The sequence below is a fragment of the Paenibacillus rhizovicinus genome (genome assembly GCF_010365285.1).
Lineage (GTDB): Bacteria > Bacillota > Bacilli > Paenibacillales > Paenibacillaceae > Paenibacillus_Z > Paenibacillus_Z rhizovicinus.
This window is the reverse complement of record NZ_CP048287.1, coordinates 1-57,671: the sequence shown is the minus strand read 5'-3', so window position 1 is coordinate 57,671 and position 57,671 is coordinate 1. Positions and strand designations below refer to the sequence as shown.

Here is a 57,671-nt window from a genome sequence, read left to right as displayed (position 1 = left end):
CATAAGCAGGTGCTGATGTCGTCAATCTCATCAAGGAGTCGATATTTAGTTCGAAACCCGCTGTCGCCCCTATTTGTAACGCGGCGAGGCGTGATTGAGAGCCGAGTGCTAAGCAGAAGCCGATAGCTGCGAGAAGCAGCTGTGCCTGGTGAACTTAACCGCCGGCCTGACCTCCAAGTTTGTCATACAAGTGAAGGTTGTGTTCGCCACGTGTACCAATGCGCCCTGCGTCGCTTAAATCCAGCAATGGCCAGTGCTTTCTATCCATTGCCGCATTACGTCATCGCTGCCCTCCCCCTGCTGCTAAGTTGTTACGGTTCTCTCAGGCGCGGACCTGGTTCTCTTCCCGTTGCTTTACGCTCGGTCAATCTGCCGCGCGAAGAGAATATTACGGTTCAGGTTTTGTCGTGAATGCGGGCGGCAGCATACATGGTCATCATATGGGAGCCACTGCCGGCATCTAAACGTTCCGTCAAATATAGGCTATTGCAAACATAACTGGTATACCTAGTAAACTCGGTATACCAGTTATGATTTGTATGAATTCTGGTTTATCTTTCGCATATGTCGGGATATACTGATGGTATACTTGTTAGGGGGCGCCCATATGGAAGTTGAGAAAAAGACTGAGTTAGCGCAGTATAAAGTTAGCGATGCAACGAAGCAACGCGCAGAGGCCGCTGTGAACTCTACCTTTCAATGATTCAAACAGAACACTCCCGCCGCATGGATCTCGAGCAACAGCACAGCGAGAAAATGGAACAAGCTTCTGGCGAAGTGTTCAGCGCTCTCGCGGAGTTAAAATCCCTCAAGGAGTCGCTCGACCTTCGGAATGAAGAAAATGCCGAGCTTCTAGAATCCCGAGACTCTTTGAATGTAGCGATAAAGCAGCTCGAGGCATTACGTAAAAAAGATGAGGAGCTTGCCGAATCCTACAAAAGACAGATTAGTGAGCTATCGAAAATCGTTGCAGAGCAAAAAGAAGCAGCTGATAAGGCAATCGAGCTCGAGGCAGCCACCAACCGACTTTCTAAACAAACAGAGCATCTGGCATTTGAATTGTCTGAGGCTCGTGAGTCATTAGAAAAAGTTGCTGATAAACACGCAACAGATGTCAAACGTCTAGAGGCTAGTTATATTGAACGCTCCCAAGTTGCTGAGACACGTGCTCAACTGGCACAAGGTCAAGCTGTTTTAGAAATGGAGATTCGACTCCGCGCGGAGAAGGCTGCCTCGGACACTGCTAATAATGAGACAATTCGTAAGCTCTACGAACAGCTCGACGCTCTGAGGCAACAACTTAGCGATGCCAAAAGCTCGAGCATTCGAGTATCGGAAGCTGGATCCCCTTCTCATTCGGAACAAAACGATGGAACAAAGTGAATATATTCAACAATTAAGCCGCCCAGTAGAGGGCGGCTTTTCTTCAAGTTAGTAGCGAATATAAACTAAGTTAGATTTAAATACAAATTTTATATCAATTCAGTTATAACTAAATACTAACTCAGACATAAAGGCGCGCCATCATTTTAGAAATCAGGACCATCTTAGTTAGTATTTGATTGAAATCTTATTTCAATTGAGATGTAAATGAATATTAATTTAGTTATAACTAAGTATTGATGTAGAATATATGTGATACATATGAAGGGTAGTTATTGTGCACTTTATGTTCTAAAAATAAAAAGAGACACAACATGTGTGTCCCTATTCGACGCCATATTCAGTTTTCATAGCATCTTCCATGTTTTCTTGCTTGTATCGGCGGATAAATTCTGAACGTTTTCCCAAGTCTTCCTCTTTGCGGAAGAGCCCTGCTCGTTTCATTCGTTCATTATCGGGAAGCTTGGACCACTCTTCGATTGCTTTTTCCTCTAACTTCCACTCAACCTTCATCCGAGCCATATTATCATTAATTCTCTCGAGCCGGCTCTCCTCACTCGACTTTGGCGCTGGAAGCAAACTTCGATGTTCTTCTAGGAGTCGCGTGGCAGCAGAAACAACCTCATCTCGTATTTCTAGCTGAGCCTTCTGAAGCTTCTCCTCGAAGGTAGCTTCTATTTGGCGTTTAATTGCCTCGAGGTCGACTAAGCCCCCCTCCCCTGTGCCCCAATCTAATGGAAATGGCCGTAATTCAAAAACATCGGGAAGTTGATCGAATATCAGCTGTAGATTATACTTCTTCGCTCTTCCTTCACTTATATATCTAGCAATCTCCAGGTCCGATTGATCATATACCTTTTCTCCAAGCACCCGATTAACATAATGGATCCTCTTCTCTTCTAAGGCATTAAACCATTGATTAATAGTGTTGTGGTGGTTTCCTTCTATTAACTTTGCAAATTCGGAGATTTTCCACGCTTTCTCAAGCTCCAATACGTTCGCCTCCTCTATATATTGTTGACATCAAGTGGTACGTAGTCTACTTGTAGGGTACTTGTACGCCAATCATACACAAAACCCTGAAGAAAGTCACGACATGTAGTCGACAACAGGCGAGATAATTGCTAAAGTGCCTACTTCATATGTACCTAACAAGCAACATACAGTCTACAACAAGTGAAAAACCTGTATTACATATATAAAATGGTGTATACAATATATCTACTATTAGTAGAATACAGACAACTTTGTGTTAACAATATGAATAATACATGTAGTATATAAACAACATTCAGTAAACAACATGTATAAACTAAGTGTTAAACAAGTTACAAATGGTAGACAATATGTACTATATACGTGGGTGATTTGAGTGATTAATAGGTAATTTTCGGTCGCTCCAATGACAAAGAGGGTCTTCATAAGTTAATATATTAGTAATCTAATATAGTGATATCGGAGGCGGGCTCAACTGAATTACATTGGAATGGTAATTGGGGGAATTTTTTCAGCAATAGGGCATATGATAGCATTCATGTTCAAGAATATCTTTATTCAAGTAAGAAGATTTGCGATGGATCCGGCAAATAGAAACACGATATGGAACATGCAAGCATTCAGTATTTTGACTATCCTTATTTTGTGCTTCTTATGGTTAGTGGGTAAATACCAAGACTTATTCTATGGGGTAGGGGATCCTGTATTTTACAGGGCAATCCCTTTGCTGATCTCATGCTTTTTGGGTCATATAATCTATTCAAGTCCCTTACTATTCAAAAGCACATATTCAAAACCAGTAATCCAAACATTCTTGAATGCGCTGAGTGTCTTGGCAGCGGGGCAAATTCTTATGCGCTATGTCCCTGGGTGGAAAGGACTTGTCATCTCTAGCATCCTGTTTTTGAGTGCGATCGCACTAACTATTTTCTATACCATGCAAATTACTATTCGCTCAACCGTATTTAACAGGTTATCAAGAGCTGCTGAAGAATCTACCCTTAACATTAATACTGCGGGCAAGTTATCAATAAGAAAGAGGGATGGAGTAACAAGTGACGATTTTGCTTCGCTCGATAAAATTGATTTAAGTAAGAAGGGATCCTTAAGTCATCTGAGATATTACTCTGAAGAATGCAAGCTTGAACTGTTCCATACCGTCCCGACAAAATACCGCCAAAGTGAGCTTATCGTGTTGAACCGAGGGGATCGGGCTCAACATCAGCAGACCATAGGTGGAACAGGAGCGGGTAAAACGCTTCTGGCAACAACCTTGGTAACGCAAGATGTGCTTAATGACTTTATGGGTACGACAATTTTGGAACCGAAGGGATCATTCATAAAAAGAATGGCGAACTTTATGGATAGAACCGGAAGGCCCTATCGAAGACTAGATCCAGAATATCCATTCACTGATTGTTTGAACCCATTTTTTGTACCGGAAGGTGAAGATATTGAACCTATGGTCGAGGCGAATGTGTCTGCTTTTCATGGGTATCTCGGACCAGATGCGGAACAATATTTTAAGAGTAGATCTACTCAATTATTGCGCGTTGGTATTAAAGCACTCAAGATTGTGATGGGGAACGATTGCACATATAACGAACTGAATCGGCTCATTCAGCCAATAAATGATGACTACCGGGCCGAAATCATGTCTGAGTTTATTGGGCGTGAAGCAGAGGTACCATTACTTCTTGAATATACAAGGAACATGGCAAGTGGGGGGAAGCTGCAAGAACATGCAATGCAGACTTATTCTGGCCTGTATGATTACTTGAGTGAGTTGACAGAAAGCAAATATGTACAGCAGATATTCTGCGGAAAATCTACTTTCAATATTGATGATGCTCTGCGAAACGGTGAGGTCATTCTGGTTAATGGAGCATACGGCAAGTTGCAGACCCTTACGTATACTGTAGGAAGACTATTCTTGAATCTCTTGCGCGCAAGTACGTTCAGAAGAAATCTAAATGAAAAAGTTCGCCCTCATCAACTGACCGTCGATGAAATTGAAATGTTTGCGGATGAAGAATTCTCGACTTTTCTTGAGATGGCCCGTGAATTCGAAGTATATGTCAATGTAATTCATCAAGGAAATGTACAGTTAACAGATGTCAGCGAAAGACTTGGCGGCATGGTAAAACAAAATGCCGTTCAAAAATTCATTTTAGCCGGCCTTGATAACGAAGATGCCGAATACTATGCAGACATGATTGGTGAGGAGTATCAGATCGGACAAAGCAGTGGAACCGATGAAATGTCTGCTACTGGATTCAAGACTCAACTAAAAGAAGAAAAGCGCTATCGTGTAATGCCTAGCGAAATAACGGGGTTGAAAGGGTACAATCCCGAAACAGGTGAGCCAGGCGAATGCTTGTTTAGAGGAGTGCATAATAACGTCAGGATGGAACCTGTAATAGGACTAATATATCCGCTACCAAAAAAACTATTTGAGCCACTCGGAGAAACGCAACAGCAGACATCATTCGCCGGAGAGGATATTGGAAAGGCGAATGTGCTGCTGATTGATGACGATGATAAACAGACGGAATCTGATTCTGTTCCAGAGAAGATCGTCAGTGCTGATCATGTTGTCAAAGAGTCGAAAAAAGACCGACTGGATCGCATAAAGGATAAGGGGAAGCAGGCTGCTAAAGAAAAGGGTAGTGGGGAAGAGGAGGGACAGTATACTGAAGCACCAACCCAAAATACGATTAGAAACTCAGCGTGGGACAGCATTGACGATGAACCAGTCTTGAAGGTAAAGGACAAGAAGAAAGAAGACAATTCAAAGAATCAGTCAGAGACGCAATTGGCAACAAAGAATCGGGCATTAAATGATTTAGAAGAAAAATTGGCCCAGCGTGCTGAGGCTGCAAGAAACTCAGGATAGAATGAAGAAAAAGCCGATTCCCTGGTATTATCCCCTTCAAGTAGACACTCAAAAAAACCTTCATTTTATCATGGAGGGTTGAGTGCCACTTGGAGGGGATATTTTTTATGGCAAAAAAGGGACAAACATTTCAGTCATATACTGAAGAATTCAAGCTAAAGGCGGTCCGAGCGTACGTTGGGGGCTCAGCAAGTTACAAGGTAATTGCTGAACAAGAAGGCATACGCAATTGTTCTCAATTGAAGGTCTGGGTGAAGAAATGGAAGAATGGAGAGGCGTTTGATGAGCGGAAAGGCCACGAACAAAATCCACTGAAGGGGCGTCCTCGCACCGTCTTTGGCAGCGTCGAGGAAGAACGAGACTACTTGAAAGCGCAGGTAAATTATTTAAAAAAGCGGTATCCAAATCTAATAAAGGAGAAGCGCTTTGCCAACGAGAGAACTACGAAATAATGGAGGAATTACGCCCGTTACACGGCATCACAGGCTTGTTAACCATTGCCGGTATACCACGGTCCAGTTATTACAAATGGCGAGCCACACAGCCACAGCGCGAGGCGAAGCAAGACAGAGATCTTGAGATCAAGGAACACATGATGGCCATACATTTTGCACATCCGGAGTTCGGATACCCTCGTATGACGAACGCTCTGTGGGAGGCAGGCTACAATGTAAATCACAAGAAAGTATGGCGATTGATGAAGGAATTAGTGATACAATCGGTCATTCGAAAGAAGCGGAAGACGTCCAATTACACGCCTTCGGTTGTCTTTCCCAATCGCTTAAGCCGTCAATTCCATGCTACAGCGCCGCAGCAAAAAATGGTGACCGACATTACTTATATTTCAGACGGAATGAACTTCCATTACTTATCCGTTATTCAGGATCTGTTCAACAATGAAATTGTCGCCTGGCAGTTATCCAACCGCAACGATTTGAAGCTCGTGCTCGACACGGTCGAGCAATGGACAAGAAAAAGAGACGTCTCGGAAGCCGTACTCCATTCGGATCAAGGCTTCCAATACACGTCTCAAGCGTACAACACACGATTAGAGGCATTCGGCGTTAAAGGCAGCTACTCTCGCAAAGCAACCTGCCTGGATAACGCATGCATCGAATCCTTCTTTTCGCATCTCAAAATAGAGAAGCTGTACCTCAAACAGTTTAATTCAGGAGCAGAAATTCAGCAAGCGGTGGAGGAGTACATTCATTACTACAACTACCACCGCTTTCAAGCCAAATTAAAACAACGCGCACCGATAGAGTATCGATGCGCGTTGGCTGCTTAGCTTTTTTCATTTGTCTACTTGACGGGGGTATGACCACCCGTAAAAGGGACATCGGCTTTATTATTATATAGAGAATATAGTGTAAGTTAATCGTTATCTTCTTCCTCAGTTATATCCATAAATAAGTCATTGAATTTTTCAAAGGCAGAGTGCCCAAGGGGGGTTAAACTATAAAGCTTTTGCCGGCCTGCTGAATTGAATTCGGCGAAGCCTAGTGCCTCAAGCCAACATACTGCAAAATTAAGCTCCCCACGCCTAACACGTGCTTTTAGGGAAAGATCCTCTTTATTCCAATCCTTTTTGGATAGAGCCTGCATTACTAATTTAGGTCCATTGGGTAGATTTTTTATCATCTTTTCCAAATAAGGCTGTAATGTACCTTCAATTTCAAAGTCAATAGACATGACGTTAAGCACTCCTTTACGATTGTCACTCAATTTATTAATATAGTAACACATTGGATTATTAATTGACATACAACAATGATTTCCGTACCAACCTCCAAGTATACCTGCCCGTTCGGGAAGACACAATATCATCAGATTAAATAAATAACAGTAAAAGATATATATCTACAGTCGATATATACACTATAATTGAACTGAACAAACAACCTAACTCCGTTGTCGGAAGATCAGCATGAATGTGGTGAAAATATGGACTTTCCCGTATGTGCAGCACTCTGTGTCTTGGGGTGGAGAAGTTTATTTTCAATAGGCTACAATCTATATGGTTATAAAATCAACTTCAAGCATATTTGGATTATGAGCCTGGTTCTTGGGATTGTATCAACTTTAAATATAAACGTTTGCGCTGTAAAAGTGCTTGGCCCCTTCGTAAATTGCTTAGCTTCTTTTGTTGTCATTTGCATCTCAAGACGGAGAGTAAGGGACGCAGTACAGATATCAGCTGTTACTTGTGGATTAGGTTTTCTAGTTCAAAGACTTACTTTTCATTACGGAGATTCAGGAAGCAGAATAACAGAAGACTCTGTAATAACTCTAATATTAATGGTGCTGGGGATTGTAATGCTGCACTAAAAAATTCATTTCACTTTCTCAGCAAGTCCTAGAATCATGGCCAATCATGGACATAGCCTAACAATACTTTGTGTTTCGTTTTTGATTTTCTTATCATCCTCCGGATACGTTTCGTTATTATTGCCCAAGGATCTGTCGTTTTACCTAATAACAGCTGCAATCATTGTTGAGATGTTCATGCTACTTGAAAAATCCTACAGGCTTGAAATACAATAAGCTTAATTTTATATGCCGCGAACGATTAAGGATCGTGATGAATTTGGCTCCATTTTATACACAATGCCATCCGTATTATTTTGAACAACGGCTTTATCTAAAGAACTTCTAAGAATCCTCGCCCGCAACCACGCGACGTCGATAAACTTTCCGGCCTGTCTTTTATCGAAAAAGATGCGGCCTTTTTTTTCGTCATAGAAGAATATCTTTCTTAAGTTTACATATGTGCCAACGTGAACTCTAATAAAGTCTGAATTTTCTAAGCGTTCTTCAAACTGCATGTACTCATGAAGGAGCATGCTTTGGTAATAAACTTGATCAGAAAGATGAACTTGAACCAGATTGTTTTCATCAACCTGCACATATAGGACATCATCTAAACTGATTTCTACAATGCGGTGAGTTTTTAATAACGAATCCTGGGGATCATCGACATGTCCAGCAATCCTCATTAATTCGTTGAAATCAGCTTCGTAGGCTTCCGCAAATTTACGTAATGTTTTTGGACGAGGAATAATCTGAGGTCCTGTGCTTCTATTTTCACCTAGTTCCACATCACGAATATACCCATGACTTAAGCCACTCTTTTCACCAGCTTTTCTAAGACTAAAATTGCATGCAATGCGGAGAGATTCCAAATGGGACCCGATTTTGTTTATACTCATTGGGATTTTCCCCTTCAATTAGGTTTAGGCGAGAGTTGGCAACCCGGCTATCATAGATACTATTCGTTAGACCCGTGGTTTTGCGTCCTGCGCTTTCGCGTAGTTTGCCCAATCTGCATACAACCTCTATAAAAAATATAGCATGATTTTCAAGATTATCCAGTGATTTAATGGGAATAAAGTCACCGGACTTTCGACATCGGAAAGTCATAATATGTCGAAAATTTATGAACTATGTCTGCTGTTGGCGAAACAACCCTGAATTGGAAGAAACATGTTGACCGAACAAATGGTTCGTAGTACAATTCCACTGTACTAAAAATAGTACATAAGGATCAACTGATCAGAAGTATTAAACGCTCATTTTAAGGAATTACAATAGTTATTAAGGACCATAATTATATAACAATCTGGAGAGGACGATTCAAAATGCAAACAGCAGCCGAAAATTCCAACAAAGTATCAATCACTTTATTATTTGAGGGCAATCAACATGACAGCAATTATTCCGTCTATATTCCGGAATTACGTCTTGGTGTAATCGGTGATACACTTGAGGAAGCGAGAGAAAATGCAATTGACCTGGCCAAAATGGAACAGACTCGGTTGCGCAAAACATGTAAGGAAAACGAGCCAATCATTGAGCGATTAGAGATTGACTTCGAATAACTGCAAGAAGAATAGAGATGGTGAAAGAATGCCGTCTCTATTTTTTTGAGAAAATCCTATTGAAGAATAACGAAGAAAAAAGTGAAAAAAAGTTCATTAAAAATTTTGTGTTTTCGAGAGTCGAGAGTATAATCAGGATAAAGTTTCCAGAAAGGAGAGAATCGACATGAGACATTTCTTTGATCCCTCGCTGCTCCCAGTAACAACTACAGATATTGACGGTAATATCCTTTTTGTAAAGACGAACGGCCTCAATCATTACGGATACCCAGACATAATTGCAGAGGGATTCATTGAAGATGGAGAACAGTTGATTCTCGACATCCTGGATCGGATTTTCAGCCTTGAATTTAACATTAGCTCGACTTGGAACTATGATGGGAAATTGTTTAACCTTGAGATAGGGGAGGATGGATTGGCGAAAATCCGCTACATTCCAATCGATCAGCCTCGCGTTATTTCGATCCCGAATCCCATAACGGGCGAACCGACTAAATATATTTCAAAAGGCTTGTCAGAGCTATATAACCATCCTGAAGCAGAGGTCTCCAGTGGATTGCTACATGGCAAAGAAATTCTAAGCCATTTTATCGACCAAGTGAAAGCCGGCACTATTTATGATGAAGACTCCATAATCGTATGTATGGAGCAGGTGTACGAGATTTCGGTCAGCTATGACCGTCTGGGCAATCTTGTATTGCTCATTGATCAACAGGCGGCGCTGCCACCTGAAAGGATTTAAACTTCAAAACGGAATGGGGCACCAGCAGCCAGCAGCAGCAGCTGCTGCTGCGGGGCACCTGACACGCATAAAATAGTCCTTCTCAATCCCATTCCAGTATAGTAGTATATTAGTAAATATATTAGTTAATTATTCAATATACTACTGATGGCAAAGGGGAAAGGAGCATGAAATGGGACATGAGCCTCCAAATATAATTGAAGAGCTTGATTTTGTTCTTACTCATCCCGACTGCAATGCAGCAGTCGTAGAAAAGTTTTATCATAACTGCTTGATCATTTATAAAGAGGTACCACTTTTCTCTATCGTGAACCATATGAGAAAGGTGAGCCCGCGAGTACTTAACGATTGGTCCAGAATGAATAAAACGGTTCAATATTGGATGTCCGATCTCGAACCGAAGCGTGAAACCGAAGAATCCACAAACAATAGCATTAAGGTGGATGTGGATCTAAGCGGACAGACTGCCAATAAGAACGGAATTTATTTAGTTTCTTGGGAGAGCAGCATTGAAGAACACATTGTTAAAGCACACTTCAAAGCCAGGTCTCTTATGGTCATAGATAAACGAGTTGATAAGTTAGTGGTAATTGGAGTAAGCAAAGTAAATAGTAATTTATACCATCTTTATGTGAAAAAGAGGAGGCATTTAGGATGAATGATCCATTGGTAATGAGTCCTATGCAAGAGTACAAAACATCCGCCCGCCGTAAAATGATTCATCAAGGCGTAGTAACCGGAATCGAGAATCACTCGCCATTTGGGAAGAAGATGCAATGCGCATTAGTAGAATTGAATAATGGACTTAAGGGATTAATCTACGAGGATCAATTCGACCGCAGAAAGTACAGCTCACTTGTGGGCTTTCTTGACCATAAAATCGACTTCATGGTTCTTGATGTCACCAAACTAGGGCAGGATGCTTCGAAGGTAAAAGTATTCGATGAAGAGAAGGGGATCGTGCTTCTTTCACGGGTACAAGCCGTTGACGAATTGCAAGAAGAGTTCTGGGCTACGGCTGAAATGAACCATATTATTACCGGTGAAGTTTCAGGATTTGAAGAAGAACGTATCTATCTCCGGATTAAAGGTGTTATCTGTGTGCTTCCGATCGAGGACTATGAGCACGATTGGACTATTACTGGAAAAGGTCTCGTGCCGTTAGGGACAGAACTCACTGTCAAGATCACATACATTGATCGAGATAAACAGCAAGTTCGCGTATCAAGAAAGGAACTTCTTGAAGACCCTTGGAAAAGAGTACATGATAAATTCGGAGTGGAAAATTTCTACACTGGAACAATTACAAGCGTTGTCCAGAACGTCGGGATTTTCATCAAGCTTGCGCCTGGGATTGAGTCGCTTGCATGGTTCCCGGCTGAGAACAAAATGCCCAAAGATGGAATCCTGTTGGGGAAAAAGGTCTCGGTCCGTATTAAAAACATCAATGCTGAAAAGCGGAGAATTGGTTCCAAAATCGTAGATTTCCCGCACGAAATCTAACGGAAGGGAAATAGCCGATGGATATTAATGTATCTCCAATAATCAAACCGCAAAGAAATGTTGCGGTACCCGAGCAGCCGGCATGGGACGACCCCTACGCATATATTACCGATCAGAGTAAACTACCAAAACAAGATTTTTATTACATCGATGAAAAAATCAACAAGAGCTGGATTACGGATCGTGATATTGATCTGGTCCGATTTATCTTCGTACATCGTTGGGTTGTACTGAAACAAATCGAACGGTTGTTTTTCCCTGACGTCGATCGTGATAAATCAGTTCGGGATCGGATTAATCGACTGATTAAGTACGGTTTATTGAGAAGAACCCAATGGAGCAGCTATTCGTTGCCAGAAAAGAATAGACCAAGCATTTATGAACTAGGCGATAGCGGTGCCGACATTCTCAAATATAAATACGGCATAATGGTTGGGCAGCGCGATCCGCGAACACCAAAAGCAACAACGATGATTTATCGAATGAGGTACGTCATTACGAATGAACTCTACATTCAGTTGCGGCAGTCATTCGACCTTGTACATTTTGAATTCCACCCGTCCATTAAAAGAAAGGAAGAGCATGTGGTACCAACGGCACAATTCGTGCTTCGGAATCCAAAAGGGAAGGAAATGCCGTTTTATCTCCTTTGTCACCGTGAAGATGAGAAATGGGTAAAAACCATACGCTTCCAGGCAAGATTCTTCAAGGAGTACTTTTCCAGCAGCGAGGAGAAAGATACCACTCTAGTTGTTCTGGTATCTTCTGATGAAAAAGCTCTTCTTGCAAGTAAAATCGCTGAGCAAGAAGGTCTGAAGAGCCGGATTTGGTTTGTAACCGACAAGGATTTACTCGATGATGCCGTAGATTTGAGAAAAGGATTCTTTGTTTTCAATGATGGCGAAAAGCTTTACTATGATCTGCGATGAAGAAAGAAAGGAGAGACGGATGAGTGATTCATACGATGAAATTAGAACTCTTAACAAGTGGCACACAACATGAAACGCTCATCGAGGTCATGACCCGCTTCAATCAGGCATGTAATCATATTAGTGAAATTGGATTCCGAACAAAAACGCACCGAAGTAAGATCAGGCTATTCAAGCAGTGTTACTATGACTTACGCGAGAATTATTCGATGCCTTCTCAAATGGTGGTCCGCGCCGTTGGAAAAGTTGTCGATGCTTATAAATCGGGTTTCAATGCTGTTATGAAGTTCGGTGAATACACCTCTGTTGTATATGATTCAAGGTCCCTTACATTTAAATGGATGAACCATGTATCTATTTCTACATTCGAGGAGCGGATTGAGGTTCCATTTCGCGTAGTGGAATACCGCCAAGGCACGTTTGATCGCCTTGGCAGCGGACTAGCTGATTTAATCTTACAGGATAATAAATTCTATTTACTACTGTTGGTGAACCTTCCCGTAGAATCCGATAGTGATGGAGCAAAGGTATTAACGGGAAATGGAAATCCAATAGTATCATATTAGTTTATTAGTTACTATATAAGCGTTTTAGGTAGGTGATAATGTGAACCAGAACCAACTTCTATTTCTCGTATACGACGATAGCGATTTTGCAGAATGGATCGAGGATGAGCTAGCCGAATACGGAAGATTGATACGCAGTATTGATTCGTTAGACTTTTTCATTCCTCAATGGAGCTCTATCGATTCTGCCGCGGACGTCATTATCATTCCAGAGACAGTAATCAAAACTGATGAATCGTTCCTGAAAATATATCAAACCGTACGCTCTGGGTCACCGGAAACTGTTTTTCTCCTTATCTACTTTCGAGCTAAAGATGAATTTACTACAAAGCTTGAAGAGGACGGAAATGTCTGCGTAAGCTTTGATGATTTAGACGCCGGTCTGCTTGAAGCGAGATTACGTGGGCGAAAACTTTCCAGTAAGTCTACGATTAGGCAAGCGAAGATCCAAAGACCACATCCAGTTGAACCGGCAATGGAGGATAAGAATAACGACACCAAAAAAACGGACAAGGCCGAAGTGCTGCAGACCGTAGAGAAGTTTGATGATAAATCACCAATAGAACCGGATATGAATGAAAATCGGGAATACATTCCGGAAATCCAAGCGAAGAATGATGATCTGGTACCAGGAGAGAACGAGCTTGTTGTCACAAAGGTAGAGACCTCTATAAAGATGGAGCAACCAAGTACCGACGTAAAGCCCAAAAAGGGGAGGACGGCGGAAGAGCAAAAGGTAAAGCTTCAAAAGATTAAGGAACGAATTGTAATCGAGGAAAAGATTGTAACGGTTCATGTTCCAGTACATTTTAACTCTATACTGGTCTCTGTTGTAAGCTTGTATCCTCGCGCAGGCGCGACATTCGTCACCGCCAATTTCGCAAGAATGCTTGGCGAAAATAAAGTTCCGGTGGCGGTATTTGAGCCCGTGCTTTCCAATATCGGTTCAACGTATTACGAGCTCATGCACGGTGAAACAAATGCTCCAAAGGATTGGAAGTCTTGGGCGGAGCAGATTCAAAAGAATGGCTACATAACGAATGAAAGATCATGGGTTTCGCACGGCGTGAATTGGATCCCTGCAAATGTTAATCCAACGGAGAATTGGACAGACGATCAAACCATGCAGCTTCTATTAGCTGCCAAGCGTTTTCCTGTAGCGCTTTGTGACATATCGTCGCATTACCAAGAATCACAGTGTAAAAAAATTCTGAGCATGTCGGACGAGATATGGATAGTTACTGATGGGGATCCAATTCAATTGAATCACCATTTGCAGCAAATAGACTCACTGAAGAACGAGTTTCCAGGTAAGCAAATGAGAGTCATCGGCAATAAGTGGGGGAGTTATATCAAGCAGAATGAGTGGAAGGATGCGGTTGCACTTCCGTCGTTGACACAAATTCCAGATCTCGGTGGCGCTGTTCTTAAGCATGCTTGGGAAGGAACCCTCCCATGGGATGATTCGAAAATGAAGAATCTTTTATCGGTTCCGTTCAGACCTATGGCGCGAGCTGTGATTGCAAAAGAAATGTATGCCTTAATGAAAAAGCAGTACGGCATTGTCGCAAAAATGAAAGGCTTGTTCTCTCAAATGAAGTCGCTTGAGGATGAATCGAAGACCAGAACATATTGAGCAGATCGAAAGGAGTAAGTTATGAATCGAAAGTGGATGTCCGCTCTCATTGGCTTAATTATTGTAGCCGGATGCGCAATAGGATTCAGTAAGTATATGCAAAGTGTTCAAACAGACGTTACTACTATGCAGATATGGAAACCGGTGACGATGATTCAATCCGGCCAACTTATTACATCGAACATGGTTAAAAAGGTCTCCATTCCTACCGTACAGCATATGGACAATGCGCTTCTAGATAAAAATCAAATTATTGGGAAGCGTGCCCTGATTCCAATTGGCGAGACTGAAGAGTTTCTTTCTTGGAAATTGGGCGACGATACACTATACCCCACGGGGGATGAGGAGTATATCGGTTTCAAGATCGACTTTGTAGGGGCAGTCAATAACATGGTTCGACGCGGCGATAAGGTGGCAGCTTGGGTGGAATACACCCAGCCCAAGGTACTGAATGGAAATGGGGAAGAGATAAGCGAAGTGCAGCAAGCTGCGCTACTTGCCGCGAATCCCATGGTAACGTTCAAGAAAATATATACCAAGCAGTTAATACCCAACTTGACTGTGGCGTACGTCAAAGACGCAGAAGGTAATGAAATCGCGGATGCAACATCTAACGGCCCATTATCTCTTGGTTCAAGCAGCCAAAAAGACGAGGAGAATGCAGAGCGATACCGTCAAAATGCTACGGGGCAGCCGGCGTACATCACGTTCATCATGTCACCTGCAGAATACGAAGTCTTTGCAGCTGGAGCGAAAGATGGAACGATACGGCTTGGCTTGCCGAATTCAATGAATATCATTGGTACGGTCACAAAGGTTGAGAGCAAAGTAGGCGATCAGCAAGCTAAGGATCAAACCGTACCAGTTACAAAAATTGATACTAACATTTCCATCACGCCTGACAAGAAAAACGTACCGGCAAATGCCCAGACGAATTCGGGAACGGAAAGTAAGGAAGGGGTGTCTAAATGAGAATTCTATTTGCATTTTCCAAACCCAATCATGCTGAGGCAGTCGGCACAGGAGTATCAAAGGAAGACGACGCAACATATGCCTTTAATGAATCCGAACTGAATAAGGCGTTAATTAAGTCGGGAAAGGATCTGGACTTCATATTCGTGCACGAAGATATCTTCAATACGAAATATCCATGGGAATGGATGAGCTATATCAAAACTTCTGTAGCTGAAATGACGAAGATCGTAATTTTAATATCTGAAACCACAGATTCATGGTATCGAGAAATCATTCAACGCCTCAGTCTCGATTTGGGAATTTCACTCATACCAAATGGGTTAACCTTGGACGAGTTAGCAGAAGAGATTGGCTCTCGATTGTCCGCTAAGCCTAAGTCGAGTGAAGTGGCAGAGGGTGGAGGTACGCTTGTTACATTCATGGCAGCCTCACCAAAGGACGGGGCGACAACAATTGCCATATCAACGGCAGTATGTGCGGCGCAGCGGATGCCAGAGAAAAAGGTGTTACTTGTTGATTTCAATCTGAAAAGTCCCGAAATTCGTGACCACCTGAATGTACAGTCGGATAAAGGTTATCAGATGATTCAAGCGGATTGTGACTCGGGAACACTGGAATCGAGTTCTCTCATGAAAGCTTGCGAGCAGCTGAAGGATGTAGCAAACCTCTACATCTTAACAGGCATTCAGCGTCGAGAATGGGCAGAGAAAATTACCATTGAAGAAATAGGTCATTTTCTATCGGTAGCGAGGAAATCGTTCGATTTAATCATAGCCGATGTCCATACGTTCCCTGACCAAGCTGCAACATTGAAATGCATAAAAGATGCTGATACCCGCCTTGTAGTTGTCCAGCCTATTGTAACGAGTTATCAGTCTTCATGGAATGACTGGTACAACAGCGTTTGGCAGCATTACGGCATGAAGGAATCAGACTTCAAATTGGTCATGAACCGCGATAATAAAGGCGCACTCGACGGATACGGCATTGAAAAAGCAATGGGCACCAAGATTATTGCTCGGATCCGGAATGTAGATAAAGGAGCCGGCATCAAAGCGATTAATTATGGACAACCTCTTTACTTCAATAGTGGTGATGAATCCGCCGATTTCCGCGACAACATATTGCAACTAACTGCAATGATTACAGAGAGCGCGAAAATCGAAATGGTTCCGCTTCAGGCCGACAGTAAGTCAGCTCTTAAAGGAAGGCGAAAACTCTTTGGATTGATCTGATAGGGGGGAAAGAATTGGACGCTATTCTACCGGCCAGGAGACAACGAAATAATTTTAGCATCGTAGAACAACTTCAGAAAGAAAAGCAAGAGAAGAAAAAAACAACCGCGAACCGAGGTTATCAGCATCGTACGCTCGAGGAAGTCGTGAAAATCGTACAGGACTTCTTGAAAAAGACGGATGGTACGGCTGAAGAGCAAGATGAGCATAAAGAAATGGTTCATCAAGCCGGCTTAGGTAACCCGGTAGCTCAAGAGAAAGTAAAAGCGATCATTAAGCAGATCATTTACGACAACATGCTTTACGCATCTATTGGCGAGCTGCAGGAGCGAATGAGTTTATGGGAAGCAGTGTTTGCCCTTACCGTTGGTGCAGGGTACGTGGAGGATCTATATAAAGGAAAAGACATCGAAGAAGTGCAGGTGAACGGCACCGAAATTTATATCATGAAAGATGGAGTATCGGTAAAGTTCCCAAGGGTTTTTGACACAATCGAACAGGTAATTCGCCTTCAGGAAAGACTTGCACTTTATGGGCGTGCTCGAATTAACGAGCAGCATCCGATATGTCATACCTATATGTACAACAAAGCGCGGCTTACCATGACGCAGGCTCCATACTCGGCGTTTCCGACGATCGCTATCCGTAACTTTATTTTGAAAGATCCGGACTTACACACTACGCTTGTCGATCGCGGGACTTTGAATAAGGCGATGGCCCAGTTCCTCAGTCTTCTTGTAAAGTATCACGCCTCAATTATTGTTGCCGGCGGTACTAAGACTGGGAAAACGACAACCTTGTATGCTTTAGCGAAAGAAATCCCGGTCCTCGAGCGTGTACTTTCACTCGAAACGGAAATGGAAATGCGACTCGATGAACGCCTTCCTGGTCGAAACATCGTTCCTTTTCAGGCAGTTCCTGAACTCGGAATATCGATGGAAGACGCCTTTAAGCCGCTTCTCCGGGAGAGCCCGGATCGCATCATTATTGGCGAGATTCGCGGTTCAGAGGCATCCCAGGCAGTGCAAGCAGCACTTCGTGGGCACGATACAATGGTCTCGCTTCACTCTAAATACCGCAGCATGATTATCACCGACATTATGGATATGGTGAAGCAGGATGGCCGATCGCATGATGACAACCTACTTAAAAACAGAATTGGCCGTGCATTCAACATCGTCGTTTACCAACGCTTTGTAAAAGTGCACGATTACAAGAATATCCGTGTTATGACCGAAATCACCGAAATCGTTCCGACCGAAAGCGGTGAAAATGAAATGCGGCCAATCTTTCTATGGAACATGGAGAAAAAGGATTGGGAGCGAACGGAGCATAAAATCAGCGACGAGCTGATGGAACACATGATCAGCTACGGCGCCATTCCCGAGGAATTCAAAGAGATGGACGTTTACTAATGCAGCTCATAGAGATTGCATTTCTGGCCACCTTCGTAATTGGGATGATCTTGATTGTGGAGCCGATTGTCGGACGTCTCCTAGTCGGGTTCATGGTCATAAGACGGAATCGCTTCTACGACAAACGTAAAAATAATGGACGGCTCGAGAATGTACCAACTAAGTCCATTTTCGATCATCCCGTTATTAAAAAACTGGACGAGTACATGAGCATAGCAGAGATCAAGACGCCAGCAAAGTATCTGCTCTCTATATGCATGATCATCCTGTTACTGCTGTTCATTGTTTCAAATAAGCTCATGCCCGCTCCACTCTATAATTTGATCATTGGCGTATTGTTCGGTACTATCCCGCTTCTATGGGTCTGGTCTAGACATCAGAAAAAAACCCTTGCGATGGCAAAGGTCATGATTCCTACCGTACAGAACTTTATTGGATTCTTTACGGACGCGGAAAATCTTGAAAATGCCATTTACAAGTCAGCGAGAACCATAGAGCCAGAAATCGCAAACGAATGGAACAGGCTAATCATGGACTTACAGACAGGAGAAAAGCCGGAAAAAGCCTTAATCCAGTTTGCAGAGCGTGTAGGTAATGACTGGGCTCATTACTTTGCAGACATCTTGATTACGCACATCGATACTGGCGTTAACATTACGGCCTCCTTGTTTAAGCTGATAAGCGAAATGCAGAACTCCGAGTACAACGAAGAAAAACGGATCACGCTGCTTACGACGTACAAGTGGGGAACTTTCATCATGATCGCATTGTCGGTATTTGTTGTTTATTTCAACATCAAGATGGATCCGGCAAACTACAGGTACTACTTTTTAACCGCATCCGGTGTGCACATCGTTACTCTATCTGTTATCGTACTGTTCATTTCGTTTTTGGGTGCGATGCATATGGGGAGGAAGAAACTCTAAGAAGGGGGAGAGCACCTTGATAAGTTGGATCATCCTTATCGCTTTTACGATCGGCATTGCCTTAATCGTCGTTCCACAGGCGTTATCTGTGAAGTTCAAGCGAAGACTTCGCGTTCCTTCGACAAAAACAAAACGAAAACAGCTGCTTCAGGACATGTACGCTTCAGCGGTGGCCAAGGAGCAGAACAGAAAGTCGAATTACAAGATCGCAAGAAAATTAAAGACAGCAGGTTATCCGTTCGGCATGCAGGTCTTTCATTATCAAATGTTACGGCTTGTCTTACCGGTGGCTATCGCTATCCTTCTTTTATTCCTATATACCGTAAAAAACAGCATGAATGGATATTCAGCTCCATTCCCTTTTTTACCGTTTATAGCAGTTGTCTTAGGCGCTTATTTTGTACCGCCGCTCATGCTTAGCATGATCGCGCGGAGGCGCCGGGAGGTAATTGCCGAGGAGATCGTGAAATTTTCGCACCGGTTAATTGTCTGTATTACAGACAAGATTCCCTTGTACTATGCCGTCCGGCGAGCAGGGAGGACTTGCAAGATACTAAAACCTTATGTCGATGATTTGCTTATTGATTGGATGGACAATCCGAGAGCAGCAATCAACAATTTCGGAGAACAGATCGGGATCAACGAGGTTTTACCTCTGACCAATACACTTCTTGCTAGTTGGAACGCCCCTCAAGAAAAAATACTTAATCTCTTCGATGCTCAAGTGAGAAACATCGATACGATGAGGGATTTCCAAGTGAAAAAGAAGATCGAGGCTTCGCCTCTCCGCGTTACCTTTGTAATCATGATACCTTTTGCGGTAGCGGGCATTCTGTGCATGCTGCCCTGGTATATAAGCTTTCAAGAAGTCATCCGGCAGGTATTTTGAAGGGGGGGGACCAGTGTCCGATAAAGCAATTGGAACGATCGTCGGCATTATTATCGGAATCGCTCTTACCTTTTGGTTGTTCAACAATCCCAGTGGCATAGGTGATGGTTTGAACAAAGGTGGGGCCAATGTCAAAGACAAAATAATTCAAGCTACATCAAACAACCCTTAAGGAGGAATTTTCAAATGTCAGACAAAGCGATTGGTACAATTATCGGAATCATCATCGGTGCAGCACTCTTATTCTGGGTATTCAATAACCCGAGCGGCATTGGCGATGGTGCAGATGCTGGTGCTACGAAAGTAAACACGAAGGTGTCGACGTTCGATTACAGCGGCTCTGTTGCTCCAGGCGTTGGCCACACGTTACCGTAACCACATGGACAATAACGCAGTAAAAATCATAACTGCCCTTATCGTTATAGGGCTTTGCACCTGGCTATTTTTAAGCCCATCTGGGCTAAACAAGTCTGTCTCGAACGGATACGACAATCTCAAGAAAGATGTTCGTTCGTATGGGTATAAGCCCGGTCCGTGAGCTTGAAGGGGGGAGGCGTTGGCCCTCCCCTTTATTAAATCCCGGAAAGAAGTGTGACGCATGCTGCTAGGACGTTTACTCAAGCCCATTAGAAATGAAAAAGGAATATCCAATCTCATCGTTCTCTTAATCGTACTTCCGATCTTTTTCGGCGTAACAGTGATGATCGCAACAACCTTCCTCTACGTCATGAGACAAGCTAAACTGGATGACATTAAGGATCGTGCACTTCAAATGGTCGAGACCTCCGGGTATCTCTCGCCTGCCATTCAAAACGATATAAAGAATAAAATGGCGCAGCTGGGCTATCCTGCAGTAACTAAAAACGGCATATCTTATCCGTATTTTACTGGCAGTACGTTGACGAAAGTAGGGAAGTTTGATGCAGACCCTACCGTAAAGTTAGTCATTCAATACCCCGCTACAGATTTAGCGAAAATAATGATCTTTTTCGGAGTCGATTCGACAGAGGATCCCGGTTACTTCTATATTGAAGAATACGGGAGAAGTGAAGAGAAATGAAAAAATTGACCATACTAGGCAACGAACGCGGGGGCGTCGATGTGATGATCTTTTCGATCATCTCATTATTATTCTGTATTCTCGTAATGGTTTTTTGCCTTGACTATATTATTTTTTACAACACACAGAACAAACTTAAAAATGATTTGAACGCTGCAGTGCATGCTGGATCTTTATCCATCGATGAGACACAGCTCGCGCAGGGCTATTTCAAATTAGACACTTTTACTCCAGGTGAACGGGCACAAGACATGTTTTATAAATACCTACGCCTCAACATGAATTTGGATAACAGCAACAAGGCTCTAGCGGGTGGCAGGATCAGGGAAGGGACCGCAGTGAATGTGGACGAGCTCGTATATGTCGACTACGAAGCGGGAACGATTACGAATTTGAATTCAAGACCGACAACGTGCTCTTATATTAAGACCACTTCTCGCGTCACATGCTCAGTGACATTGAATGCAGCTAGCCCGACTGAAATAACGCGTACCGTCGATCAGACAGTTATTGGACCATCGCTTGTCGCCATCATCGATACTGTCCATAAAGGCATCGGATCGGTCTCCGATGAAACTCTCCTTATTCCCGCGGTGCAGGAGGTATATTTCTCCAAGTAAAGTGGAAAAAAATTATGCGTTATACTCATTGTGGTATATAATATAACTAACTAATTAATATACAATAATTATATACAGATGATCATTGAATCATCTTACTGCGTGAAGGAAGGTGAGCGCCACGATTGAAATAAAGTCAGATAGTGTTCTGGTGGACGATTTGAAATTCAATTGGAGTAAAACGAATGAAAGTTCCGAGAACCTGAAGGTTGTAGAAGCGCTGTTTAGTTGCCTAAAGATTCGAGACCCTTTGACCGCATTTCACTCCATTCATATGGCGAATTACTCGTATAAATTGGCCCTCCGATTTGATAAGGGAAATGCTCCACTTTACTACGCGGGCTCTCTCACACATGATATCGGGAAAATCGGAATGTCTGATAGGGTACTAAAGGGAAGCGGCATTCTCACTCTGGAAGAGCGGGAGTATCTTCGCAAGCATGTATCGGATGGATACCGAATTTTAACTGGACTGGGCATGCCACCGATCATGCTTGAAATCGCGAAGTACCATCACGAGAGATATGACGGGTCAGGTTACTTAGAAGGACTTAATGGGAATAACATTCCGCTGCCTGGGCGTATAACTGCGATATCGGATACGTACTCTTCTCTTACATCGGATCGTCCGTATTCACATGCTATGGACCGTAGCCGGGCGATAAAAATTATGGAACAAGACAAATCCAAGTTTGATCCATTTATACTGGAATTTATTATTGAATCAATCATTCGTAGTCAAACTTAATATTCTTAATTTGTCGATATTAATAGTGTGTTTTATGCATTCACGAAAATTTTCTATCTGAGTAGGAAAGTTTTAATTTCGTAATAATCATTGTTAATAATCTTTGCTTGCATAATATGCCTACCGTTTCGCGTAAAAGTCGAGATTATAGAATTTCGGCTTCGATGATTCTAATAGACGCTTCTGTGTCTCTTTTAAGATGCCCGATACCGCAAAACAGATTATATTCTGAGGAGGAAAAATGAATATGAAAAGTAAGACTTATACTGCAGCGGTGATCGCTGCGATGATGTTGACAGGCAGTGTGATTGGTGGGGGAGCAGCTTCAGCAGCGAAAGAAGAACCAAAAGTAAATATGGACATTAAGCTGCTATACAATGCACGCCAACTTCCGAGTGATGTACAGCCGGAAATGGTTAATGGAACGACGCTAGTACCGCTGCGGGTCGTATCGGACAAGCTTGGCGGTAAGCTCACTTTGACAGGAAAGAGCATTAGCATCGTGAAAGAGAAGAGTTCGCTTTCGCTAACGATTGGCTCAGCGACGGCCACGATTAATGGGAAACCGACTAATTTACCTGTTCCGGTGAAGGTAGTGAAGGGGCGTACATTGGTTCCGCTCCGTGTTGTGGGTGAGGGGCTAGGTGTAGTCATAGAATATGATCCAGATTTGAGGTTTGTTTGGATTGGGAATAAAAATGTGCCAACGCTTGAAGAGGTTGTAAAAGGGAAGTTCGTCGACTCGGCGCCTTTTTATAAGCAGTATCCTGAATTGAAAAGTTACTTGCAGAATCAGATAGATTCTAAGCACATTGCTATATTGACTAAGGAGGATTTACCATTCGCAATTCATAACGCTACCTTCTATCGTATGGATCTAGCATACCTAGATAATCAGCAGGTACTCCAGGTCGCTTCTACAGATAAAGGGGATCTATTAACGCCTTTCTATTACTTGACTACAAATAAAAATATGCCCTTCCGTTATAGAAGTGCAAACAATCGATTTCTGAAAGGAGACATTCGACTGAATTGTTACCCGATTCCATCCGGAAGGGATTGGGATACGATTGGCGATGCATGGGAAAAATTCTCCTCTTCTGAAATTGATTATGTGGGTATGAGACTTCCTTTAGACACTGGAGTTATCATTAAAAATCCAACGAGGTAGTGACTCTATGAAACGACAATTTAAAGTGAAGAGTATTGCCGCGTTGCTTATCTTCTCGTTACTTATTACTTGTTTTCCGAGTTCATATTCCAATGTGAATGCTGCTTCATTGGGAGACAATGCAAGCATTCAGCCTTATGCAGTCGGCGATGTACGTTATGCGGTTGCATTTGGTTACTACGATATATGGAAAGATTCATCCGGATCGTGGACAACGAAAAAGCCCGGTGATTCAGTAACTTTTTCGTATGACTATAACTTTTCGTTCCCTGGTCGAACAGTGAAGAGCATAAATGCCGTACCTTATTCTACTTCTACTGATCCCGGAAATCTTTATTTTACTAAATCTAGACCGTACGATGATTATAATAGATACGTTGGTATCTTCAGTCTTAACCAAAACAACTCAAATGCTATTAATATCGTGAAGAACGGCAGTGACGTCACGTTTACTATTAATTTCAACGGGAAATTGGGGAATGCATCGGGATCTCCGCATTACAGTTTGCGTTACGATGACGATGCTGCGTCCTGCTCGACATGCGCCCCTGCCGTTGATGGATATCGCTACTTCTTTCCCGTGTTGCTTACATTCGAGCTGGACCCGCAAACCGGTCACTACGAAACCCATAACAAATCTACTGCTGGTGTATCTTTAGACAGTTTGTCCCCTAGTCAATCAGGGGATATGATTATGGGTCAAAAATACCCGCCAGCCCCACCAGTCATTCCGGGTTATACATATTCGGGGCAATATAAAAAATCCACTGATGGAAGTGATCCACAGACCAATCCATTCGAATCGGGAACACCATCTTTCACGTATAACGGAAGTTTCGATAACTATAAAGTAAACTTTTACTACGACAAGAATGTCTCATCCAGCGACGGCAAAATCGTCATTAAACACTTTGACATAAATAACAAGAGTCTCAATGGCGTAGCAGGACTGAATGATCGCGAAGAACCGCTCACAGTGGGCCAATCATACTCGTATAATCACGCGACAAAAGATAACCCGACAAATGGCTACACCTATAGCGGCTACAAGAAGTCAACCAATGGTAGCGAGCCGATCGGATCTGTTACAGCCGGTGAGTACAACCTTGGCACGTACAAAAAGCCGCCTTTCTCGGACACGGTGTACCTATACTATTATTATGATGCTGATACATCAAGCGGTGATTTCACAGGTGATTTCGATGTCACGCCGGGCAGTATCGCTTATAAAGACCCGTTCAGGTTTCATCCGAAAAACTTTGTGCTTAATGGATGTTCATACATTTCGCACAAGTGGAAGATTGAACGTGATGGACTGTCTTGGACAAGCAGCACCATGACAAGTTATTTTTCCGATACTGCTTTCACGTATCCAGGTTATCCGAGTCTCGTCGGGATCGGCTCTCAAAACGTCTATATGATGATTACAACCTCATGCGGGGATTCGCCTTGGATCGGTCCAAAACCGCTGAATATCTCGGGACCAGCCAATAACCATCCGCCAACGTTTAAAATTGGTTTCGTAGATCGGAACAATCCGACAGTTGTCCTGAATACGATCACAGAAGGCTCGGTACTTGATCTGGTCGTTATCCAAGACCCAACGGTGCCAACGCCGTACGACGAAGATGGAGATACGCTTATCTTTAATGGCTTTGATTTTGCAGCGGGTGACAGTTGGATTCAGTCAATTCCTTCTAAGGGACAGGATCACTATCTACAATACGTGAACATTCCGATGGATGGACCGGGCTACCATTCCATCACGGCAACGATGAAAGATCCATTCGGAGCGGTAGCGACGGCTTCCACGTCTATCCAAATCGTTCCGCCGAACCCCGTTCCTGTCATAGATGGTCCGAATAAGGTAGTCGAAGGAAGGCCACTTAGCGAACCGTTTAAAGGAGATCGTAGCTATAGTCCGATTTCCGGTCGGACAATTAATCATAGTCGAGATGAATGGCAGAATGTTAAAGAGGTCTATACGACACTAGGAACAGAAACGATTAAGCTTGATGTTTATGACTCTATGGGACTTAAATCATTAAATTCAGGCGTTCATCAGCTAACCGTATTAGAGGATTTGCCGCCAGTTCCGGTGCTAGAGTATCCGAGTCCAAGCATTCGGGGCGCGAAGGTATTGTTCGCAAATAAATCCTATTCACCAGATGGCGATATGATTATTCAAAATAGCGTTTCTTACCGCTACGACAAAGACAACGACGGAAATTTCACAGAGGAATCGTCACAATCCATTACCATGAATGCGAAGAATGAATTTACGTTCACGCCTACACGTGTGGGACACTACAAATTTTACGTCAATTTGAAAGAGGACTGGGGAAAAACAGCGAGCGGTGAATTTGATTTCGAGGTTATTAATGATTCACCAACGGTAACATTCGATATTTCTTCTGAAAGTAAAAGTCCAATTCCAATTGTACCTATTCCGCTGAAAGGGAACGTGTTGACTGATCCGGCTGGCGCTTGGAAAAATAGTGATTTTAGAAATGCATCTAAGGGGAGTAGTTGGAATTATAATGCTGCAACCGGAGCGCTTGTCCATTCCCCTACAAATTATGGACGGTTCACCACAAGTATAGCCCCAACAAATAATGTATCTGTATTAGATTTAAAAGAATATGGATACTACACTGAAATATCCGCAACATCAATAAGCGGATATGATTGGGATTTAGGCGGTGGCTATATCGCTAGAAATGAACTCACGGGCGATAGAGGTTCTGAATGTACAAGAATTTATCATGTAGATCCATCTGGTACATTAACATTAGTAGCTATGCATGATAATGTTGTGAGGGTAATAGGTGTAGATTCCATAAACCAACTTGTATATACCTTGGGATACAATGCTACGCTTTCAAATAGTTCAATTGCGACATATAAAATATCTAGTTTTATAAATCCGTCAGGTGTCCCTATGAGCGTCTCTTATCAAGCGACTATTAATGGTAAGAGAATTGATATAACACCAAGCCTAATAATGTCAAAATATTTTCCTACCGCTTTTGGAGATGTGTTGTATTATCAAACTTATTTAGGGATAAATTATTTTTCCGGAGAAAAAAGACTATTTGATTGGGGCAATGATAACCCAACCAACACAATTAGCTATGGCAGCATGTATTCTTCCACGAGTAGCATTTTCGATTATATAGGTCAAGGATCAATACCAGACTTGAAAATGAAGTACCACTTTTTCGCGCCATATAGTTATTACATTTTTAACCCTGTTACTGATATAAATGAATACAGTGGTTTTCCTTATAGTGGCAATATTCGAGATGATATGATCTCAACTAGCTATCCATTGTATCCAACTTACGACGGTAAATACGTTGTATCGGGTCAGGGGAAAGTATACAAAACCTCAGATCAAACTCGAGTTTTTACGCTTACAGGAGGAACATATAATACTATTTATGGTGTAACTCCGTCCAATATAGCATATGGGTATTCTGGAAATATCCTCAAAGGATATACTGTGAATAGTAACGGATCACTAACTCAGATCTGGAACTACATACCGGTCACCGGGACCACATTAGAGTCAAATCTAGCAGATAACTCAGACGGGTTGATTATTTTAGAAAGAAGCTCTACGACCAGCAGCACCATTAGTCGTATAGATTTAGTTACGGGGAATAAAACAGTTATAACAACAGTACATCCAACTACAAGTACCGGTGACGACACTCCTAGTATTTCATTGCAGGATGATGGGAAAATGAGAGTGACGTTTGTACAATCTGGATATACTGCGGGTAGAAGTAGATATAATCAAACCTTTTTTATAACTTCGGCAGATGATACATCGACAAATGAAGCATTAAGTTCGCAGAACCAGCTTCTGAATAGTAGTCTTCATCTGAAAAACATCATGATTAACTACAAAATTAAAATGAATCTTGGGGTTGGAGGTGGCGTTTTCTCAGGATTTAGTTTCGGGGCGCAAGACAATTCAAATATGTATCGCGTTGAGCAAAATTCAGAAGAGATCCAACTGGTCAAAGTGATTGGCGGGCATCGAACAGTTATCAAGTCCGTACCGTTTACCTTTAGTACGTATAAAGCCTATCAGGTGAAAATTACAGCGTTGGATAACCGAATTAAGGTTTACGTCGATGGTGTTCCACTTATCGATATGACCGATCCCGATTCCACATTTGGAGATGGTTGCTTCGGACCTTTCAGCGAGATTCCGCGAACAGAATTCACTTCGATAAGCTATGCGGATCTGACGGATCTCAGCGTTACGTCGAAGCTGCAAGGCGTGGCCCTGGTCGGTCAAGACATGATCTATTCGATTACGAATGATGATTCCGAGAACGATCCGCTGATTACAGACTTAACAGAATGGACGTACAATAAGTCCAAAGAGAAGTTTCTTGATGCTGGAGATGGTAAATCTGGACCGTCGGCCTTTAGTGGAAATATCTATCATACGCCAGTTGTTCGACTCGATAAAGTCGGCGTATACGACGTATCCTATAAAACGGTGGACGATCCTAATCCGGATTACTTGTATCCTTCAAATACGTTCAATGTGTACCGGAAGCCATCCAATAAGGCCGTTCGAACGCTGATTGTTCACAGAGCGCCAATCGTCGATTACGATCTTGGCCTCAATTCAGATTACACCGTCAAGTGGACAGACAGAAGCCATGACCCGGATCGCTACTTGAGCGCAAGCAATTATTCAACAGAGGCGACTGGTATTGATTACCTCAAGACAAAGGGTATTCTTGAAAAAAAATTCTATTATATTACGCCTTCAGGCGATTTCATTGAGCAGAAGCTTGTGACGCCTACAATGAAAGGCACGTATACAGTCGGGCTTGCTGTAAAGGATGAGGTGCGACTTGTTCTGCTATAACCCATACTCATGGGGAAATGCAGAGGTTCAATGAACCTAACTTTATGATTGAGGATGGGAATGAGGAAACCACGTATACCGAAACCATCCCGCTAATATTCCTGCGTGCGTCTTACAGGCAGATGCAAGATGTACGAAGCCAGGTGAAGTCGGCTGAACGGAAGCTAAAGCCACCGCAAGGAAGGTATGCTTACGGATAGGTCGGGCGGCTGAAAAACAGGCTATGGTGAGAATGTTCCCTACGGAACTGACGAACTGCTGAATGTACGGGTCTAGATTCGACACTATACGGAAACGTATAGCCCAACAAACGTTGGGGTGAACCGGCGAAAAGTAAGATATTTCGTCTATGAAATTCGTCGCACCGGACTATGGCGGTGGAGCGTTCACAGGCTCAAAGGCAGCACCTACGGCTATGTATGGATAGCTAAATCATGAGGAACAAGGAAAACAAGGAACGTCGAAATAAGGACTGCTATCCGAGACGGTTGCTATAAGGTGTAATAGCCGAAATGCATTAATCCTTGTGAGAGTAGGGGCACGACTGATGAAACGCTTGTAATGAGCGTGGAGGAACAGCCCCAAGTCTTCAAAGATAAAGAACAAATTTTCCAAACGTGAACTGCACCGATCAGGTAAGAACGTGGGAACATCGTTGTCCGAAGGGATAAGATGCCACAGTGCAGGCTCTAAGATATTGGGACTATTACGACATGACAGGAACCTTCACGAATTTGCATGAGAGAGCTAAACGGAAGCAATCTTTCGATGACCTATATCCTATCATTACGTCGAGAGAAAACATTCTACTGGCATATCGAATGATGAAAGCGAATGAAGGCTCCATGACTGCTGGAACAGATGGTAAGACAATTGCTGACATTAAGAAGTTGACTGACACTGAGGTAGTAAATCTAATCCAAAACAAGCTAGAAAACTATAATCCAAAGGCTGTCAGACGTGTCTTTATCCCTAAGCCCAACGGCAAACAAAGACCGCTTGGTATCCCGTGTATCATTGACCGAATCATTCAAGAATGCTTCAAACAAGTTCTTGAACCAATTGCAGAAGCTCATTTCTTCAAACATAGTTATGGATTTCGACCTCTTCGCTCTACGCATCATGCGATAGCGAGGGTGCAGCATTTAATTAATCATGCCGATCTCCATTTTGTTGTAGATATCGACATAAAAGGCTTCTTCGATAATGTCAATCACACGAGGCTCATCAAGCAACTCTGGAACATGGGAATAAGAGATAGAAGGGTTCTGCGTATCATAGGTAAGATGCTAAAGGCTGAAATATCAGGAGAAGGAAGACCGACTAAAGGCACGCCGCAAGGTGGCATCCTATCTCCACTTCTGTCTAACATTGTCCTGCATGATCTCGATATGTGGGTAGCCGGGCAATGGGAAAAGTTCGAGAGTCACTTCCCTTTCAAGCATAACGAGAACAGGTTGCGCGCTCTCAAACGTTCCAATCTAAAAGAAGGATATATCGTCCGATACGCAGATGATTTCAAAATCATCTGTCGTGATTGGAAGTCAGCCGAAAAGTGGTACCATGCTGCCAGACTTTACTTAAAAGACCGTCTGCAACTGGACATCTCGCCGGACAAGTCGCAAATTGTGAATCTAAGAAAAAGAAAATCTGAATTCTTGGGATTCACGATCAAAGCGACGAAAAAGGCGAATAAGCGAGTAGCCCATACCGGGATAAACGCCAAAAAGAAGGCGCAAATCAAGAAAGAAGCAAAGGAACGTATCGAGAAAATACGTCGATACCCAAATGCAGGAAATGCGCTCGCTTATAATAGTTTCGTTCTTGGATTACATCTCTACTTCAAAAAGGCAACTCATGTATGCAACGCATTCTCACGTCTTGCCTACGATCTCAGAACGTTCATGTTCAATCGTATCCTAAAGGTCGGAATATATGAGCATCCAAGCAATCCGCCGCCATCCTATTTAAAGTTTTACAAAACAAGTTGGAAAACCTATAGGGTAGGGCGAGTGTACTTATACCCACTCGGTCAAGTGAATACGGAAACGAATCTAAATTTTGATCCTAGACTTTCCATATTCACTGAAGAAGGACGAAAAATGGTACACAGAAGCCTAAGGCCGGATGTGCAGACGGAAATCATTAACCTTATGAACTCAAATATTCCAAATCGTAGTATTGAATATATGGATAATCGAATTAGTCGATACAGTATGAAAATGGGGAAATGCGAAATAACAGGTCAATTCCTGTATGCAACTACCGTTCACTGTCATCACTTTCTTCCAACCAATCTAGGTGGAACAGACAAGTTCAATAATCTGAGAATCATCCACAAAGATATCCATAAACTCATTCATACTACAGATCACGATACGATAATGTCACTCAAGACTAGGTTCGATCTATCGGACAACATGGTCAAGATATTAAACCAATATCGGAAAATGAGTAACATGGAACTTATTTGATCTTATCGCTTGAAGATGGAACGCCGTATGCTGGGAAACTAGCACGTACGGTGTGGAGGAGGGGAAAAGGCAGAGATCACTTCAAAGCCTTACCTATTCCTATTACAACGCTTGGTCCGAATTTCTTGAAAAAACCATTACAATTGGGACTCTGCCTCAGCCGGATGAACCTCCACATGCTGGATTTACAAATCCGACAACCGTTTATCGGGGCAACGCTGTAACGATTAACTCCACGGCATGGGACAAAGAAGATGGGGCCAGAGAAAATCTTCCTCATGAATATTATTTGCAGAACATGGATGGCGGTACGGAATCCTTGGCAAGCACATCTCGGACAAGCTGGACTAAGACATTCAGCACGATGGGAACTTTCCAATTCAGGCAGACGGTTGAGGATCATTTGGGACAAGTAGACACTATCTCCCATACGATCAACGTTGTGAACCGAAACCCTGTAGCTAATATTTACATCCCGAATAGTACGGATCAGAACAACCCTGATAATTTTGACACGCTGACACCGATCTTTAAATGGAACTACGGCGATCCTGATAATGATGCTGAAACGAAATATCAGGTGAAAGTGTATCGATACGGGGGAGTGTTAGAACAAGATTCCGGAATCAAAACTGGAAATGCTCTGAATTGGACGCCTAGCGCAGCCTTACCAGAGCATGTGAACATGTACGTCGTTGTTCGCGTATTCGATGGTTATGATTGGAGCGAAAACAGCGGACCGCATTACTTTTACATTGAAACGAATCGCCCACCGACTGCAGACTTCGATTGGTCGCCGAAGCCCGTATATGAAGGCGATACGGTTAAGATCACGCAGACGATTGACGATCCGGATAAGGACCCGCTGACTGTTTCTTATGCCGTGAAAGGGCCGGATGGCGCGCAGACGACATATCCGTACACGCTCGCTACACCGTATTCAACGGTCGGTCCGATGTTTAAGACGCCGCTTGTTGGCACCTACACGGTGCAGCTCACCGTCTCCGATGGTAAGGCTCAACCGGTTGTCGTGACGAAGACGATTCAAGTCCTGCCACTAACGGTTACCGGTCAAGTAAAGCATACGGATCAATGGAATGAATACCGAAAGGAGTACAACCTAAAGTATTCGGGATCTGAAAACAGCCCACGAGCATACAGTGTGTTTTGGGCCGGTGAAAAGTTTATTCTTGCTGCCCAGACGACTGGAACTGGGACGACTACGATAGCTAATCAAGTCAAAGTAACTATGAAGGGTACGAACGTTAATTTATCGGCAGTCAATAGCGACCAAACTAGTTGGAGCGGGGCTATGTGGCAGAGTAATTTAGATGATTTGCCTGACGGCACTTACACCTTTACTTTTACAGCCGTTTATTCAAACGGGGTCACTAAATCTACAGACGTTCTAATTAATATTAAAGATAATATCTGGGATGAAACAGCAACACATCGAATTCATTAAGTTTTAGGCAAGAATAAAGGCCGTCTCTAACGAGGCGGCCTCATTTTTTCTTATTTGAGATTGGGCGGAGAAAAGCTATATCAATAGGAACTTGAATAAGTGTAGAGACTATTTGTTATTCCAAGTCATACGAGTCATTCAGCCGATCTCCTGATCAGTTTTCGCAAGGGGACAGAACGTAAACGCTGGCATCAATCTTCAATAAAGCATCTTTCCAATGATCCAGCTTTCAAAATGACTACCCCAAAGATAACAAACGAGAGTTGAACAAGCGATAAAGGGGCCAAAAGGGATTAGCATGTCTCTTCTATATTTGCCCGATAACACAATAATGATTCCAGTTATCATACCCGCCAAGCAAAAGAGCGCGAAGGCGAGGATGGACAGCTTAATGCCAAGAACGAGTCCAGTTAAAAAAAGTAGCTTTATATCGCCACCGCCAATGGAATTACTTCCTTTAGAAAGCTGCATCATTAAAGCAATGGCATAAAAAATTCCTGCGCCAACGATTGCAGCTATAATATAGTTCAAGAAAGGAAGTGGGTGTATCCATGATCGAAGAGCTGTAACAATTAGAATGCCAGGTAGAGTAATAAAGTCTGGAATGATTTTGTATCGAAAATCGAGAAAGCAAATCATGATGAGTGCTGCTGCAAATGGTATTGCGATGAGCCACTCCTTTGAATAATCGACAAATAGGACAGTAAGACCGATTGTAGTAGCCATTGCTAAACGAGCCATTAATGGGGAGGATGGATGGCACAGCAAGGGAATTCTCGGTGATAAGTGTCTTAAATAACCTCCTATCCAGAAACCTAATGCTACAGCAAAGCTGAAAATAAAATATGGACGCATACTGAACACTCCTCGTTTTTATTATTTAATTTGTTTGCTGACGGGATAAATGCGTTTTTAAGATGCTATTAAAAGCAAGGCAATCTGTTCTGAAGATTAGATACTCGTGATGCGAATTACAATATATGGTATGATATATGTATATCAAATAAGTAACTAATATACAAGCATTTGGGGGGCATTTATCATTCTGCGTAATCGGTAAAAACTAACTTTGACTTAATTATTACATTTCTTGTGCTGAAGGAAGAAGAGTTAGATGAATCTGGCTACACAGGGAACAAACAAAGGGATTAGTGGAATAAACAAGAGAACAATAACGTGTGCAGAAAGATGAAGTCTGGAAGAGATCCAGTAGAAACGGCTATAGTGCAGGGGGAGTTTATGATGATGTTGAACAAGACAGAACAGTTCCTAATTCATAGCGGAGGAGAAAAGAACGATGGCTAATACGATTCTTACCGGAGCTACAGGCGAAGTTTACTATGCTTCTTTGACCATTTTAATCATGCTGCTAATGTTATTCCTTTCAATAAGATTGCTAATCAGCCGTCAGAAACGGGCATATCTCACGCTGTCTCTGTGTATGGCGTTTTCTCTATTAGGGCAAATTTTACTGCTTGGAGCGTCCTTTATGGTAGCTCAAGGGCGTGGGATAAGCATAGCTCACAATCTCGTCAACACCACTTCGTTTATTCTGGCGAATATAGGCGTTTATCAACTTTATGGGGGAACGACAAAAAAAGTATCTAAAACATCATATATTTTACTAGGAATTGCTGCACTGGTCTCGTTTTTCCCCTTAGCGAGCGGCATCTATGCAATTTTTCTTGTAGGATTCGCTTTCTTCGCAATTCGGCCTTTGCTTGACGATGGCGCAACGAAATATCAAATCGGAAATGGTATGTACGCTCTTGCTACACTTGCCCATTTTTTTGAACGATACACTTCACTGGGTGCGGGAATTGCTGCAGCCGATAACCTATTCCGGATATCATTTTTTGTGGTGCTGTTTCTCATCATACTCGACAAAGTTTTATCCCTGATGGAATCCAGTTACAATAAATCTACAAGAGATCCTTTGACAGGCTTATACAATCGATTCTACTTCTATACAACCGTCTCTTTTTTGGTCGCGGATGGTAATCCGATATCGGTTGTTTTTTTTGATTTAGACAATTTCAAGAAGCTGAACGATACCCGCGGTCATGCGGAAGGGGATCGGGCCCTCAAGGCCGTTGCCTCGATTCTAAAAGAAGAGTCGGAGGAGGTTGGTATAGCCGGCAGGTATGGCGGGGAGGAGATGGTCATGCTAATCGACGATTTATCCATCAATGTAGCTGACCTTGCCGAGCGGATACGAGCTCGCATCGAGGAAGAAACCTCTGTTACGGCCAGCATTGGTTATGCCTCGCTTGCAGAAGGAGACTCGTCGGATTCGCTCATTACGCATGCGGACAAGGCGATGTATGTTTCCAAGAAGTCCGGAAAAAATCGTGTGCATGGGTACTCGACTCTCTCCGAAGAGCAGTTGGCGATGCTCGTAAGCTGATCACTTGCAAGCGAATTCGAATCATGGTAGTATCCATATATAGCCAATAGGCAAAGAACCGTTGGAAGCACCAATGAGCGAGGGATGATACCCTCTGCTTGTTGGTGCTTCTTTTCGTTTTGAAAAAAAGGAGGAACTAGGATGGAAGTCGTCAAGAATTTTACTGGTAGTAAGTGTGATGTTTGGAGAGCAGCTCGAGAATTTGCTCAAACTCGTACTATTCAAACTGAAGCGGGAGTGGAGAGTCTATCATTCTCTGTACGTCATCAGGTGGGGTGGAGGATCTGGATTACGGTAATTCATACGGAGCACAGGGCGGAAATTTTATTGGCCATAGCTGGCGCGGATTCAAAAAAAGGATCAGCCAAGTATTTGTCCGGTCCGATCTGGGAGTGTAAACCGATTTTGGCAGCCACAGTTGAGCAAGCAGAAGAGGTGTTTGAAAATGCAAGCGAGTATCCGCAGAGAGAATTATTAATGGAAGCTGGGGGAATATGTCACGAGCTCATATCTCGGGTGAACAGCTGTGAAAGTCCGATAAGAGAGGAAGCGGGTTTCGTTTTCCGAATCCAAATGGACGAATATAAGGGTTTCTTGGATGACGAATGGATAGACGAAATGATTAACGTAAAGGGGAGAGACTCCAATGGATGAAACATTGCAGAATTTTTTAGGCGAGCAGTAAAACTTATGGTTTACTTTGCACTCGGGTTTGTGGAGCACATGTATTTCAAAGAAGTTGGGATAACAGTGGGGTACTTGATGATGCTCATCTTCTTCACATACGCTAAAGGGCAGATCATTCCGCTATCGGATATATGGCGTAGGGTAAAATATACGATTAAGACATTACTGAGATAGTAAACGTGCAATCCTGCACGAGGAGAAACGATTGTCCGGACACGGACTGATAAGTGGCCCGCCGCTGCTGCAGCGTGCCGGAATTCGCAGCAGGCTGAAATTTGTTAAGTTGTAGGAGCGGGCCCCCTCTCCACCTCCTATTTTACGCAAGAAAAAATGCAAGTTGATAAAAATCCATAGTAACCCATCATCTTTGGAAACGGGAAACAAAAAAGTCACACTGCCTATATAGCCGGGTCAGCGAGGGAGGGAAATGAATAAGATACCCTACATGCATTGTGAGATGGAGATGATAAAGTTGAAAGATAAACGACGTCATCTAGGAATCCCGATGGCGAATGTATCTGTGTTGAAAGAGAGAAGACGTTGTAAAGGCGTTTCAAAAGTACATGTAGCTGCAACGTATAAGAAAATAACGGTTGTCGTGCCTAATGCTCCAGTGTCAGATACGCTGCCAGCAACGATAAGCTTTTATGTGGATACAAGGTTTACGACAACGCAAGTTAGTCAAATACGTAATATGATTGCTGGCGCTTTAAGCTTTTGGAGGGACCATTATATTGAGGTAGATGAACAAGGTTCTTCTAGGTATCAAGCATGCGTAAACAAATACGCAAAGTTTAATTTAGCACCTGTTTGGTTTGAAGAAAAGCTTGCCAACGGCGCAGCCGCAGCATCTGTTCAAATGGATGGTTTTACAACTCAAATAAGAGCAAATGGCTTTGGGCAAGCCGCTAAGGCTTATATCATGTACGAAAAATCAAACAGCGATTTTATCGTCAAAGGCGTCAACGCTTCCAATCCTGAAACCAATTCCTTAACTGTGACTGTAAACCCAACAACAATTTCCAAGACAACCATTCTTGGTTCTTTTAAATTCGGTGCATTGCAGCATGCGTGGCTTCACCGTGAAGGATATCGTCATCCGGCGGGTAAGTACACGTCTTATTTTGCTGGTGAAGCCAGCATGTGCGCGATGCGTGGTAATAAAAATAAAATCACTGGTCAAAGCGACAGTGTATACACGAAATATTTGGACTAACAAAGAACAACTGTCCGATTCTCCGGACAGTTCTTTCTCCTTCGTATGAAGCGGAACATTACGATCCGTTAACAAGGCGAGGAAGGGGAGCGGGAAAATAAAAAAGCTCCCTACACCTTATAGGCATAGAGAGCATAGACACATGAGTATATAAGAGACTGCTATGGCCTCACTATCGTTCGGCCCCTTAAAGATGCTCCCTATATACCCATTAGCATATAGAGAGCATAGAACCTACATAGCACCAATGTAACGATAGTAATCATCCCAGGATGAGAAGGCACCACCAAAGGGAACTGTGCCTCACACTCATCGTACTCGAACATATCGTCTTCCTCGTACGTTGCACCTTCGTTAATGTTGCCATCATCGATACCGCCTTCTGAATAGAGCACCCCCATGCAAGAGCTGGCAAAACGATGAGTGGTGGCAACTTGAGCGCACAGGAGCTTTAACGCCGATATTAAGAACGTATCCGTTCTGATTTGCGCGACTGTCCGATCGGTAAGCACGGTTATTGGTATTGGTGTAGATTTCGAGGCAATATTGGTTGAATGGTCATCATCGCTTCCTTCTTTGCATGATCATTAACGTGGGTATAGATTTGTGTGGTCGAGATGTCAGCATGACCAAGCAGCTCTTGTAGCGTTCTCAAATCAACTTTACCGGTAGCAAACAAATTCGTAGCAAATGAATGTCGTAATTTATGGGAGGACAGTGTAACGTCCTTATATTGAAGATTTGTTTGCTTAAACGAATCAAATGTTTTCTCAGCTACATCCTGGATAGCACGTTTGGAGATCCGGCGGCCAAGGCGCGAAATAAAAAAAGCGCTCTCTTGACTTCTCCTGGGCTGTAGTCTTTCAGTAAGGTATTGTTTGAGAAGCTCGATTAGAGTGGGCGGAAGCGGTATATACCTCCATTTCCGTCCTTTGCCGAGTACTGCAAGTTGCCTGGCTTGCTCATTGAAGTCAGTGAGGTTAAGTCGATGAATTTCACCGACACGGAGTCCACAATACGACATTAAAGCAAGGATTGTAACGTCGCGAGTACGATATTTTGAATTGACCAATTGAAGTAAATCCCCGAGATTACTCTGCTCAATGTACACCGGGACTCTATTCTTTTCTACTTTCGACTTCGGAACTTCTATAGCAGGGTTTAACTCGATACGGCCAAACTCAATCATAACCTTAAAAAACAGACGGATAGCAGGAAGCGATCGATTTCGAGCGCCATCACCGGATCCACTCTTTCTAATATTCGTAAGATGAGCCATGATGTCTATTTTACGCATAGCGCTGATTAGTTTTCGGGTTTACTATGTAAGAACGCCTTAACGTCATGTACATAGGCGTTCTGCGTATCTTGTGTGTACGACCGATCTTTAAGCCAGATCAGAAACATCTCCAATTCTTCCTCGTGCAACTCCGCAATGTGCATTCATTTTCCGCTCCCGTCTTTAACAGAAGATCCATAACGAAGTCGTTCTTGTTGGGACGGGCTTACTTCAAACCAAATTACTCCCGGCTCTAAAACATCTTCAACGAAATCAAATCCTGCATTTTTCAAAATTGAGCGAAAGTCATTAATCATTGAGAAGTATCCAGCGGAGTCGAATTCTTCATAACGATCCCTGCGTATTGTAATTACACCATTCTCTCGTATATCTGAAATTAGACCCAAAATAGCATCAAAAGTATAAGGCATTTGTATCTGGCCTCCAAAAAAGTCTCTTAGAATTTGAACTGCATTAAACGTGAATTTAATGCGGTTCATTAGTCTAAATATTCGCTGATACATCGCTATTTCCTGCTTCGAAATGGGTAAAGGTTTGGCGTCGTTTAGTGATAAAAGATATTGCCAGTCTATGCAAACATTTTGGGGCGCCGGTGGTTTTCCGGCCGTCTGGGAAGTGCAGCGGGCTCAGCACTGGGTAGACTCACGATAGATTGATCGAAGAGGGGGCCAAAGAAAAAAAGGGTCGCTTTGACAGCGGCCCTGTGAAACGGTTGCAGAAAAGCCAGCATTCGGCAACAGATAAACAACTGGATGCTTTATTGAATTCTATGAAAAGCATGTCTCTCACAATTATCCATCTGTGACTTATTCATCATTACCACGGTAATTTGATCTGCTGGTAAGAAACGGTTATCAAACCTCTGCATGTAATGGAAGTGCTTTTTTTCCCACAGCAAAAGAGAGAACATAGGATCAAACGGGTATGTAACGACTGTCCCATAATTATGTGATATATTCCCTTCATTCAACTGTTGCGCCATCCATGTAACATTTTTATCGCTTCGTTCAAATGCTTGTGAACGTACTACAGGAGTGTCCGAGGTGACAAATGGCCACTCTGTCTGATTTACAGCCACAGACCAATAGTAATCTGTAAACATTGATTTCGAAAGTTCAAAATCTTGTAGTACATGATTATGAAGTAATTTAACATGAAGCTCTGCAGGAGATACTTGCTCAGTGAAATCAGTAATAAACCAATTAGCTAGCGCTGTAAAGCTATCATAGAATGCATTTCTCATCTTCTTAGTACGATAGAGTTGTAAGGTAAGCCAGAATGCTGCATATGTAAAACTGTCAGAATCCAATACATCGTGTGTCTCAAATACATTTTCAGGGTTAGACAGCATGAACCTTGATTTAATTTTAGGAAAAATGGTGGCGAAGAGAGGTTCTATTCGGCTTAGAATCGTTTCCATTGGCTGTTCATCTAATTCGTCGATATCATAAAAATATCTTTCCGCTGCTACGTTTTTAATGTTGCATGAAAAACGATTTCCTGTCTTGCTCTCGATTACACCAATGAGATTGTAATTATTGGTGAAATGTCTAAGATAGATTTGCGGCACATAATGTTGGTTCTTTACTGTTTTACCCATTATCTCGCCCTCTGCAGCTAATTTATATATCATCCGTATTCCTTACTTTTTCCATTATAGCATTATAGCGATAGGGTTGGTCGCATTGGAATTTTAACAGTTGCTTACCCTCCGGGGGTTTTCTCCTACCCTACAATTGCCGGTGAAGCCTCGTTTAGTTGTTTTGGACTTGGCAATACTTAATGATAAAGCTAGGAAATATAGATAGGGGGATTGAGAATGGATTGGGCGCGAGCGCCCGGGCCTACGCTGAGCCGCCGGTCGTTGCGTAGCAGGGTCGACTTGGGGCAGATTGCACAGTAATTGGTCAAGGTCATGACGTAAGGAATGCCGAGCCGCCGGGCGGGACCACGAACGCCATGCCGTGCATGGCATGCGCTACGTGTAGAATGTCCGACTGCTACCTCCTCCGCGAAAGCCGTGAGCCGAGTGTCGCCGAACAGCATAGTTTCGTCCGAAGTGTCAGGATCCGGATCCGCTCCCCGGTACGAAAGAGCGGTATGCCATCGTACGTGTATTCATGACTTTTGATGTCGCCCTCCGGAGACGGAGCCTTAAGGGGCTCGCAGCGGGGTGGTTACCTTTGGCCCGATGTCTCGAAGCGAAGGCCTTGCGGCAGCACGTCGACGTTCAAGCTCGGATGCCCTTCACGAACGACGCGAGAAAAGTGGACGGCACAACAATGCGCCGGGCTCCCTCTAGTTGCGGCTCCATCGACCGCAGGCGATCGCCGGCACAAGCGCGGACGAGCTGCATGACGAAATTTCTCCGTGCCCAGCAATCGCAGTCTTGAATCTATTGTCTAAAGATTGCCGCAAAGGTCGCAGTAGGGGAGGACTCAGCCTACTGCCGGTCAAGCTATGGTTCGGCACCTGGTTCTATTAAACATTCGTGGCCTTTGCTAGCTGATTTTTCGGACCATATATATTAACATCAGTTTTGTTATAAAATGTAGAAAGCAGTGGATTTGAAGAAGGAAGGTGTGGGCAGATATGGCAAACGGATCCGAGTTGTCTGTTTTTCCTTTTAAGGTAAGGGTAGTATTCCGTGGTTCAACAAAAAAAGATTTAATCATAACGATCAATGAAATAGGCGCTCCAAAAAAGTTTACAACATTTGCAAACTTTATTAGCTATATTGAAAGGAGGAGCTCAACAGATAAAGAATATCTGTTTGAAGGCTATACATATGCGTTTAAGGCAAAAGATGTCTCAGGATATGCATTGTACGCTGAAACAGACGATGAATTAGAAAAAATAAGAGATAAGTTTCAAGAGATAGAAAAAAGAGAAGATAATGAATACACGCTAGAACAGTTGTTCGAACAGATTAGATCAACATCGTCATAGCATTAGAATAAGAGCGTTTTTTATATGTAGCGGTACCTTATATGTAGGGTCTGTCAATAATTTTGTGTAAACTACTACCAGTGAATCTTTAGCGTAAATGCTGACCGATGCGATCGGGGAAGAAGACGGAGAGCTGGAGGAGGATTTGCCCCCAGTTCTGTACCCGACCCGTCCATTTGCGAACAACATCCATCGTCGCCAAATAGAGCATTTTGAGCAATGCTTCGTCGGTAGGAAAGATGCTCTTGCCCTTGGTTACTTTACGAAGCTGTCTGTGGTAGCTTTCAATCATATTCGTTGTATAAATAAGTTTCCGAATCTCCGGCGGGTATTTGAAGAAGGTGGAGAGCTCAGACCAGTTGTTGCGCCACGATCGGATGATGAGCGGATACTTGCTTCCCCACGCTTCTTCAAAACGGTCGAGCTCAAGCAACGCCAGCTCTTCCGTCGCGGCTTTGTAGATGGGCTTCAAGTCCGCGGTAACCTTTTTGAGGTCCTTGTAGGATACATAGCGAGTCGAGTTGCGGATTTGGTGAATGATGCATTTCTGAATCTCCGTTTTGCTGTAGCAGGCAGAGATCGCCTCTGTGAAGCCTTTGAGATTGTCCACACAGGTGATCAGGATGTCCTGCACGCCGCGATTCCGAAGGTCGTTTAGGACGCTAAGCCAGAACTTGGACGACTCGTTCTCGCCGATCCACATGCCCAAGACATCCTTATTTCCATCCAAATCGATCCCGATGACCATGTACGCGGCCTTGTTCACGATCGCACCGTCCTGCTTAACTTTGAAGTGAATGGCATCCAGAAAAACGACCGCATAAACGCCCTGCAACGGCCGACTCTGCCATTCTTTAATGAGTGGTAGCAACTTGTTGGTGACATTGGAAATGAGCGTGGGCGAGACCTCGATCCCGTATACCTGTTCTAAGTGATCCTGAATGTCTCGCGTGGAGACACCTTTCGCGTACAGTGCCACAATCTGGTCCTCGATGCCGGTAACGTTCGATTGGTGCTTCTTCACGACAAGCGGTTCAAACTCGCTTAGCCGGTCACGAGGAACCAGGATCTCCTGTTCACCGTACTCGCTCATGACGGTTTTCTTGCTCTTGCCGTTCCGGCTATTGGAGGAGACTTTAGCTTTCGTCTCGTGTTTCTCGTAGCCAAGGTGAGTGTCCATCTCGGCCTCTAACATTTCCTGAATCGTCTCGGCGAACAAGTCTTTCAATGCGCTCTGAGCATCTTGCGCGGTGACCAGCTTGTTCTCCTTAATAAATGCCCGCAGCTGCTCTTTTGTCCATAACCCCATGTGTACTCCCCAACCTTTCTGTTACTTTCATTTTAATAGGGTTGAGAGTTTACACAAAGTATTTTACAGACTCTATATGTACTCAACTAATTGGGAGTCGGAAGGTCTTCTAGGAGGTAGAATTACTTGTTTGTCGCTGAGAATAGAGAAGGACAACGCTTCTATTCACTTTTTGAAGATGAAGCAATTTTACGCGGAATAAGTAAAGGTGCAGAACTAGTTTGTCCAGATTGTTCCTCGCTCGTCCGATTTAGGGCGGGTACAAAAACCCCTCATTTTTATCACCAAACACGATGCGCAAATCCCAATCCATATAGTGAGCCAGAGAGCGCCGCACATCGATCAGGAAAATTAGCTTTGTACAATTGGCTTAACGTGATTTATCCAGGCAGCCGTGTAGAATTGGAATATTTTATATCCGAAACAAAGCAACGTTCCGATGTGATGTTGCTCCATCCAGATGGTCAGAGGCTTGCATTCGAATTTCAATGTTCAAGAATTACGGGTGCAGTTTGGAGAGAACGTCATGATTTGTACGCATCTGCAGGTGTTGAGGATGTTTGGATATTAAATGAGGACATTTTACGGTATGAATCAATGGAATGCAAAATAATTAGTCTTGAATCTGAGATTTATAAACAACACAAGCTTTTATCTTACTTTAATCCTGAAAACGAAACTGTTACGTTTATCGCAGATGGTTATGGTGGTGCTGGCCGAATATACGACCCTGAGCAGTTTTGCGACAATTTAAAAAATGTTAGGGTAGTCAACGATCGGATATGGCTGTTGAGTTATGAAAATTATCTTATTCAAAAGGAGGAATTAATTCGTAAGAAGGCCCTAGAGGAGGAGGGGCGTCGACGATCACTTGAGATGCAGAGAAGGAGGCAACAAGAGGAAGCGGAGTTTAGGAAAAGGGTGAGAGAAGAAAAGGAGAGTCAGGATTCGCAAAGATTTAATGCCCATTACTCCGATATCCTTAAAAATCGGGGTTCTTTTATGCAGGACTTTACTCCGAAAGAGTTGCGGTTATTTCAGACGTTGGCATCGAGGTATCATCTGACAAAAGAGAACTTCCCAGGGATGTTTCATTTAACCCTGGAACATAGTGATTTGATTGTTACGCCACCGCAATTATGGCAATTATGGATCTTTGATCAGATCTTGAATAAAAGACAGCGAAGTGTTTTTAAAAAGCAAAAGGATCATAAAATTTGGTTGGATGACGTAAAGGAAAAGTTTATTGCACTACGCAAAGATGGACTTCTGCGGACCAGACATCAAAATGATAAACCAATCAACTACATCTTTACGATGTACAATTATATTTCGTCCTTGAATAAATGCGGAGTACTGGAGAACCTTGGATCGAGCACTACGAAATACCAGCGTATATTAGTTGATCGAATTCCTATGTTCAAGTCTCACAAAGAGAATGCGATATTAAATATGTACTTTGAAGGCTACATACACGAAAAAATAAATCAGCTTGGTATGGAATTTGATGAACAGATCTTGCAGATTCAGGTTGCATGCAGCAAGGAGGGAATTCCTATAGATGGCAATGTTAAAAGGGAAGATATTTCTAAGAGCAGATATAAAAACAATTATGATAAAGGTATTTTAAGTTTAATCGATGAATACACCGACGTGGTAATGGCCAGTAACGGGAGAGCAAGTAGAGCAGATAAGGATATGTGCGGTACTATAATAAAGAATTTTTACCTTAATAGTAATATGGATGACCAAAGTAGAGATTTTATTCGAAAGATCATTCAAATTCACAAAACGGGATACTAAATTAAGTTAATTCGCCCCGGTTCCATAAAAATGAGTAGCGAGGCTGAGCCAAGCCAAGCGAAGAATTGTCTGCGTGCTCTCTCCATTATGGAAAGCACAGACCTTCCCAAAACAATGGTTTTGTCGATCGAATAAAAGAATGCCGATATGCGTTGCAATTTGATTGACTTATGACGCGGGATACAAAGAAAAAAGGGTCGCTTCGACAGCGGCCCTTTTCTTTTTTTGTTAACGGAAATTATTTGCTCCGCCCAGGCTTTGCTCGGCAATGAACCAATCTGCGAGTAATGGATCCACCAATCTTTCCTGCATTGTGCGTGGTTAGGTTTTCATTATATCCATCAGGGGAAAGGGATTTGTATTTAGAACGTTCTCTACGGGAGCGTTCTTTTTTTGTCGAAAATAACAGGCTTGTGAGTCGTCTACTCGGTACGAACTGCTATTAAATCGCCATATTTCCTCGCGGGATTAGCTCGAAGGAGTCATGTTAGATGCTGCTTGCAACGGGTACACTTAGTACGGAAAAGAACGAGAAAGGAGTGATGGTATTGAAATACGCAGCAAGTATTCTGGTAGCTTGCCTAATGATCTGCATGTTGATTACGGGGTGCTCCTCCACCAAAGAGACAGCGGGGCAAGATCCGGCCGCGATAAAGGTGACGCTCTCTACAAACCCGTCACCGGCCGTTATCGGAGAGAAGATTCAATTATCGGCCAAGATTACCGGCTTGAACGATACTGACGGGGCACAGGTACAGTTCGATCTTCGCACATCCGATTTAAAGGCGCTGCCGGCTTTGGTGAACGCCACGCTTGGCGACAACGGCGAGTATACGGCAGACCATGTTTTTAAGGAAGCAGGCACTTACAAGGTCTATGTCCACTTGTATCAAGACGATCTGCATATGACGAAGAAAAGCGAGTTGGTTGTCCAGAAATGAACATCCTCGTCAGCATGCGGGCTCGAAAACCTCAGGTCATTGCTTTGATAATCATATTTACGTTCATCGTAGGTTGGCTTCCGAAGGTGCATGCTAGTACCGCCGTTTCCAGCGTCTCCATAATTGAGCAGCTGATTCGCGAGGCCAAAGATGGCGAGACCGTGCGTATCCCTGCCGGAACTTATGAAGGGTCATTCACCATTAACAGTCCAATAAAGCTCGAGGGCGAAGGAACCGTCACGATTCGGAACAATGACGAGGAGTCAACAATTACGATTACGGCTAGAGGCGCCGCCTTGGAAGGTATAAGCGTCGTCCACGAAGCCCGGGACAAGAACGCCGCCGTGTACGTCGCTGCGGATGAGGTCACACTCGAATCGCTCCAGATATCCACGCGAGGCTACGGCATTCTATTGCGCAAAGCGGATCATGCGGCAATCGGAAGTACGAGAATTCAATGGATGGAAGACGCAAACGAAACAGCAGGGAAACGTAAAACGGTCAAACGAAACGGCATCGATTTGTTCGATTCGCACCAGAACGTCATCAGCGGCAATACCGTATCGGACATGAATGATGGTATCTATCTGGAAAGCAGCAATGGCAATACAGTCGCAGGCAACGCAATCGATCATTCCCGTTATGGCGTTCACTGCATGTTTACGAAAAAGACCATCGTGAGGGATAACCAGGGCTATGCCAATATTACGGGTGCCATGGTCATGGGCGTGGACGATGCCATCGTAACCGGTAACCGGTTCGAGAAGCAAAACGAGAACGTCAACTCGCAAGGACTGCTGCTATTCGACGTCCATACGTCCACCGTGGAGAATAACCTTGTCGAAGGCAACCGAGTCGGTCTTTATATTGAACAATCTTCGAGCAATACGATCCAAAACAACCGGGTACTTTGGAACTTCACGGGCATTCAATTGCTGGATGCCGAGAATAACCGCTTCACTGTGAACGATTTCATCGGCAATGTCATCGAGGCCGAAGCAACGGAAAGCAAGAATAACGAATTGAAGGCGAATTACTGGGACGCGTACAGAGGCATCGATTCCGACGGCGATGGGGCGAGCAACACGGCTTACGTTATTAATCCATTCTTTCAACGGCTAACAAACGAGACGCCTGCCTACCAGCTCTTTTTCCGGTCGCCTGGCATGCTTTTCCTCGAGAGTCTGTTCGAAACGAACCGAGATGAATGGGCGAGCGACTTAATGCCGCTCATGAAGCCGGCAATGAACGAAATCGCCGGCTCAGGTACCGGCGGACCGGAGTTTGCTTTATTCGCCACAGGTACGGTTCTGCTCCTCGTTGCGAGCGGGATCATCTTACAATTCGGAAGGAGAAGACAATGAATAAATACACGATTTCCATAATTGCTTTAGTGATCGTAACCATTATGATTACGGGCTGTTCAAAGAAACAATATAAGCCCGTCGGGGTTGACGAGGCGACTGCCAAGTGCACGATATGTAACATGCAGGTTAAGGACGACGCATTCGCCGTCCAATTGACCACGACGAAGGGGAAAACCTATTTTTTCGACGACATCGGCTGTTTGAACGAGTGGCGCACGAAAAATCCGGACGAGAAAATCGGCGCCGAATACGTACGGGATTATGATGACTTAACCTGGATTCCGTACGGCGAGGCCTATTACGCCTACGATGCATCATTTCGGTCGCCGATGGCTTACGGAATCTATTCGTTCAAGGATCGCTCTTCCGCTCAGCAATTCATCGATGATCAGAAGGTCGGCAAGCTGTTGACGGCCGATGAGCTGGCGACGCATAACTGGGCGCAAAACATGGATCAGATGCAGGGCATGGAAGGTATGGACGGTGCCACGCACGATGAACAGGCGCACGGCGAAATGGATATGGACAGCGGAAAAACCGGCGATAACGCCTCTGACACGATGAATATGGGAGGCACGGGAAACGGGAAGGATGAGGCCGGGAAATGAATGCCTGGCATATAGCGGTCCGGGAGATCCGCATCGGTTTTAGAAATCCATGGGCTTATTCGTTCCTTGGCTTATTCTCCGTGTTCAGCTTGTCGCTGCTGCTCATTCAGGCGCAGAACGACGTAGAAGGGTTTTCGAGTATCACCGGCACGCTGCTCAATCTTATGCTGTATCTACTGCCGCTGATGGCCTTGCTGCTTGGAACTTTCACCTTAACGTCGGAGAAGGAAGAGGGCAGTTGGCAACTGCTTTCCTCCTATCCGCTCAGTACGTTCGCGTTCTTGTCCGGCAAGTATATTGGAATGGCTATCGTTATGCTCACGATCGTTGCCTTCGGCTTTGGGCTAACAGGCGTCGTTGGGGCGCTTGTCGGCATTCGGTTTGGAGCGTTCGGCCTGTTCATTGCCTTCTCTTCTGGACTCGTTCTCTTATTCCTCGCCGTGGCTCTGTGGCTCGGCACGATAGCTTCAAATCGCTGGCAAGCGCTTATTTACGGGGTTTCTGTTTGGTTTTTCTCCGTAATCGGCTGGCCTACGCTTCTGATCGCGGTGCTGGGTTTTGTACCTTACGGGTTCATTAAGCCGATTCTCTTAGCGTTGACGGCGTTAAATCCGGCAGAGTTTGTGCGATTGTTCGTCATTGTTCGTCTTGGCGGGGGATCCGCGTTAGGGCCCGAGTATTATGACTGGATCGTTTGGGTCAGGGGACCGTATGGTTTATTATTATTCTCGTTATTATTCGTTGGATTCATCGGAGCGGCGGCCGGCGTCTCCTATGTCGTGTGGGAAAGGAGGCGGATTCGTGGATAATGCATTGCTTGAGATGCGGATGGTCAGTAAAACCATCGGCAAGAAACCGATCATCGATGGCTTGAACCTTAGGGTAGACAGGGGCAGTATCCTCGCGCTCTGCGGTGACAACGGTGCCGGTAAAAGTACGATTCTACGCATGATTGCCGGGATCTTGCAGCAGAGCAGCGGCGACATTACCGTAAACGGACTCAGCTGGAAGCGAGATCGGTACCGTTATGCCGAGGTCATCGGCTACATGCCGGACAACTACCGCTTCGGCGGCGGGCTAAGCGCGGAAGAACATCTCGCCTTCTGGTCGAAACTGCGGAAAGCACCGAAAGAGCGGGTACCCGAGCTCCTGGAGCTCGTCGGACTCTCAGACGTTCGGAGAAAACCGGTATCCGCCTTCTCCAAAGGAATGCGGCAACGGTTGTTGTTCGCGCAAGCGCTGCTCGCGAGACCCGCGCTGCTCGTACTGGATGAGCCTACGAACGGGCTGGATCCTTTCTGGATGGAAACATTCATCAATCTTGTCCAGACGGTTAAGAATGAAGGACAGTCCGTCTTGTTCTCGACGCACCAGCTAGACGTTGCCGAATCCTGCGCCGACCGGCTCGTCTTCCTGAGCGGAGGCAAAATCGTTCAAGAAGGAAGATCGGCATCTCTCCGGAACCTCTATGGGCGAAAGGATGGAGCGTCTCATGACGGAACGACTCCGTAAGCGATTAAGTATCGTTCTCATTGCTGGGGTCATTGCGGTACTGGCCGCGGTGGTCGTGCGCCAGATAAGCACTGTACATCCGGCAGTCGCCGCCGTGAGAAAAGTTGCACCAGCGTTCGACCTGAAGGATATGGACGGCAAGGAGATTCGTCTCTCGGATTACCGTGGCCGGCGCGTCGTCCTGCACTTCTGGGCGACTTATTGTCCGCCGTGCGTCAAGGAGATGCCCGTGATGCAGCGGATCGCGAGACAACGCGACGATACGACTGTCATTGGCGTGAACATCGGCCAATCCCGAGGCACCGTTGAGGCCTTTGCGAAGTCCAACGGGTTGACGTTTCCGCTTGTCATCGATGCCGTCGGGAAAATAACGGATCTTTACCGGATACAGGCGCTGCCGACAACCATACTTATCGGCTCGGATGGTCGTGTGTCCAAGATTGCCTCGGGCGCTTTCGGCTCCGATTCACAGCTTACGGATTGGCTCACGCAAGGATGAAGGAAGGGGAAATAGGATGCAACCGATGCGTATCTTGATTGCCGACGATCACGCGGACGCAAGGGAAGGCATAAGGACAATTATCGAGGGGGATCCCTTTTTCGAGGTCGTTGGCGAGGCGCGTAACGGCTTGGAGGCGATCGATATGACGGTTGCCGAAATGCCCGATCTTATTCTGATGGACATCAACATGAAGGAGATGGATGGGCTCGAAGCAACCAAGATCATCAAAGAACGGTTCCCATACATCAAGATCGTCATGGTGACGGTTTCCGATGATATTACGAATTTATTCGAAGCCATTAAGAGGGGCGCGCAAGGATATTTACTTAAAAACATAAATCCTAGCTCTTGGCATTCGTATTTGAGAGCCGTTGCGCTCGATGAAGTACCGATGTCCCGGGAACTTGCCATGCGATTCCTTAGAGAATTCGTCGATCACGAGAAAGCTCCGCAAAGTACGCCGCTAACTCCCCGGGAAACCGAGATCTTGACCTGGGTATCCAAAGGGGCGCAAAATCGAGACATCGCTTCTCACCTCAATATTTCCGAACATACCGTGAAAAATCACCTCAAAAACATTTTGCAAAAGCTGCATCTTGAAAACAGAGTCCAGCTCGCGCGGTATGCCTACGAACGTGGACTCGGCATGGATCATTAGCGTGGTTTATCTATTAGGTTTTATCGGATAACCATTTTGCTAAACTTGCGGTTTCATCGGCTGACAGTCTGCCTTCGAACGAAGGCATTCCACCGCCGCCTTTCATGATTTTGGCATAGATTTGTTCTTTTGAAAGCTTGGCGCCGATTTGTGTCAGATTAGGGCCGATCTTGCCTTGCAGATCCGTTCCATGACAAGCGACGCAATTGCTTTTGTACGTCGTTGCCGCAGGACTCGCGTTTGCGGACGAAGTTGCAGTCTGAGAGTTATTAACATTTCCAGGACTTTGCTTCTCGGGCAAGTTGAAGATGATGAGACAGATGCCCAGTGCGGCTGCTGCCAAGAAGGTAATCATCATGAGTCGTTTATGCATGGTATGTTCCTCCATTTCGTATTGTTGATCGCCTATCTCATATTGCACCACGATGATATAGCTCGTTCGGGCCAGCCCGAGCGGGCTATTCTTTGTTTCGGCACAATGGACATAGGATGAATAGAGAGACCTTGGTCTAAGGCGAATGAGTGGGAAGAGGTGGTGTTATGATCGGCTCTGAATGGTTTCAGGCAGCATTACTCGGTATTGCGGGAGCGCCGCACTGCATCGTGATGTGCGGCGGGATCGGCTCGTCCATTGCCATGCAAACAAGAAGCGATGCGCTTAGGGAACTGCTCTATTTTCACGCGGGCCGCATTACGACATACGCGCTCAGCGGGGCTATCTTGGGAGCGCTCGGTTCGTTTTTGGATGCGGCTGGTTCGCTTGTTCGCGTCCAAGCGCTGGCCAGCATCTTGGGCGGTATCCTCATCTTGTTATGGGCGTTTCGCCGCTATACGCTGCCCTTGGGCGGCAAATCGTTGGATTGGCACGGTATGGCGGACAAATTGATTAGACGAAAGCCTACAGTAGAGTGGACCGCCTCCATAGCGGCCGGCCTATTGCTCGGTTGGCTGCCATGCGGCCTTACATATGCAATGCAAATGAAAGCGGCGACGACAGGCTCTTGGGTCACGGGCAGCACGACGATGTTGATCTTTGGCCTGGCAACCGTACCTGCCCTTGTCATCGTCGCACTAACCGCCCGGCGAATGAGCCGCAAATGGCGGTTTACCGTGAGAACGATTGGCTATTATATGGCTGTTCTCATGGGTGTGCTATCGCTGATGAAAGGTTTTAGCGTGAACGGATGGATTCCTTCCATCCATCCGTGGCTATGGTGATCTCCAAGATAACAGGGACAGCCGTCAAGTAACTCGGAAGGGGTGTTTGATGGTTAATCGGTTCTCATTTACGACGACGGTTATTTTCGCTTCCCAGTAGCCTTCCATGACGGGCACGCCGACCGCAAGATAAGTACCTTGGGTTACTTGCTTGACGTCTGCGTTGAATTGACCGCAAAACATCCGAGGCATAGCGTACGTCATTTCAACTTTGGAGGCTGTCAGGCGCTTCCCGGAGGAATCCGTCAACGTGACGTCAAAATGTGCCTCATGCATGGGCTTCAAATCCGTGGACTCGGTTTGTACGTCAATTCGGATATCAGCCTGCTCGAATTCCGTGTGGAGTGCCGGTGCCGCGGAGTCGCCGCTTGTTTTCCAATAGGCAGCCGCGACGCTCAGTGCCATCAAGCACAGCACGACGACCAAGACTTTTTTCACCGTTCATCCCCCCTTCACCGCTACATGTATGCGGGAGAGGGGGATTTCAGCACATGGGCGGATGCCGCTCGTGGAGGGCGTAACTTGTCTAGGAAGAGGAAGCAGATACCGGCTTCAGGTCCGATGTCAACGTTTCGATATCGCCAAGCACGGTCTTGTTAACCATGTCTTCTCCCATCTTGTAAATATTCCGGACTTGCCCGCTGCCATCGATCAGTGTTAGCGAGGTCACCGTGTGTACGAACTGGCCGTCACCAAGGTTTTGGACCATGTAACCGAACCGGGAAGCCAATTCCTGAATGTCTTGTTCCGTTCCGCGCACGAAACTCCAGCCTGCAGGGTCTGCACCCATTTGGGAGGCGTATTGCTTCAACGCTTCCGGGGTGTCTTGATCGGGATCAATCGTAATCGAGACGAAACGCACTTGGTTACCGAATTGTCCGCGCTGTTTTAATTCCTCCTGCAGCTGGACCATCTTGCTGGTCGTGATGGGGCAAATATCGGGACATGTCGTGAAGATAAACGCCAATAACACCACGTGACCGTTCAAGTCGGATGATCGGACAAGATTGCCGTTCATGTCGTTCAACGCGAAGGAAGGCGCTGGACGAATAGCCTTCAACTTCTTTTGACCGCCAAGCTCGCCTCGAAGTGCAAGTGACCCGGCAATAATTAATAACACGATGCATATCCACAGAAGTCCGTGCTTTTTGAATGCGGTTACGATAGCCATCTCCTCTCGCTCGTATAATTCCTTCTTGTATCATTCCGATCAAGCTTCATTTTAACATGCGCAAAATTCGGACTATATGACTCAATGGAGTCATTGTAGCGGCTTATCCTTCTTGGTTGCCTCAGCATGTTCAAGATCTGGACAAGACCCCGTCCCAAAATAGCTCTTCCTAGTCATGTGGCAAGGATTGTCCCCCTGATACACTGTTCACGGGTCACAAACAGGAAACGGGGGTTAGTTCGAATGAACGGTAGCATTCAAAATCAGACCATTCTACATACGGCATGCGTTCAGCGAATCCAATTGGCCTTCAGAAGGATGACGCCATGATAAGCCCAAGGATGAAACTCGCACGCTCTTTGCTCGTACTCGTATGCCTCTGGGTTACGGTATTCCTCATCGCAGGCTGCGGAAAGGCAACGCCCGTTACGTCTAGTCCTTTTTTGGACGGTCTGAACGTGAAGATTTATGAAAAACCGGCAGGTTCCGCGAAACATGAATACGATGCCGTCATCACGGATCAGAACGGCAAGCCGGCAACGCTTGACCGTGTGCATCTCGAAATCACCTTGTCCATGAACAACATGCATCACGAGTCGGAAGGAGACATGAAGCAGACCGGAGATGGACAGTATGCCGTAAAGCTAAAATGGGCGATGGACGGCGACTGGAAGGCTGCCATTACGCTGGAGAAGGAAAAGTACAAAAAAACGATAAGGGCGGCAATAACGCCATCGTCGTAATGCCCAAAGAAAACAGATAAAGGGGAAGTCCAGATGGAACTTGCGACGAATCAACAACCTGCGCCGGCCAAGCAGCCGGCGAGCCGAGGGCTATACGCCCGAATATGGCGCTGGCATTTCTACGCCGGCATGATATTCATGCCGTTTCTGATCGTGCTTGCTATCACTGGCGGTACATACTTATTCAAAGACCAAATCGATGATGCGATGTACCATAAGCTGTATCACATTCCGGCCCAGGAAACCGCTAACATTTCGCCTTCCTATCAACTGGAAGCCGTGAAGAAGAAATATCCGGACGCCGCGCTTACCTCCTATAAGCCTTCCTTCGGCAAAGACCGTACTGCCGAAATCGGCATATCCGGTCCAGAAGGCGACCGCACCGTCTTCGTCAATCCTTACAACGGGGCGATCGTCGGATCCTTGGATCCGGCCAGAACCTTTACCCAGTGGATTAGAGACTTCCACGGAAGCCTCTTGGCCGGAGACCATTCCATCGGGGACAAAATCATTGAATTATCCGCAAGCTGGGCGATTGTATTAATCGTAACCGGCCTCTACCTTTGGTGGCCGAGAGGTACGAGCAAAATATGGGGCGTTTTGCTTCCAAGGTTCCGTAAGGGTCGCAAAACCACGATTCGCGATCTCCATGCCGTACCGATGTTTTGGCTCAGCATCGTCATCATCATGCTCGTCATTACCGGGCTGCCTTGGTCCGGCATAACGGGCAAATACATCGACGAGGCGGCAACATCCTTGAACAGCAATTATCCGGCTGGCGTGTGGGGCGGCGGTGGTGCAGAGTCAGCCATACCAACGAAGGACATAATGGAAGTGCCTTGGGCTGCCGAGAACCTGCCCGTTCCGCGCTCGAGCGAGAGCGGCGTGCCCGCGCTGCCGATCGAGAACGTGCTGGCGATCGCTAAGCAGGAGAAGATCGTCGATGGCTACAGCGTAGCGCTCCCGCAAGATGATAAAGGCGTGTATACCATTTCCGTATGGCCTAAAAACGTGTATGACGAAGCTACGATTCATATGGATCAATACAGCGGGAAAATACTTACGTCATTCCGTTTCAGCGATTATGGAACCATGGCGCAGATGATCGAAATCGGCATTGCGCTGCATGAGGGGCATTACTTCGGCGTGGCGAACTTGATCCTGTGCTTGCTTGCCTGCGTTGCGATTGCCGGCTCCTCTATTCTCGGCGCCGTCATGTGGTGGCGCCGCCGGCCGAAAGGCGCCGGGCTTGGCGCGCCGACGAAGCCGGTAAACCAAAAGCTGCAGCGTGGCGCCGCCTTGATCGTCATCGTGCTGGCAATCTTGATTCCGCCTGTAGGCATAACGTTCCTAGCTGCGCTCATCGTGGATTGGGTTATTGTTCAACGTATCTCAAAGCTTCGTGCTTGGTTGAGTTAATTAAATCCATTTATTAGTTCGTAAGCTGTAACGCCAATGGCCGATGTCTCAACGACATCGGCTATTGGCGTTGCTCTTAACAAAACGTTTTATTCGAGTTGATCTTCAATGGTGATGGCAACAACCGTCACGGCTTTGTCATACCTGCGGGCTCAATTAGCCCGTTCGAGTGATTATGCCGCTTGATGAGATCAACCTATACTTAGTTATGACCTTCATTGAGGCGGGAGGAGTTGTTACACATGGAAGAGCGCACCAGTAGGCTGTTGATCGTAGACGATGAGGAACGTATTCGTAAGCTGCTTCGCTTATACATGGAAAGAGATCATTATATCGTAGATGAAGCTGGAGATGGAGTTACTGCCTTAGAGAGAGCATTGAAGTACGATTATGATTTGATCGTACTGGATATTATGCTTCCGGGCATGAACGGCATAGATATGTGCAGGCAATTGCGACGCTCGAAACAAACGCCTGTAATGATAGTAACGGCTAGCGGAAACGAGCATGAGCGTCTTCAAGGCTTCGAGGCCGGAGCCGACGACTATGTAGTCAAACCGTTTAGCGCACGAGAAGTGGCTTACCGTATTAATGCGATCGTGAACAGGAGCCGGATTGTTCCGTTTTCGGCTTGGCATCGTTCGGACGAAGGAGCCGTCATTTTAAAGCGAATCGTGATCGAACCTAAAGCTTATCAGGTTCTTGTAGAAGGCAAGCCGATTTATATGGCATTAAAGGAATACGAACTCTTCCTGTACCTCGCTTTGCATCCAGGAATTGTCTTTACCCGGGAAGAACTGCTGAAAGCGGTCTGGGGCCACAGTTATATTAAAGGCGGTGATTATCGCACGGTAGATACGCATATCAAACGGATCCGTACAAGATTGAATACAGCTTCTCGTTTAACCGGGTCGATTATTCTTACTGTATGGGGCGTCGGTTATTGTTTGCAGGATATTTGATGAAATGTCTGAAAGCATAACCGTATTGCACCGACCTCAAAAACCAATAAAGGGGAGAATGAACAATGGGTGGTTCCTCGCCGTTAATAGATGCCATAGGAATAACAGGCTTTTTTGTCATCATGTTAGCTCTAGTGAGCTTAAGCTGGTTTCTTATTTTTCGTGGTAAAGAAAAATAAATAAGAACCGGCTTTCTCATAGCGAACGAAGCTCAGAATGAATCTCATTGGAAACGAGGTTGTTCAATGTCGTATCAGCGAATTAAATGGATGATATTATATCTATCCCCTATGACAATAGGCGTTTGGGAATATGTGCGGCATCAGTTTCTTCTTCCGTATATATCGATGGAGCTCGGCAATTTCCTGACACCTTTTCTCGCTTATTTGCTTAGCGTTACGCTCCTCCTGAAGCTGTTTTCCGTCTTGGAGAACATGCAGGAACAGTTGAATCGCGAACGTGCTGCCAAGATTGCCTTAGAGGCGGGGGAACAACTGGCGCGGGAGTTGCATGACGGTATTGCGCAGTCCTTATTTCTTCTTTCGGTCAAACTCGATTCTGTCGATCGAAAGTACGGCGATCACCCCGTTGCATCGGATATCGTTGACTTGCGTAAAACCGTACATGAAGTCAATCGATATGTTAGACAAGCTATAACGAATCTCAGACATACCCGAGCTGGCGAAGTCATGGATCAGATTCGGACAATTAGGGGTCAAATCAATGAACTAACAGTTGAATTGGGATTAAACGTCGAGATGAGATGGCAGCTATCGGAATCCGCATTATCGGCTAAGGAACAGATAGAGCTGCTGTCTTGTTTGCGAGAAGCTTTTCTCAATATTAACAAGCATGCCGAGGCATCTAAAGTCGTTATAGAAAGTAGAGGGGATGCTTCCGGATGGCTATGTACAGTTCGGGATAATGGGCGTGGGATACAAGGAGACCCATTTCTGCTGAAGGACCGTTTTGGTCTTCGAATCATGAAAGAAAGAGCCGAAGAAATGAATTGGATGTTTTCACTAGCGAGCAGGCAAGGAGATACGTCTATTGAGTTTCGTAAAGAGGGTTAACCTGAGGGTTCTGCTAACAACTACAAGCCGCTTACCGGACAATTATAACACGGCAGGCGGCTTTTGTTGCTCAAAGCTGGCCTTCGCGGGCTACGATTGGCCGGGCAATATCCTCGAGCTCCGCAACGTCGTGGAACGCTGCGTCATCCGAAACCGCGGCCGCCTCGAAGCCGCTCAAGGCCAGCGCAAGACGGCCGGCAACAAAAGCGCCGCCGCCAAGCTTGGCGTCTCCCGCGGCACGCTGTACAACAAGATGAAGGAGCTCTGGCTGGAATAGCCGGTTTGTAGCCGATAACGGGCGTTACGCGCGATCGGCAAGATCGCGGCGTAACGCAAAGGTTATAAAATTCTTTTAAAAAAGAAAACCTCTGATTGTGACACAATCCTTAAGGAATGCTGTGTAGCGACATGAATATACTTGAATTGAAAAGATTGCAGCTACAATGTTTAAACTAGTTATTGACGTATATTCTTGTCGTGAGATTGCGACAAGAATATACGTCAATAATTTTTTTAAGACAAGAACTTGCTTCAATAACTCCCAGGAAACGTTTAAACCGATGCACAGCACGGAAAATCATTATTGCATATTTATACATTGCAATAGATCGTTAACCTTACTTACTTCCATAAAGAAAAACCTCAACCATTGCACCTGGTTTCCACACCCTACCAATTTCAATATCATCCCTAATTCTTCCGGAGTATACACCAAGAAATTTAGTTACCAGAGGACCTCCGATTAAATGATGGCCAGCTGATGTAGTATACCCACTCGATATCCTTAGGAAAACGGGGGATCCTGACATCCCTCCTCTTGTTGTAGCATCGATAAGAAACATTTTGCGCCCGTCGTAGTCAACAATTGGGTCAGATGCGATATGACCAGTCTTCCAAATGGGCCAACCAGTCGAGGATAATCCAAAGGGGAATCCAATGATTGAGACTGACATGGCTGGGCGCATTACTACATCAGTGTTCACTAATGCCATATCTAAGGGGAAGACCCTTATCAGATCATTAGGTGTAAAAGGAATTGCAACAACATCAACCAATTGACCGTTTGGATGTTCGATCCAACGCCTATCGCCCTGATTATCATACAAATATACTTCGTCCTCTGCCCACTCTCCGAAGATGTGGTTAGAATGGTGCAAAACCTTAATTTTATTAGGAATGGCACCGGTTTTTGGGCTTAATAGCTCATTCGTATCGGCATTTTTTCCTGATACTACATGCCAATTTGTAACAATATAATTTTGTTTTTCAAATTCAACTATGAATCCTGTCGCGTCTGCAAGAAAGACTTCATTAAAAAACATTGAAGGTGAACACTTGACAAACTTTGTGGATCAATGTCAGTTTCGCTAATTGTGGATGTCATCGAAAAACAACTCCATTCCTAAGTGGCTTATTATTTTG

The 57,671-nt window shown here is 44.6% G+C and carries 55 protein-coding genes, 1 pseudogene and 1 riboswitch; of the genes and pseudogenes, 43 read left to right on the top strand and 13 right to left on the bottom strand.

The window, feature by feature from the left end; translation table 11 throughout:
• The first annotated feature begins 699 nt into the window (after positions 1-699).
• Positions 700-1,383 carry a hypothetical protein gene (locus GZH47_RS31625; protein ID WP_162645596.1) on the top strand — a complete coding sequence of 228 codons (684 nt, stop codon included), beginning with the start codon at positions 700-702 and terminating at the stop codon, positions 1,381-1,383.
• A 324-nt stretch (positions 1,384-1,707) separates the two neighbouring features.
• Here the strand turns inward: GZH47_RS31625 and GZH47_RS31620 are convergent, their stop codons facing one another.
• Positions 1,708-2,376, bottom strand: coding sequence for a MerR family transcriptional regulator (locus GZH47_RS31620; protein WP_162645595.1), 669 nt, complete (start codon positions 2,374-2,376; stop codon positions 1,708-1,710).
• 541 nt (positions 2,377-2,917) lie between these two features.
• On the opposite strand from GZH47_RS31620, the gene GZH47_RS31615 reads away from it, so the two are divergent.
• The 3 genes and pseudogenes from GZH47_RS31615 to GZH47_RS31610 form a co-directional block, all read left to right on the top strand.
• The gene (locus tag GZH47_RS31615) at positions 2,918-5,275 is read left to right on the top strand and encodes a type IV secretory system conjugative DNA transfer family protein (RefSeq protein ID WP_225446635.1); all 2,358 of its coding nucleotides are present in this window, start codon (positions 2,918-2,920) and stop codon (positions 5,273-5,275) included.
• Positions 5,276-5,382: 107 nt separating this feature from the next.
• Positions 5,383-5,727 carry a transposase gene (locus GZH47_RS34740; RefSeq protein ID WP_404823835.1) on the top strand — a complete coding sequence of 115 codons (345 nt, stop codon included), beginning with the start codon at positions 5,383-5,385 and terminating at the stop codon, positions 5,725-5,727.
• A pseudogene (locus tag GZH47_RS31610) lies at positions 5,688-6,563 on the top strand (IS3 family transposase); the annotation flags it as partial. The gene GZH47_RS34740 and the pseudogene GZH47_RS31610, both read left to right, overlap by 40 nt.
• Positions 6,564-6,649: 86 nt before the next feature.
• On the opposite strand, the gene GZH47_RS31605 reads toward GZH47_RS31610, so the two are convergent.
• Together GZH47_RS31605 and GZH47_RS31600 are read right to left on the bottom strand one after the other, a co-directional pair.
• Positions 6,650-6,967 carry a hypothetical protein gene (locus GZH47_RS31605; RefSeq protein WP_162645593.1) on the bottom strand — a complete coding sequence of 106 codons (318 nt, stop codon included), beginning with the start codon at positions 6,965-6,967 and terminating at the stop codon, positions 6,650-6,652.
• 860 nt (positions 6,968-7,827) lie between these two features.
• Positions 7,828-8,484, bottom strand: a complete 657-nt coding sequence (locus GZH47_RS31600; protein WP_162645592.1) for a LytTR family transcriptional regulator DNA-binding domain-containing protein — start codon at positions 8,482-8,484, stop codon at positions 7,828-7,830.
• Positions 8,485-8,518: 34 nt separating this feature from the next.
• Positions 8,519-8,603, bottom strand: a riboswitch (cyclic di-GMP riboswitch).
• 310 nt (positions 8,604-8,913) lie between these two features.
• Between GZH47_RS31600 and GZH47_RS31595 the strand changes: the two genes are divergently transcribed.
• From GZH47_RS31595 to GZH47_RS31495, 21 genes are all read left to right on the top strand, one after another.
• Complete coding sequence (locus GZH47_RS31595) at positions 8,914-9,153, top strand: type II toxin-antitoxin system HicB family antitoxin (protein ID WP_162645591.1); 240 nt, start codon at positions 8,914-8,916, stop codon at positions 9,151-9,153.
• Between the two features lie 166 nt (positions 9,154-9,319).
• Positions 9,320-9,895 (top strand): hypothetical protein, encoded by a 576-nt coding sequence (locus GZH47_RS31590; RefSeq protein WP_162645590.1) that lies wholly within the window; start codon positions 9,320-9,322, stop codon positions 9,893-9,895.
• 172 nt (positions 9,896-10,067) lie between these two features.
• Positions 10,068-10,553 (top strand): hypothetical protein, encoded by a 486-nt coding sequence (locus GZH47_RS31585; protein WP_162645589.1) that lies wholly within the window; start codon positions 10,068-10,070, stop codon positions 10,551-10,553.
• On the top strand, positions 10,550-11,398 hold the full coding sequence (locus tag GZH47_RS31580; RefSeq protein ID WP_162645588.1) for a hypothetical protein: 849 nt from the start codon (positions 10,550-10,552) through the stop codon (positions 11,396-11,398). The genes GZH47_RS31585 and GZH47_RS31580 overlap by 4 nt, the downstream gene beginning before the upstream one ends.
• A 17-nt stretch (positions 11,399-11,415) precedes the next feature.
• On the top strand, positions 11,416-12,327 hold the full coding sequence (locus tag GZH47_RS31575) for a replication-relaxation family protein (protein WP_162645587.1): 912 nt from the start codon (positions 11,416-11,418) through the stop codon (positions 12,325-12,327).
• A 23-nt stretch (positions 12,328-12,350) separates the two neighbouring features.
• Complete coding sequence (locus tag GZH47_RS31570; protein WP_162645586.1) at positions 12,351-12,893, top strand: hypothetical protein; 543 nt, start codon at positions 12,351-12,353, stop codon at positions 12,891-12,893.
• A 40-nt stretch (positions 12,894-12,933) separates the two neighbouring features.
• Positions 12,934-14,529 carry a CpaE/TadZ family protein gene (locus GZH47_RS31565; protein ID WP_162645585.1) on the top strand — a complete coding sequence of 532 codons (1,596 nt, stop codon included), beginning with the start codon at positions 12,934-12,936 and terminating at the stop codon, positions 14,527-14,529.
• Positions 14,530-14,550: 21 nt separating this feature from the next.
• On the top strand, positions 14,551-15,501 hold the full coding sequence (locus GZH47_RS31560; protein WP_162645584.1) for an SAF domain-containing protein: 951 nt from the start codon (positions 14,551-14,553) through the stop codon (positions 15,499-15,501).
• The gene (locus tag GZH47_RS31555; protein WP_162645583.1) at positions 15,498-16,739 is read left to right on the top strand and encodes a CpaE/TadZ family protein; all 1,242 of its coding nucleotides are present in this window, start codon (positions 15,498-15,500) and stop codon (positions 16,737-16,739) included. The genes GZH47_RS31560 and GZH47_RS31555 overlap by 4 nt, the downstream gene beginning before the upstream one ends.
• Positions 16,740-16,753: 14 nt before the next feature.
• Positions 16,754-18,154, top strand: a complete 1,401-nt coding sequence (locus GZH47_RS31550; protein ID WP_162645582.1) for an ATPase, T2SS/T4P/T4SS family — start codon at positions 16,754-16,756, stop codon at positions 18,152-18,154.
• A gap of 56 nt (positions 18,155-18,210) precedes the next feature.
• Positions 18,211-19,080 (top strand): type II secretion system F family protein, encoded by an 870-nt coding sequence (locus GZH47_RS31545; protein WP_162645581.1) that lies wholly within the window; start codon positions 18,211-18,213, stop codon positions 19,078-19,080.
• A 16-nt stretch (positions 19,081-19,096) separates the two neighbouring features.
• Positions 19,097-19,969, top strand: a complete 873-nt coding sequence (locus tag GZH47_RS31540) for a hypothetical protein (RefSeq protein WP_162645580.1) — start codon at positions 19,097-19,099, stop codon at positions 19,967-19,969.
• 13 nt (positions 19,970-19,982) lie between these two features.
• On the top strand, positions 19,983-20,141 hold the full coding sequence (locus tag GZH47_RS31535; RefSeq protein WP_162645579.1) for a hypothetical protein: 159 nt from the start codon (positions 19,983-19,985) through the stop codon (positions 20,139-20,141).
• A 14-nt stretch (positions 20,142-20,155) separates the two neighbouring features.
• Positions 20,156-20,344 (top strand): hypothetical protein, encoded by a 189-nt coding sequence (locus GZH47_RS31530; protein ID WP_162645578.1) that lies wholly within the window; start codon positions 20,156-20,158, stop codon positions 20,342-20,344.
• A gap of 223 nt (positions 20,345-20,567) precedes the next feature.
• Positions 20,568-21,029, top strand: coding sequence for a TadE/TadG family type IV pilus assembly protein (locus GZH47_RS31525; protein WP_162645577.1), 462 nt, complete (start codon positions 20,568-20,570; stop codon positions 21,027-21,029).
• Positions 21,026-21,649, top strand: coding sequence for a hypothetical protein (locus tag GZH47_RS31520; protein WP_162645576.1), 624 nt, complete (start codon positions 21,026-21,028; stop codon positions 21,647-21,649). Before GZH47_RS31525 ends, GZH47_RS31520 begins: the two co-directional genes overlap by 4 nt.
• 112 nt (positions 21,650-21,761) lie before the next feature.
• The gene (locus tag GZH47_RS31515; RefSeq protein WP_162645575.1) at positions 21,762-22,397 is read left to right on the top strand and encodes an HD-GYP domain-containing protein; all 636 of its coding nucleotides are present in this window, start codon (positions 21,762-21,764) and stop codon (positions 22,395-22,397) included.
• Positions 22,398-22,644: 247 nt separating this feature from the next.
• On the top strand, positions 22,645-23,568 hold the full coding sequence (locus GZH47_RS31510) for a copper amine oxidase N-terminal domain-containing protein (protein ID WP_162645574.1): 924 nt from the start codon (positions 22,645-22,647) through the stop codon (positions 23,566-23,568).
• A gap of 7 nt (positions 23,569-23,575) precedes the next feature.
• A complete protein-coding gene (locus GZH47_RS31505; RefSeq protein ID WP_162645573.1) occupies positions 23,576-28,465 on the top strand; it encodes a hypothetical protein in 4,890 nt (1,629 codons plus the stop codon).
• 713 nt (positions 28,466-29,178) lie between these two features.
• A complete protein-coding gene (gene ltrA / locus GZH47_RS31500) occupies positions 29,179-30,939 on the top strand; it encodes a group II intron reverse transcriptase/maturase (RefSeq protein ID WP_162643392.1) in 1,761 nt (586 codons plus the stop codon).
• Positions 30,940-30,991: 52 nt separating this feature from the next.
• Positions 30,992-32,404, top strand: coding sequence for a glycoside hydrolase family 78 protein (locus GZH47_RS31495; protein ID WP_162645572.1), 1,413 nt, complete (start codon positions 30,992-30,994; stop codon positions 32,402-32,404).
• Between the two features lie 198 nt (positions 32,405-32,602).
• On the opposite strand, the gene GZH47_RS31490 is transcribed toward GZH47_RS31495, so the two are convergent.
• On the bottom strand, positions 32,603-33,259 hold the full coding sequence (locus tag GZH47_RS31490; RefSeq protein WP_162645571.1) for a prepilin peptidase: 657 nt from the start codon (positions 33,257-33,259) through the stop codon (positions 32,603-32,605).
• A 442-nt stretch (positions 33,260-33,701) separates the two neighbouring features.
• Here GZH47_RS31490 and GZH47_RS31485 point away from each other — a divergent pair, with 442 nt between their 5' ends.
• The 3 genes from GZH47_RS31485 (at position 33,702) to GZH47_RS31475 (ending at position 36,714) form a co-directional block, all read left to right on the top strand.
• Complete coding sequence (locus GZH47_RS31485; protein ID WP_162645570.1) at positions 33,702-34,811, top strand: GGDEF domain-containing protein; 1,110 nt, start codon at positions 33,702-33,704, stop codon at positions 34,809-34,811.
• Between the two features lie 141 nt (positions 34,812-34,952).
• On the top strand, positions 34,953-35,465 hold the full coding sequence (locus GZH47_RS31480) for a hypothetical protein (protein ID WP_162645569.1): 513 nt from the start codon (positions 34,953-34,955) through the stop codon (positions 35,463-35,465).
• Positions 35,466-35,970: 505 nt separating this feature from the next.
• Positions 35,971-36,714: a hypothetical protein gene (locus GZH47_RS31475; RefSeq protein ID WP_225446634.1), complete on the top strand. Its 744-nt coding sequence runs from the start codon at positions 35,971-35,973 to the stop codon at positions 36,712-36,714.
• A 514-nt stretch (positions 36,715-37,228) separates the two neighbouring features.
• Here the strand turns inward: GZH47_RS31475 and GZH47_RS31470 are convergent.
• The 3 genes from GZH47_RS31470 to GZH47_RS31460 all read right to left on the bottom strand — a co-directional run bounded on the left by GZH47_RS31470 (position 37,229) and on the right by GZH47_RS31460 (position 39,614).
• Positions 37,229-37,993, bottom strand: a complete 765-nt coding sequence (locus tag GZH47_RS31470; RefSeq protein ID WP_225446633.1) for a tyrosine-type recombinase/integrase — start codon at positions 37,991-37,993, stop codon at positions 37,229-37,231.
• Positions 37,994-38,157: 164 nt separating this feature from the next.
• The gene (locus GZH47_RS31465) at positions 38,158-38,424 is read right to left on the bottom strand and encodes a hypothetical protein (protein WP_225446632.1); all 267 of its coding nucleotides are present in this window, start codon (positions 38,422-38,424) and stop codon (positions 38,158-38,160) included.
• A gap of 347 nt (positions 38,425-38,771) precedes the next feature.
• Positions 38,772-39,614: a DUF4238 domain-containing protein gene (locus tag GZH47_RS31460; RefSeq protein ID WP_162645567.1), complete on the bottom strand. Its 843-nt coding sequence runs from the start codon at positions 39,612-39,614 to the stop codon at positions 38,772-38,774.
• 992 nt (positions 39,615-40,606) lie between these two features.
• Here GZH47_RS31460 and GZH47_RS31455 point away from each other — a divergent pair.
• On the top strand, positions 40,607-40,963 hold the full coding sequence (locus tag GZH47_RS31455) for a hypothetical protein (RefSeq protein ID WP_162645566.1): 357 nt from the start codon (positions 40,607-40,609) through the stop codon (positions 40,961-40,963).
• Positions 40,964-41,051: 88 nt separating this feature from the next.
• On the opposite strand, the gene GZH47_RS31450 is transcribed toward GZH47_RS31455, so the two are convergent.
• Positions 41,052-42,272: an IS256 family transposase gene (locus GZH47_RS31450; protein WP_162645565.1), complete on the bottom strand. Its 1,221-nt coding sequence runs from the start codon at positions 42,270-42,272 to the stop codon at positions 41,052-41,054.
• A gap of 126 nt (positions 42,273-42,398) precedes the next feature.
• Between GZH47_RS31450 and GZH47_RS31445 the strand changes: the two genes are divergently transcribed.
• A complete protein-coding gene (locus GZH47_RS31445; RefSeq protein ID WP_162645564.1) occupies positions 42,399-44,075 on the top strand; it encodes a competence protein CoiA family protein in 1,677 nt (558 codons plus the stop codon).
• 238 nt (positions 44,076-44,313) lie between these two features.
• On the opposite strand, the gene GZH47_RS31440 is transcribed toward GZH47_RS31445, so the two are convergent.
• Positions 44,314-44,484, bottom strand: coding sequence for a small, acid-soluble spore protein, alpha/beta type (locus GZH47_RS31440; protein ID WP_225446644.1), 171 nt, complete (start codon positions 44,482-44,484; stop codon positions 44,314-44,316).
• Between the two features lie 82 nt (positions 44,485-44,566).
• On the opposite strand from GZH47_RS31440, the gene GZH47_RS31435 reads away from it, so the two are divergent.
• The 7 genes from GZH47_RS31435 to GZH47_RS31405 all read left to right on the top strand — a co-directional run bounded on the left by GZH47_RS31435 (position 44,567) and on the right by GZH47_RS31405 (position 49,663).
• A complete protein-coding gene (locus tag GZH47_RS31435) occupies positions 44,567-45,016 on the top strand; it encodes a hypothetical protein (protein WP_162645563.1) in 450 nt (149 codons plus the stop codon).
• Positions 45,017-45,102: 86 nt separating this feature from the next.
• Positions 45,103-46,380: a right-handed parallel beta-helix repeat-containing protein gene (locus GZH47_RS31430; protein WP_162645562.1), complete on the top strand. Its 1,278-nt coding sequence runs from the start codon at positions 45,103-45,105 to the stop codon at positions 46,378-46,380.
• Positions 46,377-46,991 (top strand): nitrous oxide reductase accessory protein NosL, encoded by a 615-nt coding sequence (locus GZH47_RS31425; RefSeq protein WP_162645561.1) that lies wholly within the window; start codon positions 46,377-46,379, stop codon positions 46,989-46,991. The genes GZH47_RS31430 and GZH47_RS31425 overlap by 4 nt, the downstream gene beginning before the upstream one ends.
• Positions 46,988-47,800, top strand: a complete 813-nt coding sequence (locus GZH47_RS31420) for an ABC transporter permease (protein ID WP_162645560.1) — start codon at positions 46,988-46,990, stop codon at positions 47,798-47,800. Before GZH47_RS31425 ends, GZH47_RS31420 begins: the two co-directional genes overlap by 4 nt.
• Positions 47,793-48,503 (top strand): ABC transporter ATP-binding protein, encoded by a 711-nt coding sequence (locus GZH47_RS31415; RefSeq protein ID WP_162645559.1) that lies wholly within the window; start codon positions 47,793-47,795, stop codon positions 48,501-48,503. Before GZH47_RS31420 ends, GZH47_RS31415 begins: the two co-directional genes overlap by 8 nt.
• The gene (locus GZH47_RS31410) at positions 48,484-49,002 is read left to right on the top strand and encodes a TlpA family protein disulfide reductase (protein WP_162645558.1); all 519 of its coding nucleotides are present in this window, start codon (positions 48,484-48,486) and stop codon (positions 49,000-49,002) included. Before GZH47_RS31415 ends, GZH47_RS31410 begins: the two co-directional genes overlap by 20 nt.
• A 16-nt stretch (positions 49,003-49,018) precedes the next feature.
• Positions 49,019-49,663 (top strand): response regulator, encoded by a 645-nt coding sequence (locus GZH47_RS31405; protein ID WP_162645557.1) that lies wholly within the window; start codon positions 49,019-49,021, stop codon positions 49,661-49,663.
• A gap of 13 nt (positions 49,664-49,676) precedes the next feature.
• Here GZH47_RS31405 and GZH47_RS31400 read toward each other — a convergent pair whose 3' ends face one another.
• Positions 49,677-50,036 (bottom strand): c-type cytochrome, encoded by a 360-nt coding sequence (locus tag GZH47_RS31400; protein WP_162645556.1) that lies wholly within the window; start codon positions 50,034-50,036, stop codon positions 49,677-49,679.
• A gap of 167 nt (positions 50,037-50,203) precedes the next feature.
• On the opposite strand from GZH47_RS31400, the gene GZH47_RS31395 reads away from it, so the two are divergent.
• Positions 50,204-50,881 (top strand): sulfite exporter TauE/SafE family protein, encoded by a 678-nt coding sequence (locus GZH47_RS31395; RefSeq protein WP_162645555.1) that lies wholly within the window; start codon positions 50,204-50,206, stop codon positions 50,879-50,881.
• Positions 50,882-50,905: 24 nt separating this feature from the next.
• Here GZH47_RS31395 and GZH47_RS31390 read toward each other — a convergent pair whose 3' ends face one another.
• Complete coding sequence (locus tag GZH47_RS31390; RefSeq protein WP_162645554.1) at positions 50,906-51,319, bottom strand: FixH family protein; 414 nt, start codon at positions 51,317-51,319, stop codon at positions 50,906-50,908.
• Between the two features lie 88 nt (positions 51,320-51,407).
• Positions 51,408-52,052 (bottom strand): SCO family protein, encoded by a 645-nt coding sequence (locus GZH47_RS31385; RefSeq protein WP_162645553.1) that lies wholly within the window; start codon positions 52,050-52,052, stop codon positions 51,408-51,410.
• Positions 52,053-52,510: 458 nt separating this feature from the next.
• Between GZH47_RS31385 and GZH47_RS34735 the strand changes: the two genes are divergently transcribed.
• From GZH47_RS34735 to GZH47_RS31360, 5 genes are all read left to right on the top strand, one after another.
• On the top strand, positions 52,511-52,795 hold the full coding sequence (locus GZH47_RS34735; RefSeq protein ID WP_162645552.1) for a FixH family protein: 285 nt from the start codon (positions 52,511-52,513) through the stop codon (positions 52,793-52,795).
• Positions 52,796-52,828: 33 nt separating this feature from the next.
• Entirely contained in the window at positions 52,829-54,214 is a 1,386-nt protein-coding gene (locus tag GZH47_RS31375; protein ID WP_162645551.1) for a PepSY-associated TM helix domain-containing protein, read from the top strand.
• A gap of 242 nt (positions 54,215-54,456) precedes the next feature.
• Entirely contained in the window at positions 54,457-55,176 is a 720-nt protein-coding gene (locus tag GZH47_RS31370; protein WP_162645550.1) for a response regulator transcription factor, read from the top strand.
• 245 nt (positions 55,177-55,421) lie between these two features.
• A complete protein-coding gene (locus tag GZH47_RS31365; RefSeq protein WP_162645549.1) occupies positions 55,422-56,249 on the top strand; it encodes a sensor histidine kinase in 828 nt (275 codons plus the stop codon).
• A complete protein-coding gene (locus GZH47_RS31360; RefSeq protein ID WP_225446630.1) occupies positions 56,227-56,526 on the top strand; it encodes an AAA-type ATPase lid domain-containing protein in 300 nt (99 codons plus the stop codon). The genes GZH47_RS31365 and GZH47_RS31360 overlap by 23 nt, the downstream gene beginning before the upstream one ends.
• A 340-nt stretch (positions 56,527-56,866) precedes the next feature.
• On the opposite strand, the gene GZH47_RS31355 is transcribed toward GZH47_RS31360, so the two are convergent.
• Positions 56,867-57,571 (bottom strand): S1 family peptidase, encoded by a 705-nt coding sequence (locus tag GZH47_RS31355; protein ID WP_162637938.1) that lies wholly within the window; start codon positions 57,569-57,571, stop codon positions 56,867-56,869.
• Positions 57,572-57,671: the final 100 nt, after the last annotated feature.

Coding starts and splice junctions, on each gene's coding strand:
- GZH47_RS31625 (WP_162645596.1), top strand. CDS start 700: ATGATTCAAACAGAACACTCCCGCCGCATGGATCTCGAGCAACAGCAC.
- GZH47_RS31615 (WP_225446635.1), top strand. CDS start 2,918: ATGTTCAAGAATATCTTTATTCAAGTAAGAAGATTTGCGATGGATCCG.
- GZH47_RS34740 (WP_404823835.1), top strand. CDS start 5,383: ATGGCAAAAAAGGGACAAACATTTCAGTCATATACTGAAGAATTCAAG.
- GZH47_RS31605 (WP_162645593.1), bottom strand. CDS start 6,967: ATGTCTATTGACTTTGAAATTGAAGGTACATTACAGCCTTATTTGGAA.
- GZH47_RS31600 (WP_162645592.1), bottom strand. CDS start 8,484: ATGAGTATAAACAAAATCGGGTCCCATTTGGAATCTCTCCGCATTGCA.
- GZH47_RS31595 (WP_162645591.1), top strand. CDS start 8,914: ATGCAAACAGCAGCCGAAAATTCCAACAAAGTATCAATCACTTTATTA.
- GZH47_RS31590 (WP_162645590.1), top strand. CDS start 9,320: ATGAGACATTTCTTTGATCCCTCGCTGCTCCCAGTAACAACTACAGAT.
- GZH47_RS31585 (WP_162645589.1), top strand. CDS start 10,068: ATGGGACATGAGCCTCCAAATATAATTGAAGAGCTTGATTTTGTTCTT.
- GZH47_RS31580 (WP_162645588.1), top strand. CDS start 10,550: ATGAATGATCCATTGGTAATGAGTCCTATGCAAGAGTACAAAACATCC.
- GZH47_RS31575 (WP_162645587.1), top strand. CDS start 11,416: ATGGATATTAATGTATCTCCAATAATCAAACCGCAAAGAAATGTTGCG.
- GZH47_RS31560 (WP_162645584.1), top strand. CDS start 14,551: ATGAATCGAAAGTGGATGTCCGCTCTCATTGGCTTAATTATTGTAGCC.
- GZH47_RS31555 (WP_162645583.1), top strand. CDS start 15,498: ATGAGAATTCTATTTGCATTTTCCAAACCCAATCATGCTGAGGCAGTC.
- GZH47_RS31530 (WP_162645578.1), top strand. CDS start 20,156: ATGTCAGACAAAGCGATTGGTACAATTATCGGAATCATCATCGGTGCA.
- GZH47_RS31525 (WP_162645577.1), top strand. CDS start 20,568: ATGCTGCTAGGACGTTTACTCAAGCCCATTAGAAATGAAAAAGGAATA.
- GZH47_RS31520 (WP_162645576.1), top strand. CDS start 21,026: ATGAAAAAATTGACCATACTAGGCAACGAACGCGGGGGCGTCGATGTG.
- GZH47_RS31510 (WP_162645574.1), top strand. CDS start 22,645: ATGAAAAGTAAGACTTATACTGCAGCGGTGATCGCTGCGATGATGTTG.
- GZH47_RS31505 (WP_162645573.1), top strand. CDS start 23,576: ATGAAACGACAATTTAAAGTGAAGAGTATTGCCGCGTTGCTTATCTTC.
- ltrA (WP_162643392.1), top strand. CDS start 29,179: ATGACAGGAACCTTCACGAATTTGCATGAGAGAGCTAAACGGAAGCAA.
- GZH47_RS31490 (WP_162645571.1), bottom strand. CDS start 33,259: ATGCGTCCATATTTTATTTTCAGCTTTGCTGTAGCATTAGGTTTCTGG.
- GZH47_RS31485 (WP_162645570.1), top strand. CDS start 33,702: ATGGCTAATACGATTCTTACCGGAGCTACAGGCGAAGTTTACTATGCT.
- GZH47_RS31480 (WP_162645569.1), top strand. CDS start 34,953: ATGGAAGTCGTCAAGAATTTTACTGGTAGTAAGTGTGATGTTTGGAGA.
- GZH47_RS31470 (WP_225446633.1), bottom strand. CDS start 37,993: ATGGCTCATCTTACGAATATTAGAAAGAGTGGATCCGGTGATGGCGCT.
- GZH47_RS31465 (WP_225446632.1), bottom strand. CDS start 38,424: ATGCCTTATACTTTTGATGCTATTTTGGGTCTAATTTCAGATATACGA.
- GZH47_RS31460 (WP_162645567.1), bottom strand. CDS start 39,614: ATGGGTAAAACAGTAAAGAACCAACATTATGTGCCGCAAATCTATCTT.
- GZH47_RS31455 (WP_162645566.1), top strand. CDS start 40,607: ATGGCAAACGGATCCGAGTTGTCTGTTTTTCCTTTTAAGGTAAGGGTA.
- GZH47_RS31450 (WP_162645565.1), bottom strand. CDS start 42,272: ATGGGGTTATGGACAAAAGAGCAGCTGCGGGCATTTATTAAGGAGAAC.
- GZH47_RS31435 (WP_162645563.1), top strand. CDS start 44,567: ATGCTGCTTGCAACGGGTACACTTAGTACGGAAAAGAACGAGAAAGGA.
- GZH47_RS31425 (WP_162645561.1), top strand. CDS start 46,377: ATGAATAAATACACGATTTCCATAATTGCTTTAGTGATCGTAACCATT.
- GZH47_RS31420 (WP_162645560.1), top strand. CDS start 46,988: ATGAATGCCTGGCATATAGCGGTCCGGGAGATCCGCATCGGTTTTAGA.
- GZH47_RS31410 (WP_162645558.1), top strand. CDS start 48,484: ATGACGGAACGACTCCGTAAGCGATTAAGTATCGTTCTCATTGCTGGG.
- GZH47_RS31405 (WP_162645557.1), top strand. CDS start 49,019: ATGCAACCGATGCGTATCTTGATTGCCGACGATCACGCGGACGCAAGG.
- GZH47_RS31400 (WP_162645556.1), bottom strand. CDS start 50,036: ATGCATAAACGACTCATGATGATTACCTTCTTGGCAGCAGCCGCACTG.
- GZH47_RS31395 (WP_162645555.1), top strand. CDS start 50,204: ATGATCGGCTCTGAATGGTTTCAGGCAGCATTACTCGGTATTGCGGGA.
- GZH47_RS31385 (WP_162645553.1), bottom strand. CDS start 52,052: ATGGCTATCGTAACCGCATTCAAAAAGCACGGACTTCTGTGGATATGC.
- GZH47_RS31375 (WP_162645551.1), top strand. CDS start 52,829: ATGGAACTTGCGACGAATCAACAACCTGCGCCGGCCAAGCAGCCGGCG.
- GZH47_RS31370 (WP_162645550.1), top strand. CDS start 54,457: ATGGAAGAGCGCACCAGTAGGCTGTTGATCGTAGACGATGAGGAACGT.
- GZH47_RS31365 (WP_162645549.1), top strand. CDS start 55,422: ATGTCGTATCAGCGAATTAAATGGATGATATTATATCTATCCCCTATG.
- GZH47_RS31355 (WP_162637938.1), bottom strand. CDS start 57,571: ATGTTTTTTAATGAAGTCTTTCTTGCAGACGCGACAGGATTCATAGTT.